A 57,552-nucleotide genomic window follows, 5' to 3' on the forward strand; every position below is an offset into this window, starting at 1 on the left:
CTTCAACCCCACAAGGGTTCGTCTGAAACTAACTAAAGACTTCAAACTCTACCTCTACCTCCGAGCTTCAACCCCACAAGGGTTCGTCTGAAACTTCGTCACGTATGCTCCGGCGATGCTGGCCAGACTCAGCTTCAACCCCACAAGGGTTCGTCTGAAACCGTTACAGTCGTTGTGCAAAAGTTGTGTGGGCTGTGCTTCAACCCCACAAGGGTTCGTCTGAAACCCATCAGCAGAGTCGGAGACGGTGAATACCGGTTGCTTCAACCCCACAAGGGTTCGTCTGAAACCGTTCGGCCACCGATCTTGGTGCGCGTCGTCACGTGCGCTTCAACCCCACAAGGGTTCGTCTGAAACGAACTCCTACGGAATCCCAACCCTGACGACAACTGGCTTCAACCCCACAAGGGTTCGTCTGAAACCGGCCACCGATCTTGGTGCGCGCCGCCACGTGCGCTTCAACCCCACAAGGGTTCGTCTGAAACCCGCGAGACGGTCGGCGACGGGTGGGCCGAAGGCAAGCTTCAACCCCACAAGGGTTCGTCTGAAACTCGGACATGAACGACTTCGGCGAGGACCTCGCGGCTGCTTCAACCCCACAAGGGTTCGTCTGAAACCCAGTTGGCGCGCTGTTGAACTCATCGTATATAACGCTTCAACCCCACAAGGGTTCGTCTGAAACTCGGGGGCATCATATCTCCATGGTATCTGGGTAGAGCTTCAACCCCACAAGGGTTCGTCTGAAACTTCGTAGTGTGCTGGCTCATCGCACCCAATAGCGTTGCTTCAACCCCACAAGGGTTCGTCTGAAACAGGGTGTCACCCACTGGGACGAGTTCGAACCGGCGCTTCAACCCCACAAGGGTTCGTCTGAAACCTCGGCGGCGTCAATGATGTCCCGCGTGGCTTGCTCGCTTCAACCCCACAAGGGTTCGTCTGAAACGAACGACAAACATGGCATTGACTGTCGTCCGTCTGGCTTCAACCCCACAAGGGTTCGTCTGAAACCATGCCCAATATACGGGCTATAGACGTACTAACAGCGGATCACAGTAAAGCCCTTCCGTCGACCATCAATAGTGCGTGTTCCCCAGGGGGGTCGACGGAAACCGACTATAGAAACCGCTGATCCTCGGTTGGGTCTTCGCCATAGACTGTCCGATTGAGTAGCGTATCAGAAGACAGCTCATAGATGATTGTTGATTCACCGGGTTTCAGCAAATCATCTATTTCGTTTTTGAGCTTGGACAAGTCTCCCTCGGAAATCTCGCCTTCGAGAACAGAATTCTGGACGTGAGTTAGATATCGGCGGCCGATTTTGAGAGCTTTCTGTGTTCGGTCTGCCTCCAAATCATATACCATTACCACGTACATGTCACCACCACCGTTGGAATGGTTTGTACTCTTCTCCCGTGAGCAAGTGCTTTTTCAGCTTGTATGCCTCAAGCCGCATCAGATACTGGTAGCTCACCTTACGGCTGAGCGTCGGATGTTCGACAGTCCGCTCAAGCGTCTCTTCGAATGCCTTTGTGTACGTTTTTCGGCCAGATTCATTCAATAGGCATGATCCGAGTTCCGTCTCGAAATCGGTATCTGAAATCTGGTTTCGGTTCACTAGCCGAAACAGGACACGGTCGGCAAGGACCGGTTTGAACAGGTCGGCGAGGTCGAGAGACAGCGAGTAGCGTCGCTCGCCTGGCTCGTGCAAGTAGCTGACCGTCGGATCGAGTGCAGTAGCACGGATCGCCGAGACGCAGTTCGCATAGACCAGCGAATTACCGAACGAAATGAGGCTGTTAATCTCGTTGGGTGGTGGGTTGTACTCACGCCGAGCCAACTGGAACTCGCTCGGGAGAATCTCGTTAAAGCTCCGGTAGTACGCCTTTCTTGCGGTGGCTTCGGTTCCGAGTAACTCATCGACTGGCAGTTCCTCATCAACGCGTGCGGCCGCAGCTTCCAGATCCTCGATTACGTCGTCGAGATTGTGATCACGGCCGTTGTAGTAGACCACGTTCGTCCGCATATTATGGATGCTGCCCCGTACAATTGCCGCGGCGAGTTGCCGTCTGTGCTGGCTGTCCTCGTAGGCGCGAACTTGGTTGACGACAGTCTTCCCGGAGGTTTGACCACGTTTCGGCATTACCGAACCCGCGTAGTAATCTTCCCAGCCGAAGACGTGGAGTGCGACCGTACGGTCGTTGAGGAACGACATCAGCCGCGTGTTGAAATCGATCTGACCATGCAAAAAGAACGCCTCAGCGTTCTCAATTGGGATGTATTGCTTTTCCCCACCGTCGTCGGGGACGAGTCTGAGCGTGTCGTCGCTACGTTCGAGTCGGCCGTCCGAAAAGACGTGGTAGTTCCGATCCATTGTTAACACCAACAGAAGTCGTGGTATGCACAGGAGTCACAGAACGGTTTCTCCTCTGCCGCCGGCGGCGAGGACTGCCTGACGATCTCGTGGATGCCGCGAATCGCGGTTTCGACCTTATCCGTTCGCTCCGCTGTGAGTTCGACCGGCTCCCGCTTTCGCTCTCGTGGGTGAGCCAAGACGCCGTCCTTCTGGATATCGGCAACGCGGTCGAGATACCAGAGGTAGTACGACAGCTGCATTTCTGCGGGCTCCGTGAGCGTTGAGGAAGGTTTAACCTCGACGACGCGGCCGTCGTCAAGTAAATCGAGTGAGATCATGCCGAGATGGAGGTTCTCGCGTTTTTCACTGTAGGCCGTTTCATCGACACGGGTACCACGGACCACGGTGGCGTTCTCGCGGTCAATTTCGAGATTCCGGCTTTCGAACCAGAGTTCCCGCTTGCAGACGTAGTAGTACTGTATCATCACGCCAGTCACGCGGAAGGGATCGTCGACCGGCTCGCCACGAGCTGTGGCGAGGAGGCGGTCGACTGGGTCAGTGGCGGTCATAAGATCCGCCTCTCAGCAGTGCTGTCTGGAATGACGAAACCTGTATTCTGATCGAAATACTCACCCAATCCGTGTTTGCGGACATCAAGCCATCGTACGTCCGTATCGGAGTGAACCCTGTTTAGCTGACTCAGCTTTTCTTTTTTATCTGACTCGCCGTAGTAAACCGGAATCGACACCCGCGCTTCTTTGAGTCCATCCATCAACCGATGGACGCGGTCGAACTCGTACTGGCTCCATGCTTCGCGCACCTGCTCTACCCGCTCCCGTTCGGCTTCAGTTCGACAGATAATGATGTCCACTGCGTTACGCTGATCAATCAGTGATAGCTCTCCGAGTTTGTCTCCGCGTACGTCATCGACATACCCAGCGTACTCCTGTTTGCCGACGTTCTTGTCTGTATGTAGTGTTTTGTAGTATTCCGTGACTGCTGTACGGGCCACAGAGGTCTCCGACAACAGCGTATCTTCCTCACGCACAGCATCAAGTGTTTCGGCTGCGACAGGGAGGAGTGTTGCTCCCTGATTGTAGACTGCCTCTGCGGGTGTTTTTTGCTGTTCATCCGGTACATCAAGCCACCAGACGACTACGCGTCCCTGTTCTCGTTCGAACGACCGATTACAGCGACCGGCTGCCTGAACGATACTATCGATTGGAGCCAGATCACGGTAGACACGGTCGAAGCTGATATCGACGCCGGCTTCGATAAGCTGTGTAGAAATCGTTATCAGACTATGTCCGTCGTCGGTGAGTCGTTTTGCGGTTTCGATCAGCTTGAGACGATCTACAGGGCGGAGTCGTGTCGACAGGTGGAGTATCGACCGGTCGCTTCGCCCTTCGATGCGGCTCGCAAGCGTCTTCGGATTGATGTCGGCTGTCGTTTTGACTGTGCTGAGTTCGTCAGCATAGATGTCTCCCACACTGAGAAGCGAGTCCCCGTTATCGATGAGTTCGTCAAAGAGGGCTCGCGCACTATCGATTGTGTTACAGACTGCAAGCGTTGATTCGCCGGAATCGACTGTAGTCAGCAGTTCAGGACCCGCATCAGCGTATGATTTCGGGACCTCTTGCGTCTCGATATACCGCTCGGTCGATGCATCGAGTTCGTACTTGACTCGCTCGGTTGCGCTAAAATATACATCAGGATCGTCAACCAATTCAGTCACATCACCTCCTCGTTCGGTTGCTTCATTGAACAGTTGTGGCTGGGTTGCGGTCATAGCGATAACCGTTGCGCCGTACTGTTCGGTCAGTATTGCAACGAGTCGGGGGACGAGTTTCCACCAGTCGAGCGGCAAGCTCTGTGGTTCATCGAGGATGACGACGCTATCTCGGAGCGCGGGAATCTTTATCGACTGCTTGTTGGCTGGCCCAGCAAGACTCTCGAACAACTGCACGAACGTCGTGACTGTGAGTCCAGCCCGCCAGCTTTCGGCGAGCATCCCGGCGACATCGTCGTTCATATCTGCATCGTCAGCGTCCACGTCGTCTTCGTCGACGATCGTGGTTTCAGACAGGTGGTGGTGGGCAGTAAGTAATCGTCCGAGTGTGTCGGTCCCGTAGATGTCTTTAATTTCATCGACGACCTGATCGATGATACTGGTAAATGGGAGTGCGTAGACGACACGTTCGCTGCCGAGTTCGTCACGAACCGTCTGTGCGGCCGACATCCCGGAGAGCGTCTTTCCCATTCCGGTTGGCAGGGTAAGTGTCGCTACGCCCCCGCCAGCTTCGGCAAATTGTTTCGCGTTCTCTACGACAGCTGACCGTGCGCGTGAACGATAATGGTTGAGTCGTTCCGTTCGAGAACCGTCCGGGTTAGCAGGCGAGGACGCTTCGAGTTCCGCCACGTATTCGTCTAATACTTGGAGCGACGGCTGCTTTGCCTCGTAGGTCGAATCTGAGTCGGTCTCCTCACTACGACTTGCTGCACTAGTCTTGTCTGCAAGCACAAGCGACCCCCATATTTCGAGGGATAGGCCGTAACAAGACTCCGACAGGGACTCACGACTGATCGTCGTACCACTCTCCGTGGCGACAGCAGCGGCGATCTCACCAAGCAGCTCTTTGTACGAATGGCGAAATCCGTCCCACGACCCATCGCTATCAGTGGCATCATCGAAAATATCGGCCGCCAGCTCCGGAACGTGTTCTTCGATATCGTTGAGCTGCATAGCGATTGCTGCCTGTAGCTGTTCATTGTTGGTCTCTGCCCCTCCCGTTGAGTTCTCTGAGGTGTAGGCTCGCTTGTAGATGTACTGAGTCACATCTGGGAGTTGCCCGTGATGCTTGGCGACCGCAACGAAGCCAGCCAGACAGGTCTCAGTTTCAAATCCCTGTGCATCGAGGGCATAGTATGCGGCGAACGACCCGATTGGGGCATGGTATCGGCACGGCTTGTGTTCGGGTTCGGTGCCATGTCGAAGGTACTTCTGAAAGAAGGTCGTCGCTTTCCCGAAGTCATGAACGTAGGCGAGCGTCTCAACGACCTGCTGTAGCGACTCTCCATCAGGTGTTGTCGCTTCACCGGGAACGATTTCGCTGGCCCGTCGAGCAACATCATCCAGATGATCCCGAAGATTGACTCCTTCATAGCCGTCTTCGGGTGGGTGAGAGTACACAGCCATCAGACGAACACCACAGTACGACCGTCGACACTGGCTGCTGTTGTGTCTCGCACCTCAAGCGAGTCAGCGTCAGGATTGTAGGCGTAGTTCGTGAACCCAGTTGTCGTCCGACCACCGGCATCGGACTCCATGAAGGCGGGTGACTCCTCGATTTGACAGCGTGTCCCTGCATCCAGAACGACATCATCAACGGCATTCGGGACAGCTGAATCAACTTCCACAGTATCGGTTTGCGGTGCGTTTGCAACATCAAATTCGCCGTGATACTTGATGTCAGCGAGATGCTCCGAAAGACCGAGACTCGGTACGTAGTGTGATTCACCTGCGGCGAGTGTCTCGCGCAGTTCGGTATACCATTGCTCGTCAGCAAGTGCGACATCGATTCGATAGCCGGGATCAACCAGTACCTCGTAGTTATGTTGCTGTCGGAGCGTCGTCGGGTCTGGTAGCTTGACGCTTATTTTCCCACGGCCGTTGAGCGACTGCAAGTTCCCAGCAGCGGTCGATAGCGTGTTCATCGGCATATTGACGGTCCTGATCTCCCGAACGGGTTCGATGGCGACTGCCGAACTATCGGGTGCGAACAGGTCGTAGTAGCCATCTCGTTCGATCCCAAGAACGGCTGCAAGAAGCCCAGCAACGGTAGTGCGAGGAATAATTCGATAGGTTTGCTTGACGATATTGCCCTCGATCCGCCGGAAGTGACCCCACGGGCCACGAATGGTGAACGAGAGACAACGGTCAGGCTGGCCACCGTTTCCGTCAGCTGTCCAATCGTCAAGCGATTGTTGTGACATCGTTACGCCGTGTCGTCGTTCGGGAGTGTCGCGGTTTGTTCGTCGTAGACATCGATTTCCTCTACGGCATCCGCTCCGACTGCATCTTTGAGGGCGTCGTGGAGTACCGCTGGTCCGCCGAGTTCGCCATCGTAGGAGATCTGGAGCACGTCGCTGGCGACAACTCGAACGCGTTCGATTCGGTCACTCGCTCCATCGAGTCGGTCTACGAGCCCTGTCACGTCAAGCGTAAGGTCACGAACCGTCCGAAGTTCCTCGTCGGGTTTCGAATGCTCGTCGTCGAGTTCGAGATCGCGGTCGAGGCCGCCAAGGTGGAAACTCTCGTCGGCGTACTCAACGCGGCAGTAGAGCCGCGGTTCTTGACCGACTTTGCTCCGGCTGATAGTCTGGTTTTTAATCGCACGCCAACAGAGGGTGTCGAGCCGTTCGACATCCGCCGCGGTGAGATTTGTATCGGCAGCACCGTGCTCGTCGACGAGCCCGTGGAACCGGATCAGTCCGTATTGGATCCGATGGTCGTCGAGATCAAACCCACCCTGTTGTTTGTTTTCCTGTGTAGCGATCACGCTCGTTAGGCTATCGTATTCCTCGTTTTCGTTGACCGCGTGCATCGATTTACCGGGCGAGAACTGAACGGGGCCAGTGAAATGATCCGGCAGATGCTTGGCGTAAACTTCGTCGGTATCCACGGACATCGTTGCGCCAAAGTACCGTACATCGACGCTTTCGTTCAGGAACTCGCCGAAAATATAGTCGCGGAATTCTTCGACTTCCTCGTCGTCATCGAGGTCGTAGTCGTCAGGCTCGACAGCCTTGAGTCGATCTTCGAGTAGTTTACCGCGCGTGTACTGATCCCCGTCTTCCTGCACGTTTCGGATGTAGACGCCGTGCCCGTCGTCATCGAGCTGGTCGCGGAGATATCGCTTCAGTCGAACGTCGGTGACGATTGCCTGCTGGGTCTGTGGATCGATTCGTGGCCGATTGGCACCGGACAGCGGATTGCCGTTCGGGTTTGCATCGACGGCATCGTACAGGAAGACGATTTCTGAGCGGTTCGTCACGGGGTCAGCTGTATCGGACATGTTAGTGTTCCTCCTGGGAAGTTGAGTCGCCGGCATCGGTTTCGTCTCGGTTCCACGGATGGTCGTTCATCCCGTACGTCACGCCGAGGGCGTAGTAGAAGCGGAGATCGTCGGTTTCGATCTCCCACTCTTCCGGATCGGGATTGAGGATCGTATCACGAAGCCGGTCGACTATGTGATCAGCCTTCGTTCCAGGGTAGTTCCCCTGCTGTTTCTTCTCCTGACGCGTGTAGGTCAGCGTCTTAGCGACGGTTTCCTGTGTGACCTTCTTGATCCGTGAGCGGGTGATCGACTTGACCGGGTACTGATCGACAAGCGTTGTCGACCGATCCTCGCTGTACTCCTGATAGCTACCGATGTCGCCGACGAGCGCGCCAAGCAGGAACGCCCCACGGCGTTGACTCGTTACGGAGTCCGGATCGTCGTCGTGGCTGGGTGACAGTGCAGGTGTTTCGTTGATGAACGATTCGAGCTTCGGTGCGGCGGGATGGCCCCCGTCCGCGATTGTGATCTCGTCTAGTGATGGCATGCTTTTCGTGTCATAGCTTGGTTGCTGTGTAATCTGGTCTTTTTGAGGGTCGGTCGTCTGCAGTAGCCTGAGGTCCTCATCCGCAAGCACGCAGAGTTGAGCGAACTGACTGGCAACGAGGAACGAGGGGAACCCTTCGTGCTCGCTATCATCGGTCTGATCGTCAATAATCCGGGTCACGTACTCTTCGAGTAACACATCGACGGCTATCGCTTCGCCACTCAGCACGCTGATGAGAGCTTCGATTCGCGGGTCGTCAGCATCAGCGTCGTCATCATCGCGTTCGGCGAAAGTCTGTCTGAAATACCAGCCAGTCGAGACCGCGTGCAACTGCTCGTCGTTTGTTTCGAGCAGCCCCCAATTCTGGTTAGTTGGAAGTGGTGCTGTCCAATCGTCGTAGTGGTCTCTATTGAACGCCGAGACGGTTTGGACGAACTCGTTGTGTGTGATTGCAAGTTGCTTCGGAAAGTGGAGCCGGCCGTTCAGCGTCTCGCCGAATACATCGTATCGAGACATCTGATGCGGCATCACAGCCGAGACATAGAATCGGAAATCCTGCTCTTCGATGGTCTTTCGACGTTCCTCATCATACGCGTTTTCGATTGGTGTCGTCTCTTCGTCGTCGACAGTCCGATAGAGTAATTCGTATAATCGATGCACCTTCTCAGGAGCCAATCGACCGAATACGTATGGCAGGTAATATACCTTCGCGCCAAACGTTCGATAGGTACAGGCCTCGACGAAGGTGTCGGCGTTCATTACCGTGATCGCGGCATCCTCGGAAATTGGATGTGACCGCCACGCTTCTTCAATATCGAGTCCAGGGAACTTCTCAAGCTGCTTGCCGAGAAAGTAATTCTGCGGGTCTTCTGATGTACCGACGGTTCGAGCTGGCGAGCCTGTGACGAGGTCGGTCGCGTTTCCGGACGAGTCATCTGCCTTGTTTTTGGTAACGAGTTTCGAGAGTTTCCGCTGCCGCATGGCCTCACGGAACACGTCTATGTCACCAGGCCACTGGTATTCCCCGTCAGGCTCAGTCTTCACCTGCACTGTCAGCAGCGCAGTTGTCGACTCGCCGCCCAATTTTCGCGTGAGCGTTTCTGCAATTGTTTCCAAGGCGGTCTCGTTTTCACTGAGTTCGGCAAGTCGTTCGATGATCCAGCCGTCAGGATGTTCGTCAGCTGCTTCAGTGACCACCTCGTCAGTGGCCCACTTTGTCAGCCGTTCTTTCGCATAGCGAGCTAGCTTTTCTGGACCGCTGTTCCGCCCGGCTTGATGCGTCACGCTGTGATCGATTCCGCGAGCGGCCGGATACTTACAGTGGCCGACCTGCTGGATCAGATCGTCAGTGTACCTCGTCACCTGTACCGGGCCAAGATCGTCGTCAGCTAGCCGTGGCGCATCACCGGATACATCGATTCGGACAACAATCAGGCTGTCATCGGTATCGACGAGATCTCCAGCGGCGTCAGGGGTAAGATACGGGGCGTACTCACCGCCACCCGTCGTGGCGAGTGTGTAGAGTTTCCCATACAGGTATTGGAGATCACGGAGAGATCCGATTGGCGAATCCGGAAGCTCAGATTCCAGTACATCGGCCGAATACTCCTCTTGGAACGCTTCAGGTGAAAGCATCGCTACTCTCCAATTCGCTCTCACCCGGTCGGGTTTTGTCAGTGATATTCACGAACCCGAGGCCCAACGAGTTCCGTTCGCCGAGCCCACAATCTAACGCGAGGTTGAGATGCCGTCGATGGTGGTCGTCCCGAACAGTATACTCGAACTTCCACTTGCTCAGGACGTAAGTCATCTCTTGTCCCTCGGTGACGGTCACCGGAACTGCGAACGTCTTGATCAGTTCGTAGCCGTCGAACAGGTCACCGTCGATATCGCTCGGCCCGGGCAGGTGGTCGTGGGCAAAACGGTCGTGTTTCTGATCGAGGTTGTCCTCTAACTGCTTCCGAAGGGGTTCCATCGAATGCTCTGGCCGCCAGAAGACGGCGGTGTCACCGCCGGGATGGTCGATACCGTATTCCTCGCATCGCCACGGTGGAATCCGAACTAGGAGTCCGGTCCCGGTTTCGATCGTCCCGCGTGTACCAGGTTCGCCGACATCAGGGGCGAGAGACGTGACATCGTTGACGTGAAACGGCATTTCGCCGATATTCAACTCTGGGTTCTCTAGCAAGTCAGCAGCGACCTGTGCCAGTAGCTCTTCTTCCGGCGAGGCGACTAACAGCTTCCGATCATCACCTGCATCCATATCATGGGGAGGAAATGGGTTGGAGTAAGCGAACCCCGGTGGTTCGCCGTCGTCGTGGCGTTGGTCGTACTTGGTATCCTCAAGCCCGTCCCAGAGCCGGCCACGGAGTTTGTGGTGATAATCATTCTGATAAGCTGCATCCGTGCGTGCCGACAAATGAGCCATCACACGCACTTGGGTGACTCACCTCTACCAATCATACAATCTATTGCATTTATCGACAGATTAAAAAATGTAGGTGGTAATTAAAATCGAAATTACAGTACTGAATTTATCAATCTTTGTCTACTAGTCGTGATTATCGCGCAAGTTGAAAAGAAGAGCAGCGATGAATCACCGGACCTCGCTTGATTTCACGGTTTCAGCGAATGCTTGATGTTATAAACGACGCACATCAAGACGAGTTCACGAAGCTCACCGTATCCAAGTTCGCGCGCGCACGGTGCTGCCGAGCGTACGCTTGGTCGTTGAAAAACGGCTCATGCATCGCTTGTTGACAGTATCGACCACACATGGTGTGTAACCTCTGATTGTGGTTACCAGTCATCTATTGTCCTTCTGAACGCTATTTGTTACACTGATAATTCCCCTAAAAAACTCGGTAGACGTATCAATTGAACGGAAGAGACAAGATTATCTGATGTACAGTTGACGGGACTATATGAGCAAACGGAACCTCATCGAGGAAATAGAGGCACGAATAGAATACATTCCTAAGCGTAAGATAATTCTTGGATTAATACTCCTAATACCACCAATTAGTATACTTGGGATGGGACTTTTCACCTACGAATTATATCAGGCAGGAAAGAAACTACAAGAAGAGGAAACTGGAACTCCATCGGTAGCAGAATCCGACTTTGATACTGATGGATAGTTTTGCTCTGTTGAATAGCGCTGGTTGGCTATCCCAGTTGAATCTGAGTCTGCTCGTGAGTGGGTGAGCCGCGTAATCTCAGAACTGAAGACGCTCAACCCTCGCTTAGGGGGCGCTATTCAACAGAGCAGAGTGATTCTATTCAGTAACCTCTGCCGAGAGTCAGTCGGCGTTTGAGGAACTCCAACCAGCACCGAGACCGTCGCTAAATACCTGCTTGGTCTCTGCGGTTCGGTCGGAATCCGAAGGTCGCGTGGGTCGTCCTCGATGGCCTGCATCAGCTCATCAGTGGTCAGTTGCTTCCCCTCGCTCAGGTCCCCGTCTGTCGCCTCGGGCCGGAGGATGTTCGCCACTGTTCAGTTGTTGAAGAGATAGCCGCGAAGCTGACGTAGAACGTCCACATCTCCGATTTGGGCGACTCCGGTTTAGCCAAGAAATCATGCTTGATCTTCCGAGTATGTCCCACTCTCATCAACAAGTGTTGGTTAGTGAGTCCCCACTCCGGAAGTCCAAGGGGAGGTTACGTACCAGTCGCTCGTCAGCTATGAATACACACTCGCCCCGTCGTGGGACCTGCCTCTAACAGGCCTCGGCGCGGGGTCGCGGTCAGTCAGCGGATGGAATTAGAAACCACCGCAACCCATGCAAAGTACGCACGCAACTCAGCAAAAAAGTAGAGGTATCGCTGTCTCGCTCAGGCCGTTGCCACGACGTGCTGATGGTCGGCTTGGGCGGGCGTCGGCTGGAGTGTCAGCCCGGCCAGCGCCAGCTCCCGAAGGACTTCAGGGGGAACGCCTTCGGTGTCTCGAAGCACGGCGTCGAGCGTCCACGCGTCGTGTTCCGAGCGCACGGGTGGCGTTGTCTCGACCAGCACAGTCGGAACGGCCTCCCGGAGCGCACGGGCAGCACGCTTCACGCGCTGGCGGTTCTCGACTGTACAGCGAACGGTCTTGCTCATGCGTCCAGCCCCCGAACCAGATCGTCGACGAGCAAGCCGCCGACGCGCGGGCCGACGGACCAGCCGCGCTCGTCTTTCGTGTACTCGCACCACTGTGTGAGTGTTTCAAACGGCGTCTCGGCGAGTGCGACTTTCTCGGCGTCGTCGTCGGTCGCAACGACGGCCACGGCGAACTCATAGCTGTCCCAGTAGTGGACTGCGCCTCCGCCGTCGACGCCCAAGAACAGCGGACGGCCCTGGGTGAGCAGTTCGTGAGCAGGACGGTCAGTACAAAGCGGATATTTATTAGCGCTGTTACGACGAAAACCGAGTGTCAAGAAGATATTTATTCTGTGGACCACCCACCGCTATTATGACTTCTAGAAGTGGATCTTGGTTCCACGGCTACGTATCATGGTATCTTCGAGGTGTTATTTGGTTCGTACAAACTGCCGTCGTGGGGGCGGTTTTGCTAGTCATTCTCGGTACGGAAGGATTACTCGGAACAGTTGGGACTGTTTTGGCTGGACTTCTCACCGCACTCCTCCTTTTCAGACAGGTAGATCTGCACATTCAACAGGAGATGAAAAACTGAGCTTACCGACACCGCGGTCCATATGTCTGTGTGCTGAGCGTTAATCTCAGTAAGTTGAAACCCACTCCTATCTAGCAAACGCACTGACCGTGCTTGAAGCGGGTATTCCCGTTACTGAACTGTCGACACAAGCCCAGAGTGGCGGCGACCTTTCTGGAACGACTCGACCCAGGCGAGGCACAGGCCGTAGCCGTTGCAGAGACCGTCGATGGGACCGTCATCACTGACGACGGCGATGCTCGCACAACCGCGACCCAACGAGACATCAGGTTACCCGGATCGATCGGCCTCCTCGTCCGTTTTGTCGAGAGCACTCTGATTTCTGCGGCGAGTGCAGATACGCATCTCAAACGCTAGATCGATGAAGCTGGGTTCCACTCGCCAGCCCGCGAGTTTGAGTTCCGGACTGAGACGTTTTCGTTCCAGTCAACCCAGAACGACGACGCCAGCCAATAGTCTAATCCGCTGTGGACTGGTGTTGCTGGACACGCTCAGCAACGGCAGACTGGAACGCGGATAGCGAGGCGACAAACTCGCCATCCACGAACAGATCCACATATGCCTCGCGGGCCACATTGGCGACGAGCCGGTCACGTATTGTGTCGACAGTCACCGAGTGTCCATCTGCCTGCAGCTCAGCAACCGTCTGCTCGATTCGCTTGTCAGTCGCATACTCCGCTGCTAAATCCACCGCTGCCTGTGGTTCGGGAGCAGTCACTGTGTTTTGTTCTCGACACCATTCGGCGGCACGCCCACCGGATTTGTCTCGGATCAGCACACCAGCGGCGTGCCCCTCTCGCCACTCTGACTCAGGGAATCCAACTTGGTCTTCATACCGAGCGAAATCAGCGTGTACAGCGGCCAGCTCCTTTTCAATGGCTGGTAGCGTCGGCAACCCCAACTGCTTGAATACGCCAGCCGCCGCATCCGGCGGGAGAAACTGGTCCTTACGATCGGACCAGATGTCGACGCCGACGAACGCCGGGACTGTGTGCCAGTCGTACTCGACCCCCTTATTTCGGGTGGCAATCCCGCAAAACGTCACATCACTTGGGTCGTCCGTCGACGCTGCAAGTGCGTCACGGTCCAGTCGCTCGTTGATTAGTTCGGCTGCCAGACGGAACTGCGGTGGGACAGTGGCGGGTGTGTCGAAAGATTGCTGGGCTGTAGCGAACGTGACCAGCCCCGACGCCGTCACTTGAAACCGGAACTTCCCACCGGTGGGGAGTTCTTGCACCCAGACGTGTCCAGAGAACTCAACCTCGTCAAGTGCGGGCGTCTCGGGACACTGCTTCACGTTGCAACCCACACAGGCTACGATAGTAAAGGAGGTGGGCTACTCCGATGCAATTGGACGCCCTGCGGTTCTCCGCGTCCAGTAGTGGTCTCCTATAGGACTGTCCGTGAGGTCGGCCAGAGGGCAGTACTGCTCAACTCTGGAATTACACCAGTGAGCGGTTCTCTCCGCTCGCAACTGTCTCATCAAGACGCACGTAGCGATACATGTTGAGTGAGTTGTCGAGGCTCGCCTCGATAACCTGCCTCTGACTGTCGGCTAACTCCGCAATTGGAACGAGGGTCAGTGGATGCTGTGTCAGGAAGTATCCGCTCGCCATGCCATCGAGCGTGACCCTCAATACTGACCCCGATTCCTGTATCGTGGATTCGAACACTGAGCGAGCAGCCTGATATCGAAGCCTATGCAATCGGCAATCAGACCTAATGCTGGGATGTGCAACGCTCAAACGTACTTTTGAGCGTTCGTTGTTGTTTAATACTTCCTGCTCATGATTAGCTACGAGCCATGAATCTGCTTCAAGGACTCTATCCCTATGTCTTAGCTGCGATGAACCTGGGTATCGGCTGGCTGTCCGTTGCAATCCTTGAGTTTCAGTTCGGTGTTCTCTTCGTTGGGATCGGCGTGCTCGTCTTCGGCGCCGTTGTCGGGCGAACGGTGGAGCGATTCGCGTGCCGGCCATCACTCCGTCGACTGGTTTCTGCCTGTCCCAAGTTCTGGGCGTAGCACCCGCCAGAGGATACATGGACGGAGGAGACTGGTGGCCGGGCGCTCCAGCCAAAGACCCGCAGAAACGCCTCAGTCAACTCCCCGTTGTCGTGAGACCTGCTGACGAGCCGGTCCGCATACCTATTGAGCAGGTCGGTCCCGAGCGGTGGCTAACCAACACAGTAGCGCGAATATCACCGACTGTTGGTTAGCTGTGCACAAAACCGGACCAGTTCCTGAAGAGTGGCTGTGGGTGTCTCCCGGCAATCGGCTGGCTATTAAAGGAGATGCTGTATAGACTCACTGTCCCGGGCCAACTCCGACTGCTCTGGCGAGGCGTCTGTATCGCGCTCGGAGAACGACTCAGGTGAGACAGCCTGTTGCATTGCCTTGAGCTTCGACCGAAGTTGGCCGTTCGCCGAACGCACCAGCTCATCATCTGGCCAGGAATGCACTTCGAGCCCGTCGAAGCGCGTCGCAACTTGCTGAACCGTGTTCAACTGTTCGAGGGCGTATTCGACCCAGTACTGGTGGCTGTCCTGCATCTGCTGCAGTTCGTCGACAACGTCGTCGTAGCCGGCTTCCTTGGCTGCAGTGAGACACTGCTGGAAGTTCGCGCCGCGGGGATTGATTGGCTCGTGGAAGACAACAACCTCACCGAGCGCTCTGAAGTAGCTGAGTAGCTCGTGAAAGTCGTCTTCGTCCATCGTCGGGTATGTGGGCGACATCGAGACGAACACCGACACACCGGCCTGCTGGAGCGTATCCAGCGCCTGCCAGCGAGTCATCGGTGGTGGGGCATTCGGTTCCATCGCTCTCACCAGCGTGGCGTCGAAGGATGGAATCGACGAGCCGACGGTAATCCTGTCGCCGGCAGCCTGGAAAAGATCGAGATCCCGGGTCACAGCGAGGCTGCGTGTGAGGATACCGCTGTCGAGGGCTGGAGAATAATGATTTGCAAGCCGGACGCATCGGCGCTAATCGACAGCAGGAGCGTCATCATGCCCGCGAGAGCAACGATGCCACCAATCCGCAGTATGTTCCCTGAAATTGCTCGTCCTTCTTCACACACGCGAGCCAGCCAGTAGAAGGACAACTGCAAGAAGGATGATCAGTAGACCGCGCGACTTGGACATGATGTGGCTTCGTATGCGGTCGGGTGTAATAGACTCCCCGGCCAAGGGTACCAGCTGACCAGTCAGCTATATCTCAGTTACAACGTTCCAACCGACTACGCAACAGAGCGTGTAGATCCGTCTTTCGCTAATCCGAGAGCCACCAGACAGCAGCGACAGTGGGTCCGAGGAGACAGGCAAGCAAATTCTGCGCCGGTGAGGTAGGGGCCAGTGAACTCAGCTTGGAGAAAGAACTCGACTGGAGGGGACGTATACGACCCCGAAGCGGACGCAGGACAGAGCGATAGTAGGGAAGCCTGACGTCTGGCAGTGGGTGCAAGTCTAGAAGTGGAACAGTATCAGTGGGGAACAGATGCATAAATATCAAATATATTTTTATTCTCGATGAACCATCAGCCACCCGGCCTGAGCAGCGTGCAACAAACTAGCCCGGAATCAGGTGCTACTGCTAATCCAGCTGTTTGACGGGGTACTTCGCTAATCCAAGGCTGTGCATGGGATTACACATAAGAATGAACGAACTTGCAGATGTGACAAGGAGATACTTGCATATGGTCATTTTTACAGCGGTAAAACCGTGAAACAGCTGTTTGGCAAGACTGTGAAGCGGTTGATTGCTGAATGTAGTTTAGTGAGAAGTTTGATAGCATTATCACATTGAACTAAGTGTGATGAGTTTCCCTCCGCGGCTGCGTACCGCCCTCCAGGCCATGGGTATCGGGTTATTCATAATCGGAATCGCGATAACTGGATCTGCTGCATACAGTGAGACACAGTCCACATCATATCTAGTTCAGGTTGATAAGACTGTCTCTGGTACGGATGAGTCAGTAGTATCATACTCGGGGCTCACTGACACAGAAAAGGAAGTATTTGATAGAATAAAAAATGGTGGAGCAGCCCCAGCCAAAGATTTCACGTTGACTACGTTCGCGAATAACGCCGTCCAATATCAAGGCGAAGTGTATACGTTTCGGGTCACGTATGATCCTGTTACGTTAACCATACCCCTATTTGTTCTTGGAGTCGTCGTGTCTGTAAGTGGTGGTGTTCTGTTTTTCTTGATATCATTCATCACCGAGTGGGACCCGAGAAGAGATATACTTCCGAGCTGAGAGCGGAGACACACTGCCTGTCTCTCAATAAGATGTCAGCGAGTGCAGCGGGTTACTCGGAAAGGTCGGCATAGAGCCGAGTCAATCCACACTCCAGGCAAAGAAACGTATGGACTGATGTTTGCTGGCCGACACCGAGACGGTCAAGTATCTCGCCGTCTCTCTCGGTTTCAACATAGAGGTCGCCCACCCCTTCTGCGGTTATGTTTGTCTGCTCCATCTGTACGTCACAGTCTGGACACTGGCGGTCGCTCATTGGACTCATGTCTATGTTACTGCTACCGCAGAAAAAGCCAAGTCACTGTTTCAAGCTTCTTCAACCTGAGGGTACTCTCAAACTGAATGTCGGTGAGTGGATTCCGTTGAGAGGTACAATAGTGAAGAGCTTCGCCACGCTATTCGTGGAGTTGAGCCGGAGGAAGTACCCGACCGGGAGAGGTATGCGGCCCGGAAAAGAGCGCAGGGTGGAGCAATGGTCGAGGGGCCTGGCCCCCGCTTTCATCCCGCCCTCTTACCCCCTTCACGCCATCGGCTGCCCGTTGTGATCGGCGTGCAACGAACACCTCAAGGTCTGGAACAACTGCTAATGACCGGAAGGTGTTGCATACACGCTCAACTCTTGGCAACGGTTGCTTAGATTATCAAGACTGGTAACATGTACCAAACTTACATGTACCATACTCTCAAATTCTCTTTTGTCGGCTTAGACCGACTCTCCTGACACTAGGGCACTCACCCCCACCCCCACTCCTTCTGTCACCAGAACACCAGGTGAGAGAGCCGTTAAATAAGGACATACCAGAGTGGCAACTGTGACTGAGACCTAATTTAGGGATCAGCAATGCGAGCCTCAGTAGGAGACAGTAGTTGTGAGTACAGCAATATTCTGTCATTGGTCTCGGTGCCAGCCGTGTTCGATAATCAAGTCACGGGCGTTGACTCAGTGCCAGATGCGGCAATCAAAAGTTCGACCTCGCTCTGGTTCGAGACGAAAACGAGCCGGGACGCTGTGGATAAAGAGCAACTTGAGAACCATCTTCATGCACTTAACGAGGAGAAGGCGGAATTACAGCGTCTCATCGTCCTGACGCCTGATGCTCGACTCCCTGAAGAGGTGGTGGAACTAGGAGACGAGCGTATCGTATGGGCCAACTTCGACTCGCTCATCGATACCATAGAGTCGGTTGTTGAACGAGACATGGGGAATGCCGAAGCGAGTATGTCTGTCCCCACGGAACGTGAAGCGTTCCTTCTGCGTGAACTCAGTCGCTTCTTCTATGATGAAGACCTCGTGAGCGGTAAGGAAGACCGTGTGCTGGTCGTCGCAGCACGCAGGGCATGGCCCGAGTATCAGGAACACGGTCTGTACTTTTGTCAAGCGAATCGGTCATTCAAACCCGTCGACCATCTCGCGTTCTACACCGATGGCGAAATCAAAACAGCAGTCCCGTCAGTAACGGATGCTATCGAAAGCATAGAACTCACCGAGGAAGCGGTTCGAGATCAGCCAGACCTCTCACAGACGCAGCGTGGACAACTGCTTGACGCAGTGACGCAGTTCCGCAAGAAGGGTGCTGAACGCTACGGGGAGACAGAGAAAGTCATTTTCCTACAAGATGGTATAGAACTCGACCACCCGGTGACAAACGACAAGACGGCAAGCGACTCTGACCGAACAGTTGCCTTCGTTCAAGGGCACCGCTACGTCTCGTTCTCAAAGCTTCGAGAGAGCCCTGAGTATACAACTGAATTAGAGGAGTCAGACTGACGGCGCGCGGTTTGATTTTCTGAAGGGCTCAGTAGTGAAGTCGACCCAGAGAAAATGCCCGACTGGGGAGACGTATATGATCCCGACGAGGGCCTGGAGCAGCATCAAGGGGACTGACCCCCGACTCTCACGCAGCTATCGTATTTTCATCACGCCACCGGCTGGCCACTAAATGAGATGCTGTATGGAATCACTGTCCCGGGCTAACTCCGATTGCTCAGGCAAGGCGTCTGTATCATGCTCGGAGAACGACTCTGGTGACACGGCCTGTTGCATCGCCTTGAGCTTCGACTGAAGTTGGCCGCTCGTCGAACGCACCAGCTCATCGTCTGGCCAGGAATGCACGTTGAGCCGACCGCCGATAGCTCATCTAGTGGCGGGATGCTACCTACTCCATTCGATGAAAAAGTCGACCAGATTCATGGGGACAACCTTGGATGCAATAATATAGATACTGAGACGCTACGCGCCCGGGTGGTCGCAGATATCATTACGAGTATGACTGAACAACAAATGATGGAGTTGTATGACCGAGTCACGGGCCACTTACCGGGGGAGTGACCGACCGAATCATCTGATAGCACAAGATTACTGCCCACACTCTGAGGCACTCTTTCGCTGTCGCCGCGTCAAGAGGAGGCATGAAAGTCAGAACTTACTACAGCTGTGCTGACAAAGGCAGCTCTGTTATAACCCTGAATTCTGCGACAGCCATCTGCAGGAAGAATTAATTAGATTAGAGCGCTGTAAATAGAGCAAATGGCTCAGATTGTTTTCATTCCTGAAAATATCCCTATATCTAACGACCGACAACAGGAGCTGTATGAGGGATGGTCCGACCTTGCAACTGACTATCCGTGGACAGACTCAGAACAGGAAACAGTAAGAGATAGGTGTAGAGAAGCCCTTTCAGAATTACCCGAATCAGCCAAGAAACAACTGCAAATAGCCACGCTATATCTAGTTTTTGGGGATAGAGAGAGTACGATTTCTCATAATGCAATCGCAGATGTTGTGGGCTGCTCGAAAAGCTACATCAGACAATTTGATTATGTGTATGAAGAGCAGAAAGTCTTGCACAGGCAGGGTATCAATAGTGACCTGCGCGACGAAATTCTCGGAAGAAACGATAAGACATGCGTAAAATGTGGCTCTGGATGCGATATCGAGGTCCATCATATCATACCGCGTTCACAGGGCGGGCAAAATGAAATTGAAAACCTCACGTCTCTATGTCATAGCTGTCATTGGGCAGCCCACGGAGAGACTTGGGATAAAGTAAACTACGAATCTACTGAAGAATTTTGGAACTGGGTCAAATCTTGACTATGGTCGATTTAATTGAGAGGGTTAATTAATTGAATAGTACAGGGGTTGGCCATTCGTATTTAGTTAATACTCAGAGTAATACTGAATGACCGTGCTGTGAAGACGACTTGTGTCGCAAAACGCTCGCTACGACACGAAAACGCGGTTTCCAAACACCGCGAACTGTCTCTTCTCAGCAGTAAGAACGCCTCAGTTGCTAGTTTCGCCTCTCTAATACTACAGAGAACAATATTCTCGCAGAATATCACCTCCAGTTTTAGCCAAAAATGAATGACCCAGTGTGTATCATGAACACATTAGATGAGATGCTCAAGAGAGCTGGTCTCGTTGGCTAACTTTGATTGCTCGGCTGACGCACCGATCCGCCTCCCAGAAAACGACTCCGGCGACACAGCCTGTTGCATCGCGTTGAGCTTCGACCGGAGTTGGCCGCTCGTCGAGCGCGCCAGCTCATCATCTGGCCAAGAGTGGACTTCAAGCCCGTCGAAGCGTGTCGCAACCTGCTGAACCATATTTAGTTGCGCAAGCGCATATTCAACCCAGTACTGGTGGCTGTCCTGCATCTGCTGCAGTTCGTCGACAACGTCATCGTAGCCGGCTTCTTTGGCGGCGGTGAGACACTGCTGGGAGTTCGCGCCACGGGGATTGATTGGCTCATGGAAGACTACGACCTCTCCGAGTGCTCTGAAGTAGCTGAGTAGTTCGTGAAAGTCGTCTTCGTCCGTCGTCGGGTATGTGGGTGACATCGAGACGAACACCGACACACCGGCCTGCTGGAGCGTATCCAGCGCCTGCCAGCGAGTCATCGGTGGTGGGGCGTTCGGTTCCATCGCTCTCACGAGCGTGGCGTCAAAAGAGGTCCTCTTTGTAGATCGATAAGAGATGGTTTTTTGTTCCTGTGCTAACAATTGACATCTCATACCACAATGGTAGATTTAGAGTACGAAGTCGACATCCCCAGATCAGCAGGTGACCCAGTTCATACAGAGGCTGAGTGGCGGGCAGGTGATACTGCCATTCACGCAAAGAGTATTGATGATCACTACGAGTGCTTCTGGTATACGGACGCTGAGGCCCATAAGTTTGTGACTACACTCGAGGAGCGAGCCTCAGAACACCCCGATGATATAACCAATTTGTTACAATTCACCCGTTCGGTAAATAAAGGTGAAGAAGTCATCCCTGAAGACCAAGCTTCTGCTGAACTCCTTGCTAATTCTAGTGGGACCACATATATTGAATGCGAGCTTGGTCCCATGACTGCCTATTGGAGGGTGGAGTCACCGATACGTAATGACCTGCCGGACTTCCCTCACTTAGTTCATGTCTCTGGCCCATATACGTCGCTTGAGTCACTCAGAGTGATATATCACGCACTCGCTCCTGATGGCTTGACTGCCGATCATCGAGATGAACTGATTGAGGAAGCAATCAATTTCATCCAACAATAACATAACAATGGCCACGACACAACAACACGACTGCCGGACAACTGACCACGCTATTCATTTCGATGCAGAAACCGAAGGCAATTGCAATACTCATTGCGAGCTGAAGAATTCGCCGCAGAACGGAACGCGCCTCAAAATAACACTCGACAACCAGTTACCGCAGACGAACGTATTTGCACGAGTTGAACTCAGCAGCTCAACCGGTGATACGGAGTACCGGCCGCCAAACGAGGTTTGCCGTCCGATTTACAGCGGCCCAAATACCACTACCATTGAGTTCCTCCTTTGGCACTCTTCAAATCAAGTTGGAATAAAAGACACTTTAGATATCAACATCTACTACAGTCGGACATGGCCGGTCTGTAACGGGGCCAAGCAGAACCCTTCGAAGTCGCTACACCAACTGAGCGTCACGTTGAATCCCGAATTTGAGTACGTGTAAGCTGCTTCTGGAGCCGTGTCCGAACATGTTCTCAACTTGTTGCAAACGTCATTTAAAATCCTACCTTTCGTAGTGATCATCATATTCGAACTGAGTCCGATATCGTTCCGCGGAACATTTGAATCAGTATTCAGAGATTCTTTCGAAAGTACGCGATATCGGCTAATTGATGACTCAGGACTCGAGATCCTCAAGGAGGAGTTCGAAGGAGAAGGAAATATCACGCAGAGCGATGTTCAAATGGCATTCGGACGGTTGCAGACACAGGCTGGAGTTGATGAGGAAACTACCCGGGGAGTGGTAGCGGATTTTGCTACTTTCTCTAACGACCGGCTGAGTACCCGACTCAGCCTATCTGTAACAGGGGTATCTATTCTGGGAATTATTTTAGCTGAGGTTGCAACAATGGTCTCCACCTTGTGTCGGTTCATCCAATCCGCAGTGATTCTTATTGTGTTCGCTGGCTTCGTAATAGTCATCACTAACTTGTGGATTAGCCAGCGCTTCGAGGCTACCAGCGCCCACGGCTACTCACGGAATATCGAGTACGGCCGTCCGCTTCTCCCGAAGCAGCGTATTTTATTCAATCTATTAGTGATCTTCGCAATTCTGCTGTTTGAGGTTATTTTCTGAGGTTGTTTGCCCGGTCTGGACCCCAAGCGGTGAATTCACTGCCTGCCAGAGCGAGTTCATCAGAAAGACACATACGGCGGCCCAGTGCCAGATTGGGGCATGCATGAGGATGTTGCCGACGCGACCGCCCTGGCGGTAAACCGCGTCCTCGATGAGTTCCTCGCCACGCTGGCTGAGGATGTCTCGAAACGTGCATTCAAACGACTACTATTCGGGAAACAGACGCTTGGGGACGTTGACCTCGACTACAAGCCTGAGACATACACTCGGTTCAACCTCGTTGAGCCGCTGCTGACAGCCATTGATTTACAGTACCAACTTGAACCGCGGAGTACCGACATTAACCGAAATCGGTGGCCGGATATCAAGCTCACGAGCTCGGCGATTCCCTACATTGGTGAGGTGAAAGCGCTGAACGATATCGATAGTGGGCGCGAAGAAATCAAGGAATATCTGGGGATTGATGGGTTCATCGGACCCTACGGCATACTAACCGACGGTGCCGAGTGGCTCGTCTTCGGTCCACCGGACGATGGCGGCCGAACTTCGAACCCAGTCGTCCGCAAGCGTTGTTCGCTGTCTGACGCGCTCAAGACTGTTGCACTGGTTGAGGGACATTGGGACGAAGATCTACTTTCGTCGGAGATTCAGGCCACCGGTATCGACCAGATTGAGGCCTTTCCGCGGATGTTCCATGCTGACGAACTGGATACGTGGGCGCTGGAAAAGATGCCACCGACGTACCGAGCAGAGTTCTTGAGTGAACACGAATCGCTGCAGGCGTCACTGGACGGCGTGTGGGAATAGGACACCACCTGATCGTTCTAACGAATCAAAACACCCACTTATTGACTGCACTAGCTTGTTAGCCCCAGAATGTGCCTGCAGTCTATCGAAGGACGAAGTACACGTACTTGGCGTGTAGATGTTCCACATCGATGAAGATGCACCCGCCGGAATATCTTTCAGACGCTGACGTTACCCGCCGTTAGCGATGTCTGCGGTGGGTGACGAGTTACGTGGAATCAGCCAAGCGAGCCACTGAATTCAGTAGCCTCCTAATCGTAAAAAGTTAATTACTATAGTCGATGTGAATAAACGATGAATGATCTAAAGAATCTCAAGAATCATCTGCAAAAGAAACAGGACTTCTTGTTCGGCGAAACCCCTTCAATAAATTCACCTGAGGATACTACCTTGCTTCCCGAGGATAAGTCATATGCTCAGCGGATAACGGATGCGGTCCCAACCCACGATATCGTAATCCTTGTCGGAGCACAAGGAACCGGGAAAACAACTGCTGCATATCAGGCACTCTCTACACTTTCTGAACAGGAATATACAGTATCAATTCCTGCACTGGGCAATATTAGTGCTGCCGGGGAAAATGAAATCACGTACTTAAGCTATCTCACCGGGGAAGGCGAAGGAGCCGCGAAGGACATCGTACTCAGAGGGGTACGGTCCAGCCTTAACAACCAAAACAAAACTCTGGTACTTGAATACCGAGCAGAACTCGCTAAAGGGCTTATTCCAGATATCCGGAAAGAATGGCCGTCGCTCCTTGACTCTGAGCGTGTTTGTATGATCGACTTCCAAGCGGCCTCTAGGCAAAGTGTTGCAGAGCAGTTGGCTAAACGTACCCTCTCAGTCCCAGAGCAAGAGGCTGGTTCGGATCTTGTTTCTACGATTGTTGAACGTGGTGGCCAGTTGCCAGTGCTAACACTCGCTGCAGCGCGGTTATCGTTTGATACTGACTGGTCTACGGACAGTGTTGACGTTACCAAGACAATCGATGAGAATCTGATTGAAACGCACATTCAGCGTGATGATGGAACGGGAGACTTTCTTGGCCCGCTGGAGGTGCTAGCTATCACTGGCAACATCAACTTCGAAACCTATGCAGACATCGCCGATTTGCCGCGAAACAATATACGCGTGCTTTCTGAGGTTGAAGAGCTTGTTATACGAGACGAACACGAAGGCGAAGTTGCACTTCGGTCATCACTCCTTTCACGCGTATTGATCCGACGTGTGCTTGCCGACGACCAGCGCCGGACAGAACTCAGTTCACTTCCAGAGGAACACAGCGAGCTTCGCCACAGTGTTGAGCAGGTGGTACGGGAGTTTGTCATGGTCGCCACTGCTGCTCGCGAGCGTGGGGCCGAAGAAGACATCACGGAGCCTGCAGTTGAGTTCATCAGTCAGTGGATTCAAGCGGCCAAGCGGTCGGCAGCCACCAAGCAGGAATGGGGCGCTATTGCAGGTGCAATCGATATCTGTGCACGGCATCGGCTACCGGTTTCGCCAGCAGTATTCACAGACCAGGTTCCTGAACTGATGGAGGGCTACGAACGGTACGCTACGGAAGGCAATTTCAACCCACAGTTCGCCCCCACTGGAAGTAAGGTCGCTGCCAACAATCTCGGGCAGTTGTTCCTGTCGTGGTATCGTAATCCATCTGCGGTGGGTGATACTGATCAGGATGACATCACCGATGCAACGATGGGACTGATCGAGATTGGAAAACAGGAGGGAACTGGTCCGTCTCCGATCGAATTCTGGAAAAATGTCTTCGGGCAAGCGGTACGCTCTGCGACATATGGCGACCCGAACAATGATACAGACGAGATTGACGGATTAGAACAAGTGCTACTCGGAGAAGTGACTGACTCGTCTACCGGACAGGCAAAATATGGTATTCTCTCTGAAGTAGACGCAGATTCCCAAGAACAGCAGCGCGACGAAATTGTGTTCAAATTCTGGGCAGCAGCGACAGCGAAGATATTTCACGCACATCAGCACGAAACAGATCTGCTTGAGCGTTGGATGGCGTTCTCTACCGATCGAGCAGTTGCAATTGCTGAAAGCGAACTGGAGTACTATGAGCCACAGAGCTTTCTAGTGGACTACTATGTCCGAGTAGCTGTTGAACTCGAACAAATGGCTCCAGATGATGGGCAGTTTCCGTCTGAAGCGCAGATATTCAAGAAAGCGCTCTCGTCCAGCATTGGGACAGGTTCAATCGAGATGACCATTGACGAGTTCACAGAGAAAGCGGACTATCATCTCGAAGAAAATATCGGAACCAGATTGTAATCAAGCTGGTCACTGTTTTAAACTGGTCTGGACTACTTCGGAGACGGCTCTGGGTTGCTTCCTAAAAAGGGCTTGAATGAAACAACCTATTGCATCGCCTTGAGCTTCGACCTAAGTTGGCCGCTTGCCGAATGCACCAGTTCGTCGTTATGCTAGGAATGCACTTCGAACTCGTCGAAGCGCGTCACAACTTGCTGAACCTTATTCAATTGCTCAAGCGCATACCCAACCAAGTGCTGGTGGTTGTCTTGCATCTGCTGGAGTTCGTCGACAACATCATGGTAGCCGTCTTGCTGAGCGGCCTTAAGACACTACCGGAAGTTCCCATCAGGCGGGTTGATCGGTTCGTGGAAGACGACAACTTCACTGAGTGCTCTGAGGTAGCTGAGTAGCTCCTAAGAGTCGTCTTTTTCCAACGTTGGGTATGTGTGTGACATCGAGAGGAACTATTCGAAAAACAAAGGCTTGTCGACGTTGACCTCGTCTACAAGATTGAGACATACACTCGGCTCGATATGTGATTTCCTAGACCTGTTGCTTCGAAACTTATTTCTGGTTTAGTTAACTATAGCAAACATGGAAAATAGAGGAACGGACATAGTAGAGCGAATTGCTGCTGATTTTACAGAAGGCAATGGCCCCTGTATGTCTTGTCCAAAGAGGGACGATGACTGCTACGCTCTACCGTTCTATGGCTATGGGAAGTCTGATGCAGAGGTGGTCATAGTTGCAGAATCACCCGGAGGTACAGAGACTGTCGATAAGACAGATGAGCATCTCCACAAAGATCGGAAACGACGGTGGAAGAATTACCGGGAAACAGGAGTAGAACATGAGAGAGACGTCTATGAAAGCCAGATACAATCAATCGGAAATTTGCCAATCGATGCTGGAGGACTACCTGAACGGTTGGCTGAAGATTTTAGTGTGTATTTTACTAATTCTGTGAAGTGCAGTGATATTCATCATTCACAGACTATCTCAGATGAACATCGTAGGTTATTAAACGAATATGGGAAGCGTAGATGTCTGAGTCACCTAGACAAGGAGCTGAAATTTATTGAACCAGATGCTGTGGTAGTCTTGGGCAACAGCAAATCAAAAGATAATTTGAATCACTTAGAGACCATGTTTGATTTCTTTGAACTATCCAGCGAAGGGCCGAGTGGCGGTACAATCAAAGACTACGTTCATAATTCTGAATACCAATCCGGTCAGAGCCCGTTCTCAATTTATTTCTCTGACAATTATGACTGTCATGTTATCCCCTCATACCACTTCACTCGGGGCTACAATACGTACTCGGAGTACACGTACGGTGAGTCAAATGAAGATAGCAGTTCTAATGAAAAATACTGCGACGAGATGGCAAATGTGCTAAGTGTTGCCATAGACAGTTGATTCTTGAATTTACCAATCGCTCTTGTGGCGTAGATTGTTGGTGAGTTAGAGCGCAGTTTCCAGGATTGTTTTGAGCGCTTCTTTTCCGGGTTTTCGATAGACATGCCGACGAAGTTGGAAGGCACTGAGATACGGTGTCAGTTTGTCCTTGGAGTTTACAGTCTCACACCGATGGCGTTCGGTTGAATCGGTCAAAATATACGACATTGGCATAGGGGGAGATCGGCTCATAACCAATGGAAAATGCAGGAGATTGATTAGCGGCTCTATTGCTCACCTGCTGCCTCTGCCTCCGTCCTCGTGGCTACTCTGAAAATCTTACCAGGCAACGATTACCTCGGAGCCCTTTGCAATTGGTGCAAGTACATCAACCGACTCAGTCGGAACCTCCTTACGAATCGCCCGAACAGCATGCTGCACTCGCTTCCGTTCTTTGACAGTGCAGCTCACGCCTCAACATCTCGCACGAAACCACAAGTCAATGAGGCACTGACTTATTCACTACCGCCGGAATAAACCAAATCAGTTCAGGTATTCAGAATTTTGAGCCCTTGTACCAGAGCAAGGCCCCCACAGCCCCGCCAACTACTGGATACAATATAAGCGACGAGACAACAGAGTCCGGTGTGGGGACATAAATTGCTATTAGCCCTTGAATAAGTCCTGCAAGCGTTTCGCTCGATAACGCTGTTAGTAGAGCCCGGAAGTGAGACACGGTATTCCAGATTCCGTTACCGAAAATATACAACGCTACAAATCCCTGTGCGCTCAGTAACATGCCTGCCATCCACTTCACGGCCCCTGTTTCGTAGCTCATCAGTGCTGCCTCCCGGAATCTTGGTTGTTCCCTGAGGGCATTTCTGAGTGAGTCTGGTCGTACTTGCCACCTTCCGAGCTGATGACCGCACGAGCCGATTCGCTGAACCGGTACTGATACCCACTTTTGCGGAGCAGGATCTTCCCATACGTATCGCGTTTTACGATATCCATATGGTCATCAATCGCATCAACAGCGGTGTTCAGTGGCTCCCGCTGGTCTGTAGCGTCACCAGCACGTAGCCGGGCTTCAACCCCTTCTGGCACGACCTCAAGCGCCTCAGCTACGACTTGTCTGACAGTGACCCCGCCGTCAGCGACGGCCACGTTTTCGGGTTCCTCTGGTGGGTCATCGTCTTTGATGTGCTCGATAAGCGCTTCGCGGTCAGTCCGGAGCGTCTCCTCGAACTCCCCATTGACGATGTCATCAAGTCGCTCGCTGATGACGTACGTCCGGTCGCCACCGGGGTTTGAGCGCTGCAGGATGCCGATATCGACGAGATTATCAAGTGCTGGACGGGCATCGGCGCAATCGAATTCGACATCATCGTCTTCTGCATGCGCCTCAATATCGGCCTGGGAGAGTGACTGGGACTCCGCAAAGCCGTTGTCAGCTACAATTGCGATAGCCCTGACTTGATCTTCGACGCTTGGTTGATGATCGTGTTCTGTTCGGACTGTCTCGATGAGTTCGCTGTAGTCCATTTACTCTGGTTTGAAGACTGCGGCTAACTCACCCGACAGGCCAATCTTTAACTAGATACGACAATGAGAAGCAATTGCAACTATTGTCGAATCGTTGGCTCGGATTGCCGGGGTGACCCGGCACCCGCTGCCACGGGTTCTGGGTCATCGGTTCACCTGCGGTCAATGTTCAATAGCTTTGCTTGTCTCCCTGCCACAACGCTAGCCATGCCCATTAAAAAGCGTTTCGGGCACTGTCTGAATTCAGTCATAATCAGATTATCTCTTCCACTAGCGGAACTAATTGGCTATAGAGGCCCCAAAACGCCTAGGATAGTTGCTTCGAGGAAAGCAAAATATTTATATATTGCATATTATATGGTGCAAACATATAGGGAAACTTAGTATGGAATTATAAATCTATCGTGACCGGGGTGAAAGTGGAAACGCAGTACGTCGGCGTTTTATAATATAACTGATTGTATTGGGTTAACACATCGGTGGAGTAGGACTATTCTTTTGAGGAGGAAGAGAAACCTAGTTTGCTCTGCTGAATAGTGGTGCTGATTGAGGTAGCTGGCATTTAAGCCGGCTTGGTAGGGGCTGATGCCAGTGGCCTCAAATGGGGGGTTGTCTCAGTGTGACTCAGAGGCCACTGTTCAACAGAGCAGTTCAGGTAGTATACTTTCACACCGGTGGTCTGACACTTATCACAGTCGGTAAAGTACTATTAATTGGAGTATAGAAAGCGCCATGCCCTGGATTGCAATCGATAACGGCCAGAAAGTCGCCCCCCGACAAGTACCGAAAAAGAAGGATGTGAAATGCCCTGAATGCGGCGGAAGAATGCGGGTCTGGAGCAAGTCTAGTGATGGACGTGCTCGGCATTTCAAACATACTGAGGGAATGGGCCACGGAGATGGAGGTGGAACCTCTGCTTGTGACTCCGTCGCCGAATCAGATAAGCACCTGAAATGGAAATCTCTAGCTGCCGACCGACTGGAGAGTGTTTTTGAGAGCAATATCGAAAACTGCCAGATGGAGAAGGAACTCAGTGCTCCCTATTCAAATAAAAATCGACGATTTGGAGATGCTGTCGTTACATTCGAAGAGCGAGATCCACAGTTAGGTCGTGGCGTTGTTGTCGAAGTGCAACATAAGAATGAATCAAAAGATATCGACGCTACGACGGCAGACTTCATCAAGCAAGGCTATGCTGTTGTTTGGACAGGTGAAGCCGATTTCGGGAGATATCGATGGAGAATGGCAGAGATAGACATTCGTTCTCGTGCCAAGGAAGCGGCGTGGCCTGGATGGGTTCCGGCACAGACTGAGTGGTGGCACCCTTCGTATAGTCACAGCGCTCACCAGCAGGAGTGGCACACTGCGTGGCAAGAGCTACCTTCAGGAGAGATACCAGCCACACTCCCACCAGATTGGTACGACCAGACGGCACGAGATCTTTGGAAGCAGCAATCATGGGATACCCTGTTCCCGACGTGGGTTGAACAAGGCAAAGAGGAGTATCCTGCAACAGAGTACCGGGCTGAAGTACGCGAGGAGGTCGGTGGTGAATTAGACTTGATCGTTAGCTTTCCGCCGAACGTGATTGAGCCAAAGGTATTTCGTACGGTTTCCTGGGAACGATTGTTTACACGAGGAACAGAACCCCCCTACTCCGAGCGTTCGGATGTGTCCTTAGAGATTGATATCGCTCCACTCATCGACCAGACCGTCTGGAAGGAATGGTATCGAAAGGGCGTTCGCGACCGACAATCTAAGCGGGATGGCATTGATCCCCCTCCAACGGCGTTCGACGATGTTCAGTGCCACGAATGTGGGAATTATTTCTTCTGGAAGAACGGGTATTCGGAGTGTCAAAACTGTAGTACTGAGATTGACTGGCAGTGGAACATAGCAACTGGGCGTATCTCGAAGGGTTCAGTTCCTGAAGAATTCAATTAATGATATATGCTACTAGTCTGAAATTCGCACATGGTATTTCCAGGTTTTGAGATCTCTGATAATATTGTGGGTAAGTCAGTCGATTTTGATACAATTCGATTGGGAACCATTGTACGACAGGCTCTAACAGCCTCAAATAAATCAGGAGCATCTGTGTGATATCCCGAAACAATATACTTTAGCCACGATCCAGAATATGTGTGATCGAGAATACATCGTCGGTTGGGGGCCTCCTTACCGGTGCTCAGATATTATTATCGCTGGCAAGCCTGATATTGCTCATCTTCACCTCAGTTTTAAGCTACATATCCTATACAGCGCAAGCAAGAACTGGTATCAGAGAGTCGCTTGAGCAGCTAGATGACGTTGAAATTAACAATTCGAACAAAATAAAGCCGATATTGCACGAATTCGATTTTGGTGTGTGTAACCCCACGACGTCTATTCTTCTCAAAATCTACAAAACACAGTATAACGAGGCTGCAGCAAGTATCCCTGAATCCGCAACGGAACAAATTGACAATGAGATGTTTGAGAAGATCGTTACCGCATTGGAAGGAGAGGAGCAATTTGAGGAACTACTGAAAGAGTCTAGTGTTGACGACGATGGTGTTCATTTTGAACTCGCTACACGAAACGCAGTCACTGCGCGCCGATTTGCAAATCGTGCAATGACAGAACTACGCGAAAAGTGGCTGAAGGACAGATAGCGCACAGCGATTAAGTGTCAAGTTTGAGTATAGTCAACTATGTCAGAGTATCTGGAGCCAATCGTCGAGAATTTTGATCCGATGGATTACATGATGCCCGATGAAGAGGAGTTTGACGAAATGCTTCCGGAGGATGCAGATGCTGAGGACGTTCTTGAAGCGCGTCAATCATATAAATCACAAAAAGAAAGAGGCGGAGCTATTTTAACAGATAAGATTCTCGCTGAGCTTCTCTATCTCTCAAACAATGCCCGTGAACCAATTGATAAGATCAAAAATTCACCAGTGAACAAATGGCACGGCGAACAGAAAGATGACATCCATCTTTTCTTCGCTTTCATAGGCCAAGCGCAAGAGCATCTCCTCCGCGACGCATTTGTTACGCATGTTATCAGCGAGGATGCTACCACTGAAGCGATGAAACAGAAAATAATGAGCGATGATCACGGGCGGGCTATGTCCGCTTGGGAGTGTTTAGATTACCTTCACAAAGCCGGATTCATTGATGATGGACTCAAGGGTGAAATCGGACAGACACGTGGAGAGCGTAACGAAGCTGTCCATGATATCACGCGATGGCTGTTTGCGCAATTTGATCCACATCAAATAGAGTCAGAGATTTCCCGTGGCGAACGAACTGTTGTGAGACTTCTTGAGCTCGTGTATGATTTCGATTTAGAGTAGCGAACGTACCTATCTCTAGATTATCACAAAATGCGTTTCACACACTCTACGCAGTTATTTTGAGGACTCCATTTCACGCCGAAATCAGAGAAACACCGGATTTCAGATTCTATTCAGAGGAGAATAAAAAAAGTATCCCGGTTGAGAACTATTATATGACACGCTCTAACCAACGCTAAGTCACTATCGACACCGGCTGTTGGTTAGCATATGTTTCCCCCGGAAGCTTAAACTGACTTTACATATGGGTCGCTCGTCAGCTACGAATACATACTCACGCCATCGTGGGGCCTGCCACTAACAGGCCCGGCGTGGGGTCGCGGTCAGTCAGCGGTTCAGGAACCACCGCAACACATGCAAAGTACGCACGCAACTCAGCAAAAAAGTAGCAGTATCGCCGTCTCGCTCAGGCCGTCGCCACAACGTGCTGGTGACCAGACTGCGAGGGTGTCGGCTGCAGAGTCAGGTCCGCAAGCGCCAGCTCCCGCAACACTTCCGGCGGAACACCCTCGGTGTCTTGAAGCACGACGTCGAGCGTCCACGCGTCGTGTTCCGAGCGCACCGGCGGCGTCGTGTCGACCAGCACGGCCGGCACCGTTTCCCGGAGTGCACGGGCAGCGCGCCGGACACGCTGGCGGTTCTCGATCGTACAGCGCACGGTCTTGCTCATTCGTGCAGCCCCCGCACGAGATCCTCGACGAGCGACCCGCCGACGTGCGGGCCGACCGACCAGCTGCGTTCGTCTTGCGTGTACTCACACCACTGTGCGAGTGTTTCAAACGGCGTCTCGGCGAGTGCGACTTTCTCGGCGTCGCCGTCGATTGCAACGACAGCCACGGCGAACTCGTAGCTGTCCCAGTAGTGGGCCGTGCCTTCACCGTCGACGCCCAAGAAGAGCGGGCGGCCCTGAGTGAGCAGTTCGCGGGCGGTACGTTCCTGTGGATATGCGTCAGTCGTGCCGACAGATTTACTAGTCGGCGAAGCAGACTTACTCATGGTTTTCGACGGAACCGACGCGCCTGCCCTGTCTCTAGCAGGGTGGGCAACTCGTGTTCTCGAAGGCACGAAATCGCCCAGCGGCGCGTCTGTTCCTACTCAATAGTCACGGTTTCCGGACACTTAGTGATTTCGTCTATAAGTGAGAAAAGTATGTCGCTAGCTGTCGTTGACTTCTCTACGGCCGTCCATCGTAATCATGTAATAAGCCCTCCTACCGGCCTCATCTTTGGGGATTGGTTCTATATCTCCATCATCGAGCGCGGCCTTATTGACGCGCGCGACCAAGCCCTTCTCTTCGAGTTCAGAGAGAATCGTCTGCACAGTTCGATAACTGAAGTGAATCCCCATCTCAGTCTTCATACCACGGAAGATAGCCTTCGGTGGCAGCGCTATTCCGTGATCTGCCATAAATTCAAGAACAGCCTCACGGCGCTCTTCCGGTGGCATACATCCACTGTCGGCCGACATTCTCTTATTTACGCCGATAGGGACTTCTTTTCCCTCAGTAGTGTTCTTGAGCATTTGTTGGTGCTTATTCGCACTAATAGACGCAAAGCGCTAAGTGTTTCTGGTGATACATCACTGGATATGCACGACTTACCGGGGAGTGATAGATTCCTAAAGTCGAGCCACCGGGGTTAGGGCCCCGCTGACCCGGTGTCGTGTAGAACGACAATGAATACGAACAGACCCAGTGCACAAAACGATACCGCACAGGACGGCCACGAGCGTCGCCTCCAAACTGCGAAACGCCTGCTGACCAACGCCGACATTGACGCTGCCGTCATCGAGTACTGCCAGACCGTCCTCGACCCACCGGGCTACGAGCGCAGCCAGACCCAAGCACGTCTCGACGCCTGCGCAGCGCGACTTGCACTGGCCCAGACCGGACACTCCACTAGACGGACACGCGAAGCCAGACAGATACTACTCGCCGTCAACGGAGGCCCACAATGAGTACGCATCGCTCGGGCCACCCGACCTACCTCCATGAACATCCGCATCTGGTCGCCCAGCCACTCGAAGCCCCCACAGTGTCGCCCACGACTGTGCCCCTGCCACCAGCGGAGCGCAACCGGTGAACCCAGTGCCACGCTGGTCCGGGCGACGACAGCACATACAGACTGCTAGTTGTCGGCGCGGTGCCACGACGCAAATCTACTAGACGGAGCGGGGTTGCCACGAGCCAACCGCCGCGTCTAGAGAGCGCCAGCTACGTCACCGATAGCCTGTGCTGTGGTCAGCACCGCTCGGTTCGATTCCGAGCACGGGTCCTGTGGTCACAATGCCACGACAAACAAACCCCAACGACGACGACACAGACCAAGCCCTCGCCGACCACCTCGACATGGATATCGAACAGGCTGAGACGGACACCGACGAACTCCAGTCGCTCATCAGTGACCTCGACGACGAAGTGCCACCCCCGGTTTCGAGTGTTCTTGAGCTACTGGTCGGGACTATCGATGACCTCCAAGAGCGTGTTACCGAACTAGAGGACGAAGTTGAACGGACCCATGACGTTGCCACAACGGCGGTCGGCGACGCCGCCACGAACGAACAGCGTCTCGAAGACCTCGAAGCACAACAGGAGGCCACCCACGACGTAGCCAAGAGTGCCATCGCCAAAGCCCAGCAACTCGACGCCGAGACCGACCACCAGGAAGACGCCGAGCAACTACCCGAAGGGATCGAACCTAGTAGTTCGCCGCTGGATTTCTTCGCGAACTGCCGGCAATCAAAGGTCAAGACCATGTTCCTCGAACGTGCGAACCGCCAGAACACCTACCGCGCCATCACCGTTGCCAAGCGCTGGCCGGAATTTGCCACGAAGCGAACCGACGGCAGCGGCGTGTTCATGACCAAAGCCGACCTGCAAACAGCCCTGACCGCCGAACTCGGGAAAGAGCCACATCGCCAGACAATCAAGCGCGTTTGGGAGAAACTGGTCGAGATCGGCGGCGACGATATCGTCGAGAAGACCCGACAGGTCGGTCGGAACCAGACCAAAACCGAACTCCTCGCGATGGATATGGAGACCGCCGAAGGCTTGCTTGAGAAACGCTATATCGGCCTCGATCTCTTGGAGCACAGCGACCACAAAGCCACGACGGGTGGCGTCACACCCGTTGTGGTGGAGTCTTCACCATAGCCCTGTGACACACACCGACTACGACGTGAATCGGCGCTGAACCGACGCTGTTGGACGCGGTGGCACGTGCCCTGCCGCTGCCGACGCCGCTGTCTGCTAGCTGCAGGAACCGGGAGCAACCCCATTGTTTCAGGAGTGTAGTGAGTGGTCGTAACACGAACGGAACGACCACAGCGATTCCAGCCCTCACAACGGGTGTGACGGCAAAAGTCCAGCAAGCTCTGGCAATTGCTTCATTAGAATGGATTGTTCGGCGTCTCTAGCCGCGTTATATCAGTGACCGCGTCAAAGTCATCATCGAACGAATACAGATATTCAATCCCTTCTCGCTGCATGTACGCGACAATAGTTGCGTCACCGAGGGAGAGTCGATCGTACGTTTCAAACAGACCGAGGGCGTTGGTAAAATCCTTCTGTGCTGCGTGGAGGATCTCAAACCCCGCAGACCGATTGAGCCGCTCGTACGTCTCGACAGCCGTCTGCTGGTGCTTTCGATTGTGTATCCAATTGAGCGTTTCAAGGGCGACGTAGTTTGTTACATGTCCTGTCGGTAGTTCACCGTGATCCATCCCACGAACGATCTCCATGGCGGTACCGTGGTGCTGATCATCGGCATCTGCCATCCCTATGAGGACACCTGTATCCACAGCTGCAACTGCCATCAGTTATCTCCCGTAAAGCCAGACTTGTCCTCATGACCAGCGATGTCATGCGTTTCTTTGCCGTCGCCACCCATCGAGACGGGCTCAAAATCATCGAAGGCACCGTAGTGTTGCTTGACAACCTCGACGACGAGCGTCCCATCATCGTCAGTTTCCCAGCGGAGCTTATCACCCGGCTCTATATCGAGCCGACGGCGTAGCGATGCCGGAATGGTAACCATTCCTCGGTCACTAACTTTGGTCTCTTCGGGAGCGTCGTCTGTTGCCATACTCAATTATACCGCCGCGTAGGCCATACATGTTGCGCCACATGTGCCTCTGAATGAGTCACGAAAACTAGCCAATCAGTCACGCCAGAAAATGCTCATCACCTGCAGTGGCGGTAGAAAAAGTGTGCCGGTGACATTGCTTGCCGATTGCCGCCGTATTATCTGTTCGTCGACGGACTGCTGTTCGGTCCTCATGATCGGTAAGCCTCTCACCCAGTGGGGGTCACAAAATTGGCAGTGCGAGTGCGCGACCGACAGGACTCAGGCCTCAGCGACGTCCCAGACAGAGAGATGCCCGCTGGAACAGACGCCGGCGTGACGCCCGACAGCCATGCATGGCCTGTATTCTCCGTCGACACATGCGATGCGCTCGGCGCTGAAGATCAGGGCGTCGCACCCACCGGTTCTGCAGGTCATGCGTCCCTGAGACGAGTCACTGACGGCCACGCTTCACCCCTCCATCGCTTGCTGGCGGATTTCGCTTTCGCTGGGCAGGTCCCAGCCGTGGTACTCGCGAGCGACGTGGCGGGCTCGCCTGACGTTGACCACGACGCCAGCTGCTGGAGACTGGTATTGCTCGATATACTATTTTAAGAACTCAGGAAGGTTGCGTGTGTACGTGCCAAAGTCGGGCTTATCTGGTCTACTCTGTCTCATGACGACGAACTCCTCAACCTTGGTCTGGATTGTGTGTGTGTGTGTGTAGCTGACATAGGTGGTGGCCAAGATCCCTCTCTGGAGCGCCTTGCACCTGATGTGGCTCACAAAATGGGAGCCGATCCCCCCTTACCGCCAGACTAGGATTGCTCTATTACCTCAACTCAGGTACTCGCGCCGTCGTTGCACCCATCAACAATTGGGTCAACTGCTGTTAAATCGCTGTCTGAGCTCTAGGAGGTTGAGCATGAGAAATTTACACCCAACTGAGACTCTGGGATAGAGTCCCCCATTCCGCACTATGCTACTGATATGTTAGTCAACACGACGCCACACGGCTTCTTCGGCGTACTTTGGCACCTCGAACTCGATAGTGGCCGGTTGTGACATTCGAAAGTGATCGAATTCTCTGCCTTTGGAGGTTCGTTGGTCGGCCCACTCGATTAAACGAATGTCGTCAAGCTCAGACGTTCGTCTTCCAAGCGAACCTGGTTCAAGTGCGAACAATACGTTGGCGTGTGTTGCATCGTCTGGCAGTGAGAAGTCTTGGCTGAACCGCTGCCAGTCTCCATCAGTCGGTCGGAGGTCCCAGACTTGTCGGTCGATTGCAGGTCCGCTTGTACCCTCGAACCATGTTAATTCGCCAGTCAACCCCTCATTATCGGTACGGTAGCCCGATGTCACAGTTACTGGCCCCTCTACAGGAATTCGTCTAGAATTCGAAAGAACTGCGCGCGAGCGGTTACCATCGACGCGGCGCAGTTCGACACCGCCAGACCCACTGAGGCCATATCCTACGCTGACGGTCGGGTATGTCCGACCGTAGCGCCATAGTGTCCCGTCGTAACCCTGAGAATCAACGTTGATGCTCTCGAATTCACCGGTTGGCAGCAGGTCCCGTCCTAAACGAACCGACCCTGCAAGAACGTCACTAACCCACCCAACTTCGCGTCCATACATCGTGTTCTGTTCAGTGAACTGTTTGGTCTCGGTCCGCGTTGATTCCGTCCCAGCCCCGAGGGCGAGTCCAGATCGCGTGACCGTCGTCATTTCTGATGATGCACCTAATGTCTGCCAAGTGATTTTCCGGTTCGGCTTGCCAATGACACCCTTCGGCACGAACCCGTCAAGCAATATGGGGTCAATATTCGCGCGGGTCACGCCGTCAGCTGTGAGCGTTACTGTTAACATATATGACGGAAATGTCGACCAGATCTTCTGATCGAAAATAAAGTTGCCAAGCGACCATGCGACAAGCGCCCCTTCGATTCGCTCAATCCCCCCGACGACGTGGGGATGGTGATTGACAATAAGATCGGCCCCGGCTACTGCTGCGGTTTCAGTGAGACGGCGGGTTTCCTCCGTTGGTGAGGGCTGGTACGGTTCACCCCCGTGAATCTGAACAACGACCACATCAGCGGCCGCTTTACCGCGCTGGATGGCATCTCGAAGGCGTTCAGCCGTAGCTCTGGCAACACCGGATCTGGCCGCTATGGTTCGCTGTTGCCCATCGATAGTGACAGTTGTTGGTCGCTCTGTCGGGCCGTTCGCCGCCCAGTCTATCTCGTATTGGCGTCCATCAATTGTCGTGCACGACACGAACGCCACATCAAGGTCACCGGCCTGCTGAATGTGTGGTTCCCAAGCCGCTTCAGGTGAGGAACCCGCACCGGAATGACCGATACCTGCGGTCTCAAGCGCATCAATCGTGTCCTCAAGTCCCGGGCCCAGCGCGTCGAAGGCGTGGTTGTTACCAAGCGCCGCGTAATCAACACCGGCGGCTGAGAGTGCTTTGGCAGCAACTGGGTGTGAGGCGAATGCGAAGCGTTTTGTCGGATGGCGGAGCGACCGAGTGGTTAGTGGTGTTTCTAGGTTTACTGACGTGAGATCTGCGGCAGCGAGTGCTGGCTTCACCGGTGCCAAAATATCGTCGTGGTCTGCACGCCGATTCGTCGGGTCTATCCGTACTCTGGGATTTAGCGGGTCTGTCGACTGAGTATAAAATCGCCGTGCAAACATCGTGTCCCCGCCGAAAGCGAGGGCTGCTGATCCTGCAGCTTTCGATACGACGATTCGATTCGACGGACCTGGCGCACAGGCTCTGACGCGTGGACGGTACCCAGATGCATTAACTCGGATCCAGACAGGCCGACGCAGCGCGAGCGAGAATTGGCCGTCGCCGTCGGTTCGGGTGGCGCCGAGTGCCGAGCCGGTAGCTCCGAGCGCGGTCACCCGTGCGTCAACAACCGGTGCGCTGTCAGTGTCAACAACACGCCCAGTTACAGCAGTGGCTGTGGACTGCGGGCCGTCGTCTTCTGGATTCGACGCTGGAAAAAGATCAGCGACTGAACTGCAACCGGATAGCCCGAGGGTCCCGACGATGCTTGAGGATTTAAGTAAGTCTCGTCGGGAAAAGCTGTGCTCGGTCACCGTTGAAGCACCTCTTTGTCTCGCTGTGTGAGTGCTGCAGGTATTCGCCCAGTCGTTTGGCTCTTGATTTCCCTCTGCAGTGCTCGCATGGTATCCGTGACAGTGTTACCCATGAGAAAAACGGGGTTCCCGGTAGAGAACAACTCCTCCAGCAGCGTCGAAGGCGGCGTAGTATCGTCGTGCTTCTGGACCCGAAAGTCAGCCGTGTTTGCGAAGACATGCTGGTCGTCGCCGAGTGTGTGCACCCGCTCGGCATGGCCATCAGCTACCAATGAGGAAAGGTATCGGCGGAATGAGGCGGTTCGACCGCGACGATCTGAGCGAAGGTTAACAAGCGGTTCAATAACCGTGTCAGAGTTTCCAATGAGCGCGCGGCGGACGATTTCGGTGCTTTGGACATCGTTGACAGCTGCGGCGTCATAGATCCGGCCGCTGGGCAGAACTCGCCACTCAGGCATCATCATAGAGAGCTTCTGGTCTACTTGGGCGGTAGGAAGCGGAGGTTCGTCTACCGCCTTGAGCACCTCATTTATTCCAAAGACCACTTCTGATCCAGGATACTCAACCGCCCATTCTGGTGGCTCGACATATTTGACTGTCGCGTTTCGTCGTTTGAGCTCTGCGGTCAGATATGACCGGAGCGTTGGGTTCGACTCACCAACAACCACTGTTGTATTCGCCGGGACCGCTCGCGATAATGACCGTGCTATTGCTGTTCTGTTTCCTCCCATCGTGTCCATATGGTCTTCCCTGACATTAATGAGAAATATCACGTCTGGACTGATGAATGATTCATTAACAAGGCGTGTTGTGTATTGGCGAATTCCTTGGTTCTCAATAATAGCAACATCCGCACCAGAGGCCCGCCGAAGTTCCCGCTCATTCTCGTATAGACGCACCTGCTCGCTTCGCGTTATTTTTCGCTTCTTCCCATTGTGTAGAGTGAAAGGCTCGTCTCCGGTGATCTTGGCGAACGTGTCGTTGCCCCGGCGGTGGAACACATCGTGGAGCCATTGCGTTGCAGAAGATTTCCCTCTGACACCAGAGACAACAATACGGGAGTCTATTGAGTCCAAACGTCGTCGGTGAGCTGGACCAGCACCGATTGCATTCATGACGCTTATTTTCGTTAACTCAAGAAGCTCTCCTGTGGTATCCACGCCAATGTCTGGCAGCCATTTCTGACTCATAAGTGATCGTCTCCCCTCTCAGCAGTACCTGTTGGAATCGCTGGGATAGTCTCGTTGGGCCGTATCCGCTCGAGATGATATAGCTCATAGAGCGCGATAAGGCAAACAGATGCTCCGACAGCTACGTGGCTGGCTGAGACAGACAGAAGCAATCCAGTCTGTGGCGGTATAACCAGAAATCTGGCGACTATTATGACAAGAACAAGGATACTGCCAGTCACGGACACGGCCGCCCGTCTCTCTGCCGGCGGAACAACGTGTAAATTATATCCTGTAACACCACCCAAAATCCCTGTAAAAAATGGCAGTAGTCCAGTCCGTGCAGGAACCACTGTCGTAGCCGAAATGCTCACTAACAATCCGACAATGACACCAAGTCCCAGTAATACCCTGCCGTACAGCAAAGTCCACCAATGGACAAACATTACAGCAAAGTAGGCAAGAACAACTGTCCCAACCCATAGAGAAAGCATCCACTCGTTTCGGAACGAAATAATAACTATAAGTGGGACCACAATGACGCCTCCGACACGGAGTCCGTATCGCGACCGAACTCCCTCCGAAAGGAGCATTCCGAGTGCCAGCAGTCCAACTGCCAGAAAATCAGACATTACAATTGGAACCGTATCAGTGTCGACAACCAGTCCGAACGCATTAGCGATATCCGAGGTTGGACTGAGTAATACTGGAGGCAGTGCTCCTGCAAGCGGCGACAATCCAACGAAAATGACCAGTCCAATTCCGACAACACTCAAAAACAACACGATAGCCAGACTCCAGACCATGTCTAAGACCCGCTTGTCAGCGTCTATACGGTGGTAGTTGTACGCCGCAATGCCTGGGAGTACGCTCCCGATGAATCCGATTTGTGAGAGGCCGACACCGATCCCAGCAGCATCTGACAGGATTTTGAACACTAGAACCGGAACAATGGCTCCAATTATCACACTAAGGACGAATAACGGGCGTCCGTAAACAAGCAGTCTGTTTTTGATAATACGGACCGAAAAATATGCGGCAGCAACACTGGCGATAAACACCGGAAGCGTTGCAAAACTCTGGAGAAAGTACACCGAAACCAGCGGCACAACGATGACACCACCCAGACGAAGGCCAGCAAGCTGTGCCGCAGCGATACCAAGTACTAAGCCGAGCAACATCACTGCAGTAGCTATCAACATACTAGTTATTTTTCCGCACTACATTCAGCGGGGATTCACTACAGTCTATACAGTAATTTTGTCTTTACAAATAAACAGATTTCGGATGGGCATCCCCGCGACTGAAATGGATTTGCATAGAATAAGGATTAGTTACCACCGGCCCTTCGCTCGTGACCTGACAGACCGTTCGATAGGAAGTCTCAATATGTGTCTATATTTATCAATATAAAACAACCACTTGACCACTTTCATTGGAACGCCTCTCAACATCCAGAAGCTCACAAGGTGGGGTCTCCTTATCGTCAGACTAGGATTGCTCTAGCAGCTCGACCCATTCGGGAGCGGCGTCGTGGGTGCCACCGTAGATCGAGTTCTCAGGATACTGGTCGTCGTCAACCTCGACAGCAACGATCACGTTGCCGCCGGAGCGCGAGATACCAGATACGGTTCCAATGACCTCATCGAGTGGGCTGTTGCCGTCTGTCCAGTCAACTCGGACGCGGTCACCGCGGCCGAACCCATACTCCTCGAAGGAAGGTGCTGTAGTACTCATGATCTCCTCCAGCCACAAGGAGACACAAAATCGCCCGTATGCCGGCCAGAGCGCTGATGTCTTTCGCTGAGATAAGAAGAGCTAATGACTGAGCTTCGGGTCCGGAAACCCGATGGCCGGACAACCGTCTCCTTTCCCAACACAGTCGAGTCAATCCCGGCTGCTAGTGGGAAAGCCGATGGCCAGCTGTGTCTAACTCTTAGCAAGGACTCACTGTTATTCAAATAATTCTGTGCCCACCGATAGATCGGCTGTCCAAGCCAGGACCATTGTTCGGCGCCCTGTCAAGCTTCTCCAAAGCGTTTGTCTATCGTAGCAGCCGCGACATCCGCCTCCCCACGAGTTCATCAGGCAATCGAAAGTTGATCTGGGTCGCCACTTATGTAGTTATAACAATAATTTCATAAATATCCGGGAGCGCCGCTCAGGCTGGAGCGGTTGTTCTGGGTTTATTTTTGAGGCACCACTGAGAACGTATCTTTGACTAGTCCCGTGAGCTCTGCTACGCCTGTGACAGTGGATTAGTGTGGCCGTGCCACTCAAAGTGTCAGCGGGTATGTTCAGGAACCACCGCAACCCATGTGAAAATGCTTTCAGTAGCCTATGTATTCGATTTGATTCGCTCGAACAATGTTTCCACTTGATCGACAAACCATTGTGCACTGCGGTTACGCGGACGAGATTCAGCCACTGAAACCGTCGCTTGAACGCATCCTGGCGTGCCAGACATAACGACAATCCTGTCCGAGAGCGCAACGGCTTCCTCAATATCATGGGTTACGAACAACACGGTCTTATCCGTGTCACGCCAAATATGGATAAGTTCATGTTGCAGTTGTCGGCGAGTCTGCATATCTACGCTCCCAAACGGCTCGTCCATCAAGAGGATATCTGGGTCCACAGCCAGTGCACGCGCAAGACCGACTCGCTGTTTCATACCACCTGAGAGTTCTTTCGGGTAGGCGTCAGCAAAATTAGACAATCCAATAACCTCGAGCATCTCTTGGACTCGGTCCTGCCGCTCAGCATCCGGGACTCCCTGCTCTACCAATCCGAAAGCGACGTTTTCCCGGACTGTCAGCCACGGAAACAGGTGGTACGCCTGAAACACCGTCCCTCGATTCGGGTCAGGGCCTTGAACTAGCTTCCCCGCGACTGTGATGTCACCGTCTGTTGGTGATTCCAGCCCACTCACAAGTCTGAGGAGCGTTGTCTTCCCACAACCTGACGGGCCAAGCACGGTGACGAACTCACCAGATGAGACACTCAGTGATATCTCACGGAGTGCTGTAGTGGTCCCACCCTCACCCTCGTACTGTTTGGAGACCCCATCGATGGTGATTGCCGCATCATTATGGTCTCTCATTGTTGCCAGTCGAGGAGGTAGGAACGAACTCGGCGCACGGCCCAATCGCTGAGTAGGAATACCACGCTAATCACCAACATGTACGCGATGCTGCGCGCCATCGCGAGGTTGTTCGCACTCGTGATGATCTCGTACCCGACACCGGGTGCACCGAACAATTCGGCTGCAATCACCATCATCCAGCACTGTCCGACGCTCGTACGGACTCCAGTCAGAATCCCCGGTAATGCATCTGGGATGACAACCCGCCACAGCAGCCGGCGATTACTATCAACACCCAGCGTCGTAGCGACCTCTATCAGGTCACGTGAGGTACTCTCTACCCCCTCGTACGCATTATAGAACGTAATCCAAAATGCACCGATGAACACAATAAATGCCGCACCGGTGTGACCGAGCCCAAGCCAAATGATGGCGAACACGATCCACGCCAGTGGTGGAATCGGCCTAAGCACCCGCACGACGGGTGTAAGGGCGGCATCAATGACCAGACTCCAGCCCATCCCGATGCCAAGCAGACCGCCAGCCACAATCCCAACAGCGACACCGGGAATATAGTGGAGGAGACTCTCACCGAGATGAACAAGCAATTCACCGCTAACCAGCTCCGCCCACAGTGCACCTGCCACCTCGCCGGGTGTCGGCAACAGGTACGATGGAACTTCACGACCCCCCGCCCACCAGACTGCCAGAAACCCAGCAGTTCCCACAAATCCATACCACAGCCGTGTCAGATTCCATTCTCGGCCGAACGCAGTCGTGGTTGTCGGCTGAGAGCGGATACCGGACGAGTCCGCTACTGGATCAAATTCAGTGGCCATCCTATTCGGCGATGTTGTCGTAGAGTGACTGCTCAAAGATTGCGTCGTTAGACACTCCACTATCGATCTGGCCGAGGCTCTCCATCTGCGCAACGAAAAGCTGCGTACTCTCTGTAATCTGTGCCGGGTCGCTGATGTAGTTCGAGGCCTTCGACGTGAGGGCTTTCTGAGCAATCTTCGTCGGAAGTTTGTCTCCTTTGGCCTTGCTCACGGCCTCTGCAGCGACAGTCGGTTGTTTTTGAATGGTTTCAGTGGCACGTGAGTGTTGGGCTACAACAGACTTCGCGATGTCCGGATGATCGTTCCAGAGGCGGTCATGCATGAACATGACGCCGCCCGGCTGACCAGACATGAATGAGCCTGCCCACGTGATGCGCTCATAGGGTGCGTCTCTCTGTTCAAGCGCAGTTGGGATGGGTTCCATGATGACAGTGCCATCAACATTCCCAGAGAGTAACGAGCGTTTGACGGGGCTACCACCAGCCATTGGCTCAATGTCGACAAGGTCTGGGGAGATTCCGAGTTCCTCGCGGAGCCAATATTGGAGGAGGATAAACGCGACACTGCCCTTTGGGAAGGTGCTGAATTTGAATTTCCGCCCTTTCTCCTCGCGGAACATCTGGAAAGCGTCGGCACCGTGTTCATCCCAGAGAGCAGCGAAGTCTTCGTGAGCGAACACAACAAACCCGTTCTTATGATTGGCTGCCGTGACTTTTCCCGGGACATCCTTACTTTTCATCTTGATCACAGGAGTGATGCCCATGAATGCAAGGTCAATGTCACCGTCGGAATACGCTGAAACGATGGTGAGGCCCTTGTTAGCGAAGTTTGTAGACTCGATGTCGGGGTCTAGCTCCTCAAAGTATCCTTCTTGATTCATCACGTGGTACTGGAGGAACGGGAACGGCGGCTTGAATGCAATGCTGAGGGTATCCATCGAGTTCCCACCGAGCACAGACGTACACCCAGAGAGAGCGGTAAGTGTACTTGCACCGACTGCTGCGCCGGTTTTCCCGAGGAACTGGCGTCGGCTCCCGGTAGGTGTTTCCTCGGACCGATCCGAATTGTTAGGCTTGCCTAAATTAGTCATACCTAAAAAGAGTGGACAGTAGTTAAAATAATCTTTCCTTTCAACCGAGGATAATATATGAAGGCACCGCACGGTCAGATGCATTATGAGCGGGCTGTCCCGGGATCAGATCAGCTCTGAGTCCGGGCCGCCAGCACAGCAAGTCCCACTCCAACCACGGCTCCCATTATCCCAAATCCGGGCCCACTTCCGTCTGTTGATTCAGGTCCACTACTACGGCGGTCAGTCGATGCCGTAGCCGCATCTTGGGTTGTACTGTCAGTCGTGAAGGTCGAGACAGCCGTTTCAGTAGTCACATTCTGGTTTTCGGCCTCATCATCGGCATTACTGCTTCCACTGCTGTCGTCATTCTCGTCAGTATCGTCGCTACTGCCGTCGTCAGTGGGTGGAAGTCCACCGCCACCGGTGTCGTTATTCCCGCCAGTATCGTCGCTCTCACCGTCGTCAGCGGGAGGACTGCCACCGCCGCCGCTGTCGTCATTCCCGCCGAGATCGCCGCTACCGCCGTCGTCAGCGGGAGGGCTGCCACCGCCATCGCTGTCGTCCGCCCCATCGGTTTCTTCATCCGGGGGAGCAGGGTCAGTCGTTCCATCATCGGCGCCGGCGCTCGCCGGCGCTTTGAGGTCGAGGTTCATTATGCTTCCACTCGACCATTCTGCAGTCTGGTTTACTTTCACATCGTTTACGTAGAATATGACAGTCGCACCGGCATCGCTGCGAGTGCCATTGACTGCAAGTTTTTCGGCAACAACGCTACTGCCGCCGAACGCCCCCGTATATTCTGTAACGAGGGTCCCCCGACGTTCGCCATCAATCTTGGCTGTAATTTCCGTGCCTGCCGGGGCGGGCTCGCCGTCAATCGTCACGTTTCCATAGTAGGCGGCTGGCGTTGGCGGCGGGTCTGCACCCGCGGCTGGCGTCGCAAAGACAGCACCACCGCTGCATACGACTAAGCCTACCATCATCAGGGCTGCAACGAACCGAATGTGTCGTGTCATCGTTGTAGATTAGGTATAATTGCGTTAGGATGCTGGCACAGTTGCTGCCGAGCGTGAGTTCGAAACCTGACCGGTTTCGTTGCCGTCAGCAGTGTGAGTCTTAATACTACCCCTGCGTATACGCTGAACCGCAGTGTCAGCTGCACTCGCAGTCAGATTTCGGTAAGGTGGCGCTGCGTCAGCAACAATATCAGCTGCCGCCGCTTCAATGTCTGCCATGGATCTATTGCTGTCTTCGGCTGCCACCGCTGTCGTCAAGTTGCGGTAGATGACCTGCGAGAGTGTTGTCTGTAGCGTCGCATTGTCTACAGAGCCAGTACTTGCTAATACGGTCGAGACTGATACAGAGCCGTTTATTACCGGCCCTTCTTCACCTGTGCCGTTAGACGCGGTACTGTTTAGTTGATACAGCCTAATACCCTTGTAAAGCTCTGTTTTCGACGGATTTGGACCAACATACGAGGGGAGCGTGCTCTTATTCTCCACAAACACGAAGTAGCCCTGATACGGACTTGCATCGGGCGCAGTTCCGCTTGAAGCGCTTTGGAACCGGTACGTACCCTCAAAGCTGGTAGCTTGCCCCGGCTGACTGCTTGGAGCCGTCATCGGTGCAGTTGCCAGAGTCGGTTTAACCGTACCGGCGTCAAAGGCTAAATCAATCCGATTGTACGTTGGTGCACCGACAAAGTTCCAGCCCTCAACAAGGGCTGTCTGGGCTGGTGCATTTGGTGAGTCCGTCCCAACATGGTGGGTGATGGTCATCCGACCATCGCTCTCTGCAACTACTGCTATACCCTGCAGCGGAGCGACCCGGTCATCTCCGGACAACATTTTCCAAGTTTGTGTATTCGCGTCGAACCCGTAGACTGCACCCTCAAAGCCGCCACTAAATAGATCAGCGACGGTCTGGTCAGTCGGCCCCGGCACACTCACACTGTAGACCTCGTCTGCTGCCAGCGTGAGGTCAATGCCAAAGCGACTCGGGTCTGTCGTGTTAACGGCTTCCGGCGGAGCTGTAAGGAATGGTTCATAGACCACGTCACCGCTAACGAAGGAACGGTTGCCCGCTCGCTCCCCGTGATAGTTCATTGTTGCTCGGAGTGTCGTGTCAAGTCCGCTTCCGAGCGAAGTGTTGGATTCCGAAAGATCGTTGTGATGGATTTCGACTGCTGGTACATCCGCACGGTCGACCCAGACACCGTACTCTGCATCGATGTCATTCCAGGCAATCTCACCACCAGTGTTAGTCCCTTCAACATAGACTCCTTCGGAGAGGTTCCAGATGTCGTTGTCTACTACCGTTGCGTTTGTCACGAACGCCTCTAACTGGATACCAACAGTGTTTGATGCCGATTCATCCATATCGTGAATCTCATTCTCGCGGAACTGGATATTGTCCGTCTCGAAGGTCGTGAGGCCAGCCCCGCTGTCGGTGATTTCGTTGCGCTCGACGACCGTATCGGAGGACGTGTACACATCCACGCCAGAGTCTTGCCCCGAAATAGTCGCGTTAGACACGTGTGCGCTGTCGGCTTCACCAACAGTGACGCCAATGGCCAGCAGACTTGCTCCGTTTGTGATATTCACGTCACGGACGACCGCGTTGTGCGCGGTTGATCCAGCGCCACCGATAAGGACACCATGTGCGGCGCCACTAACCGAAACATCCTGAATCGTCGCATTCATTCGTTCCACAGCGATGCCGTCAGGGGCGGCTCCCTTGGCAGTGACATCAAGTTGCTCAACAGTCACATTTGGCGCGTCCACATGAACAACGGGGTCGTAGAACCCAGGTATGTTCGCCTCAATAGTCGGTCGCGCCGCCGCATCATGGGCGGTTAGTGTCATGCCAGGTGTCGTGACTTCAATGGGCTTCGTATACGTTCCTGGTGCGACTTCGACAGTCGTCCCAGGTGGGGCCAAGTCGATTGCTCCTTGGATCGTGTCCACGTCTTCAGGGACAACGAGTGGTTTTTCGTAGGCCGCAGTCTGTCCGCTGAGCAGTTCGACAGTCTCGTTATCGCCGTCAGCAGTAACGGAAAGACCAACACTACCAACGATATCTCTAGACGTGTTTATTCTGATAGTTACGGCATCAGTGTCGTCTGAGACACTGTGCCATTCCCCAAACTCTCGTTCAGTCCCATTTACGGATAATGAGATATCCGATTTTGTGAGCGTCGTCGACTCCGTTAGCGTGACGTTTAGACGGTCAAGGTCATCGGCGGCGACCTCAACGCTGAACGAGTCCCCTGGCGAGACGTGTGCTGGCTGTGTGGAAGCAAACCAGGCCGGTGGCTTGCTGTTGACGTACATAACAGCGTTGCCCAGTATTGCGTTCGCATCATGGGACATGTGTGAGCTTCGAACTGTAGATGTGCGGCCAAGCGATGAGAGCAATACGGACTGTGTCGACTCATCAATGGCAATACCAGTGCCAGACGTATCGCTACCATCACCTACTGTTGCGAGTGTTGTCCCCTGATATCGGTCGAACCACGCGATATCACCTCGGGACTGGTTGTGAATCTGTACGCGCTCTCCAGCGCTAGCTACCCCGTCAAACAGTGGGTGGCCCGTCACTACTTCAAACGCTGGCCGGTCGTTCTGTGTCGATTGCCCAGTGACGACCGGATTCTGTGTTGCGCTTGAGAGTGCTGTGATTCCATTGCTTGCCGCACCCCACTGGTCAAGATAGACAACGCCAGTGTCAGGATGATCGGTTGCTGCTACGAACGCTTCAACATCGACACCCGAGCTAACTTGATTGACGACGAGAACATCATAATTGTCGGTTTCTGCCATCGCCTCCTCAGGTGTAATGACAGACACGAAGTACTCGTCGGGGACATTTGTGTCAACTGCAGTCTGAACTTGGTTAGCGTACTCCGAACCAGTGCTGTCCACAACACCAACGTATACCGGATCGGGCACAACATTCGTCGGACCGGTCGTTAACGTCACTGTGTCTCCAAGGCCGGACAGTGTGTGAGAGAGTACAAGACGTCCGTCTGCGTTTGTTGTTGTTTCAACCCGGACTTGAACGGTCGTGTCATCGGAGTTGTTCAGTGCGATCTCCTCACCAAACGCGTACTGCTGGCCGTTAACGTATAATGTCGCGTTCTCGGTCGTGGTTCCAGTCCGTGTGATAGAAAGTGTCTCTGCGTGAGCCGTCTGATAGGTGACTGTCGCAGCATTACCGGATTTAATTTCACTGGTCTGGTTAGTCGTAACGCGACCGTCCAGTGACGCCGATAGATCAATACTGTGGGTAGCCATCGTCCCGCTGTCAACAGTGACCTGGCTCGTCTCCGGTTCATAGCCAAACTCAGAGGCGGTGACGTTGAATCTACCCGGGAGGGTCCGGACAAGGTAATCCCCAGCGGGGTTTGTCGTTGTTTCGGCACCGCTATCCAAGGTGACTGTAGCGTCAGCAATCGGAGCACCGCTTGTATTAGTGACAGTGCCAGTGATGCCTTGCTCGGCGGCGACAGCGGTTGTCGCATCCAAGGCGTCAACAATACCGTGACCATAGCGAATATCCTTATTATTGGGCGCATCCGCTGGTTTTGTTGCGGATTTGCGTAGGGCTGTATTGATTTCGTCCGGTGAGAGATCACCCCCAGAGGCAGACACCATCAGCGCGACGACACCGGAAATGTGTGGCGTTGCCATTGAGGTTCCAGATTTTTCTCCGTACTCTCCACCAGGAAGCGTGCTATAGGTTTCAACGCCTGGTGCCGCAATGTCTGGTGTGACAAAGCTTGCAGGCCAGTCACCGGGAGCAGCGTCACCCCAATCGCGCTGGGTCCGAACGACGTCACCTCCGGAGAACGGTGCGATGTCTCGGTCTGGACCTGAGGCTCCAACAGTAGTTGCATCGTAAATGTTTCCAGGAGACGGTGCTGTCTCAGGGCCATGGTTGCCGGCCGCTACGACGACAGTGGTGCCAGCATCCTCGGCGTTTCGAATTGGCGGAATGAGTGTGCTGTAAAAGCCGTCAGCTCCGAGACTCATGCTGATAACATCGGCATCCTCCTCAACGGCCCACTGCATTCCAGCAATAATTTGTGCGAACGACCCTGTGCCATCAGGGAGAACGAGCCCGTGCATCATGTCCGCATCGGGCGCGACACCAACGGCGGTGCCACTTGTGTCACCACCACCCACCGTACCAGTAACGTGGGTGCCGTGGTCGCTGGTCGCATGCGGGGTTGAGTTCATTACGCGATCACCGTTTGTATCGAACTCGGCCCACCCACCAGGGTACGTGGCATCGTTCTGGTTCTCAGTACGAAGGCTCAGGTCAGGATGATCGATGTCAGCGCCGGTATCGAGTACAGCGACCTTCGCTCCAGCACCTCTCGTTCCGTGTTCGGCCCAGACCTCGGGGACATTGAGTTGGTCCAGCCCATATGTCACGTCACCCGACGGTGAGTCCGCAGCAGTTGGTTGTTTCGCAGTACCACTTGGCTGTGTGTTAGTTGCGGAGAGTGCACGAACCTCATAATTCCTGTGGACGTCAGTGACGCCAGGTTGCTTGACAAGCGCGCTAGCGTTAGCTTTCGAGGTGTTGACCCGCATGAGGACCGCATTAGTGATCCAGAATCTATTGAGGACCGTGACCCCATCCGTCGACGCAGCGTAATCAAGAACGGGCTGCTGGGTCTCGTTAGCGTGGGTACGAAGTTCATCGACAGCTGCCTCTTTTGAGAGCGTGCCAGCTTCGGGTATTTCGAACTCCTCAACCCGGACAATTACCTCAGCAGTCGATGAATTGGTGCTAGAGTTGCGTGATCTGTTACGCGTGGTAACCGTACTGATTGCTGTCTCGTTTTCAGGTGCTTCGGTGGTATTGTTCGAGGGAGGCGCTGTCTTGTTTTCAGGTACTTCTGTGGTATTGTTCGAGGGAGGCGTTGTCTCGTTCTCGGGTACTTCTGTGGTATTGTCCGAGGGCGGCGTTGTCTCGTTTTCAGGTGCTTCTGTGGTATTGTCCGAGGGCGGCGTTGTCTCGTTTTCAGGTGCTTCTGTGGTATTGTCCGAGGGCGTCGTCTCGTTCTCGGGTACTTCTGTGGTATTGTCCGAGGGCGGCGTTGTCTCGTTTTCAGGTGCTTCTGTAGTATTGTCTGAGGGCGTCGTCGTCTCGTTTTCAGGTTCTGTAGTGTTGTCCGAGGGCGGTGTTTGCTCATTACCAGATGAGTTGTTGGTCCTGTCTGGCGTCTGCTCAGAGGTATTGTCAGACTGCTCTGTTTCTGAGGAGTTACTACCTATAGAAAGATTCTGTACAGTGGAAGTGTCATGGCCCGGTCCGCCAGGTTCGGGGGCCGCCAGTGCTGCTGCCCCAGGTGCTGCAGCACTGCTGACAAGGAGAATCGTAAAGACAACAGCGATAATTTGACTGTAAGCACTCTCTCCCATCATGTGTTGGTTCGAGTGTAATTAGCGGCGAGCGGTCGTACACAGACATCAGAGCATTGTAGATCTGTCTGGTTCGAGTTCTTGAGTTCTGGCCCAACACTCAGCGGGGTGATTGTGGGATCTTGGTATAGCTTCCGTTGATACGGGTGTTTTTTCGATTTCGATTCAATAATGTGAATATTGTTCCTCTTGTACACATTTTTAGGCCAGCCTTAACATACAAAAGTGTGGCGGATTTTAGACCGGCCTAAAACTGAGGTAGTACACAACTTTCAGACAGGATATTGACAGCGACGGGAGCAGCATAGTAGCCATTGAAAATCAACGCACACCTGATCGCACGATAGCAGTCCAATCGGTGTGTAAATCGTTTCGATTGTTACTGTAGTGAGAATGACTGGCTAAATTGCGAGCTCACAAGCCTGACAGCTGGACGATAGCCTCGTTTCTCGAAGATAGCAAGGTGATTTCCATCACCGGTAGGAAGTTCGACGGTCAGCTGTGCCTGAACCTCACCGGCGAGCGGGAGGACAGCCCCCGCATCGTCGAAACAGGAATCCTCGATGTCAACGAAAGTGGTGAGCATCTACTGGAGAATACAGTGCCCCGGACAGAGGACGGGACGAGTGTTGTTCTAGACCGACTACTTCCGGAGTAAAAGTGCGTAATACGGTTTCTTTATGAATCAAAGGGTGCGAAATGTCTACTCAATAAGACTGCAAATGTATCGAAGATATATTGTTCACTGGAATTACCATTCTATACAACGGGTATGCAACGCCTCTATATCTATAACGCCGCACTCGTGATAGTCGGAGCCTCACTGGGAGGCCCAGCAGTGCGCTCAATTATTGCTGGAGAGTGGAGTATCTCAATATTGCTTATGACTATTGGTGGGTGCGGACTGGTTCTTGGTGCTGTATCTCAGTCGCTTCGAACCGACCCTGATGATTTTACTGTTTCTACTAGTATGCTGGTTCTAAATATCGGTGCTGCCTGTCTGGCTCTTTTCGGGACGCTTCTCTCTGCAGCCTCCGGTTGGTAACCTCACTGTACTGACCACTGGTCGTCGTACTTGCCAGCAGTCCGTGGTGTTGTTAGCACTCAGTCGCGTGCGTTCAGAAAGAGTAGTATCGTCCCTAAATTGCACTCTCAGCTGACAATACAGAGTTCGTGGATCGCACAGACGGAACTACACTTCTTCCTATTCAGATAGAGCGGCCAAACACTCAATAATCGGGTTATCCAACAGACGAGTATGGCTACTATCGAAATTGACGAGGAGGTGTATGAGGCACTCCAAATTCCTGAAGGCGAACGGTCGCAGGCAATGAAAAAAGAGTTGGCTGTCTCGCTGTACGCACGTGATGTCCTTTCGTTCGGGAAAGCGCGTGCATTGGCAGAGCTATCCCACCGAGAGTTCCAAGCATTACTCGGAGACCGCGAAATCCCACGTCATTACACCGACACTGAACTTGCCGAAGATCTTGATTATGCCGAATAACAAGCTTGTAGTCTCGGACACATCACCACTGCTGAATCTTGCACTTATCGATCAACTCACGCTCCTCAAATCGCAGTTTTCGAGCATCACTATCCCACGTCAGGTTTGGGAGGAACTCACTGACGGAGAGGCAGGTGTCGACGCGCTCCGCTCGTTGCATGACGATGCGTTCCTGACGATCACCGAGGTCGAACAGTCACACCTCTTCACTGAAATCTTCCACGAGCTGGATCTTGGCGAAACAGCCGCTATTTGTCATGCCATTGAGCAGGATGCCGATCTCATCCTCTTGGATGAAAAGGACGGCCGACAGGTGGCTCGAAGACACGACCTGACGGTGACAGGAGTCATCGGGATATTGCTCCGCGGAGCCAACGCTGGAAATATTGAATTAAAGCACGAACTCGACGCTCTTCGTGACGCCGGATTCTGGATTTCTGATGACCTCTACTCCAAAGTCCTATCTGAAGCAACAGAATAGCTACCGTTCCCACGGGAAGATACCATGACGCTCGCGATAGGCTTCGATCTGGTCCTGAAACTCCTGCTCCTGGAAGTCTGGCTTGTCGCCGTGGATGTCTTCGGGAGAGACACCGTCGGGGAGGTGCTCATAGTCCGTAGCCTCCTCCGTGTCGTCCTCCCGCTCGGGCTCGTGGCGGTGCTGTCCACACTCCCTGCAGGTCCAGATCATACGGTCAAGGTGTGAGTGACACTCGAACCCGTCGAGCCCGTGTGACTCGTGTCCCGTTATGGCGCCACACTGTCGACAGTGGAACTCAACGCCGAGTGTCCCCAGCTCGGATCTCGCCTGATGACGCTGCACGATGCCGGGAACAAGCCAGTACGTGCTGTCGTCTTGCTGGAACTCGTCTTTGAGGCGCTGGAACTCCGAGCGGTCGGTGACCGGCGACCCGTCCTCAAGATAGATTCGTGGCTGGACGTCGTCCCCGTCCCAATCGGTCTGCTCGTCGGCTGTCTCCAAGAGCGCCCCTCCGCGGTCCTCGTCGATCGTGGTTTCGGTCGGAAGCTCGGGCCACCCTTTGGTGAGATTGGTGGCTGGCTCACTCCCGAACGCTGCACGGCACTTCACCGTCCCATGAGAGGTGTCCTCGCCGCTCGCGATGCTATCAGACAGGGAGAAGGCCGCAGCGCCGAGGGCTCGTGCGTGGAAGGTAGTGTTCGCCTCGACGAGCGCGAGCACGACTCGGCCGAATGTCCACTCGCCGAATGGGCCGTCACTGTCGTCGTTGGTAGGCGTCTCTGAAACACTGGTGTGAGCACAGAACGGACACTGGCGCTCATCCCGGGGGATATCTTTCCCACAGGTCGCACAGGTTCGAGAGGCATCTTCTGGCTCGCTTGGATAGCCACGGGATTCGAGGATGCGTTCCCGTCCGTTCCCCTTCGATTCAGGATCAGAACTTGCTGAACCACGGATATCCTCGGGGTCGTATTCAGGATTCCGGTCAGTCACACGGATGGTTGCGTTCGTCATCGTATTTAAACCCTCAGCCAGAGGGGAGCACAAAAGCAATAGAGACCAACACAGGGAGAGGGCCTGCTAGTCGTCGTTCGTGCTTTCGGCTACTTCCGATACAAACGAGTCTGTCGGCTCGTCGATGTCGTACTGATTGACCAGTTCCAGCCCAGCCAATGCTGCATTTGTGCCTGCAAGGTCCGCGTTGACCAACTGTCGGAGACGAATCACAGTTTTGCCGGCACGGTCGTAGCCTTCACCACGGAGCTGGTAAAACTCCATGAAGAGGCGTCTCCAGGCGACTGACGAACCAGTCACTGTGAGGTCCCAGTCGGCTTCAACCTTTGACGACGACTGCCGGCGGTAGTGTCCCTCAACTCTGTCGAGTAAGCCGTCAATGATCGCGCCCTTGTTACCCGTTCGTCTGTTTTTGCGAAAGGTTGGGTCGATGAGGTCTTTCCACTCGTCAAGGGAGTCGATCTCGTGCTCGATAACTAGTTCGACTTCGACTGTTTCGAGACAATCGGTTTGCGAACTTTCGTCGACGCGCCGAAGTCGGTTTGCAGTCCCTTCGGCTTGGACTGTGAGTTCTGGAAACTGCGCTTCGGTGGATTCGGTTTCTGGGTGCTGTTCTCCGTTCTGACCGCTTTTGCTGGTCTTTGATGCCATAGTATGGTCGAGAGCGCTCTCACTGGAACGCCCCTCACCTGACTGGGGGCGAAAAAATGGGTCCCATGCCTGTGATACCAATCGTTGAATATAGTTTCTTCACCTGTGAAAGCGAGTGAACCAACTGCAGGGTAGACCTGCGGACTAGTCAGTATGACAAGTAGGGTTGTCGATCGGACAGTCAGCGCTATGCACATAAAATGACGTTGTCTGGTCCTGGACTCCAGCTATGACACTTACACAGCCGTCTCGATCTTCTGTATTNGGACAGTCAGCGCTATGCACATAAAATGACGTTGTCTGGTCCTGGACTCCAGCTATGACACTTACACAGCCGTCTCGATCTTCTGTATTGAAGCTATTCCACTCCCCAGCTTCATGGCGAGTCATTATTTTTAACGGTGCATCTGGCCAGACACAATCGATGATAATCCAATCAGGGTCTACTGTGAGTTCACGAGTCTCCGTATGAACTACTTCATCAGTATCAGTGCGTTCTATCCGTAATNCACAATCGATGATAATCCAATCAGGGTCTACTGTGAGTTCACGAGTCTCCGTATGAACTACTTCATCAGTATCAGTGCGTTCTATCCGTAATCCCACTGGGACTGTAGTAGATTCTGTGTTTACGAAACTGAGTTTCTGCATCGTCGCATACCCCTTACTACCAGTAGAGGAACAGCCCGCTAGTAGACCGATTCCCCCACCCGCAGTAACATGAAGGAGCTCCCGTCGCTTCACGACTAACCTCTCCGGTAACTCCGGTAAGTGCTTTCCCTGTACTGACCGCTGGAGCAACCTACACTTCGAGTCGTTCCATCGGCTCGACCTCGAAAGTCAGCAGATGGGATCGAAGACGGGCATAGGTCCCGTCGCCGTCAGTCGTGACACAGTGCCGATTTGGCCTTGCCTCGCGCGGATTGCCGTCGTTCTCCTTCCACTCCTCTAGGGTAAACTCAAGCGCCTCCAACTCGCTGTCAGCGCCCTCAAAGACGGCTGCGACCGACGGGGTCCCGTGGTTGTCAGCGACGTATGCGACCTCAACAGCGTCGTGGTTGGCGTCAAATTTCCTCCAGCCATCGAGTTTGTCTGGCGGATCCTCGGCGAACTGGTCAATCTCGCGCTGAGTCAGTTCGGCTTCTGCGGCGTCGCGCCACGCTTGTTTGATATCCTCGGCTTGAGACTGCTCGATCTCCTGAAGGACGTCGGTGTCAATACAGTCCTCAGCCCAGGCAAGCACTGTCTTGGCTTTCTTGTGCTTTTCTTCTGGCTCGCCGTTTAGCTGCCCGAAGTTCATCTCTTGGGGAGACATCAAGAGAACTGACGACCGCCAGTAGCCGGGGTCAGAATCGTATTCCTCGTCAGCATCGGGAGCCCACGACTCCATCGAGGTCCGGACTTCTTCATGGTGTCCGAAGCCGGTTCGGACGCCGCCGGCGCGTAGGATTCGCTCTGCAAGGTCGATGGTTCGCTCGCGCTCGTCAGCGGGCACTTTATCGGGACGGTCAACATCAGCATAGAATGGCAAGCCGACTTTGCTGATGATCGTCTGTTTGTAGTTTGGGATAAGTAACGGTTCCTCGACGAAAATCGGGTCGAACGGTGGTTCGGCTGTTGGCAACATACTGGAAAGCCTCCAGCCAGTGAGGCCGCACAAAAAATCGCTCTGAGGCGGCGTTAGGTCGAGAGGTACTAGTCGGCAGTGTCGCCGTGCTTCGCTTCTAGAGCGTCCCAGTCAGCCATTGAGTCGTACTCTGGTCTGACCTCTCCGTCCGAGAGCATATCATCAACGAAGGCTTGGACTTGTTCGTCAGCGGGCGCGGCCTGCAGGTCATACTCCCGGGCGATGAACCGGATGCCACAGAACGTACGTCCGTCTGCTGCAAGCTGCCAGAGCAAGAGCTTTCGGTTCTGGTAGGTTGCGAGTTCGGTCAGCAATTCCTCGTCTGTTGGATTGGACATCGTTTGGAGCCTCCACTTGACAGGGTGTGCATAAAACGAACCTTGCGAATAAGGTGAAATGGCAATACAGTGCTTGAAACGGTCATTGAGTCGAGCTCTAGTAAGTACGAACAGATAAGATTATGACTCCCGAGAGTGGTACTTGGCTTGACAGGATGTATGACGTGAATAGCTTCAAACGCGATATGATGGTCGTTCTTGCGGGCATGGATAGTCCGATGGGGACAGAACTGACCGCGGAGCTGCAGGAATACTACTCTGAGGAGATTACGGTAGGACGTGTCTATCCGCAATTGGATGAT

57 protein-coding genes, 3 pseudogenes and 1 CRISPR repeat array (1 of these 61 only partly in view) are annotated in these 57,552 nt (G+C 53.5%); of the genes and pseudogenes, 22 read left to right on the top strand and 38 right to left on the bottom strand.

Going from position 1 to position 57,552, the window contains the following annotated elements:
- The first annotated feature begins 64 nt into the window (after positions 1-64).
- Positions 65-1,008: direct repeats of the CRISPR family, unit length 30 nt; unit sequence GCTTCAACCCCACAAGGGTTCGTCTGAAAC.
- A 105-nt stretch (positions 1,009-1,113) separates the two neighbouring features.
- The 9 genes and pseudogenes from cas2 to C443_RS21110 form a co-directional block, all read right to left on the bottom strand.
- Positions 1,114-1,374 carry a CRISPR-associated endonuclease Cas2 gene (gene cas2, locus C443_RS02990; RefSeq protein WP_005533718.1) on the bottom strand — a complete coding sequence of 87 codons (261 nt, stop codon included), beginning with the start codon at positions 1,372-1,374 and terminating at the stop codon, positions 1,114-1,116.
- Position 1,375: 1 nt separating this feature from the next.
- The gene (gene cas1b, locus C443_RS02995) at positions 1,376-2,371 is read right to left on the bottom strand and encodes a type I-B CRISPR-associated endonuclease Cas1b (protein ID WP_005533721.1); all 996 of its coding nucleotides are present in this window, start codon (positions 2,369-2,371) and stop codon (positions 1,376-1,378) included.
- A 2-nt stretch (positions 2,372-2,373) separates the two neighbouring features.
- Complete coding sequence (cas4, locus tag C443_RS03000; RefSeq protein ID WP_005533722.1) at positions 2,374-2,922, bottom strand: CRISPR-associated protein Cas4; 549 nt, start codon at positions 2,920-2,922, stop codon at positions 2,374-2,376.
- The gene (locus C443_RS03005) at positions 2,919-5,549 is read right to left on the bottom strand and encodes a CRISPR-associated endonuclease Cas3'' (RefSeq protein ID WP_005533723.1); all 2,631 of its coding nucleotides are present in this window, start codon (positions 5,547-5,549) and stop codon (positions 2,919-2,921) included. Before C443_RS03005 ends, cas4 begins: the two co-directional genes overlap by 4 nt.
- Entirely contained in the window at positions 5,549-6,346 is a 798-nt protein-coding gene (cas5b, locus tag C443_RS03010) for a type I-B CRISPR-associated protein Cas5b (RefSeq protein ID WP_005533724.1), read from the bottom strand. The genes C443_RS03005 and cas5b overlap by 1 nt, the downstream gene beginning before the upstream one ends.
- Positions 6,347-6,348: 2 nt before the next feature.
- Entirely contained in the window at positions 6,349-7,428 is a 1,080-nt protein-coding gene (gene cas7b, locus C443_RS03015; protein WP_005533725.1) for a type I-B CRISPR-associated protein Cas7/Csh2, read from the bottom strand.
- 1 nt (position 7,429) lies between these two features.
- Entirely contained in the window at positions 7,430-9,592 is a 2,163-nt protein-coding gene (cas8b, locus tag C443_RS03020) for a type I-B CRISPR-associated protein Cas8b/Csh1 (protein WP_005533726.1), read from the bottom strand.
- Positions 9,579-10,385 carry a CRISPR-associated endoribonuclease Cas6 gene (gene cas6, locus C443_RS03025; protein WP_080505439.1) on the bottom strand — a complete coding sequence of 269 codons (807 nt, stop codon included), beginning with the start codon at positions 10,383-10,385 and terminating at the stop codon, positions 9,579-9,581. Before cas6 ends, cas8b begins: the two co-directional genes overlap by 14 nt.
- 188 nt (positions 10,386-10,573) lie before the next feature.
- Positions 10,574-10,706: pseudogene (locus C443_RS21110) on the bottom strand (IS5/IS1182 family transposase); the annotation flags it as partial.
- A 175-nt stretch (positions 10,707-10,881) separates the two neighbouring features.
- Here C443_RS21110 and C443_RS21115 point away from each other — a divergent pair.
- Positions 10,882-11,097 carry a hypothetical protein gene (locus tag C443_RS21115; protein ID WP_152423010.1) on the top strand — a complete coding sequence of 72 codons (216 nt, stop codon included), beginning with the start codon at positions 10,882-10,884 and terminating at the stop codon, positions 11,095-11,097.
- A gap of 694 nt (positions 11,098-11,791) precedes the next feature.
- On the opposite strand, the gene C443_RS03035 is transcribed toward C443_RS21115, so the two are convergent.
- Both C443_RS03035 and C443_RS03040 read right to left on the bottom strand, forming a co-directional pair.
- The gene (locus C443_RS03035) at positions 11,792-12,055 is read right to left on the bottom strand and encodes a hypothetical protein (RefSeq protein ID WP_005533731.1); all 264 of its coding nucleotides are present in this window, start codon (positions 12,053-12,055) and stop codon (positions 11,792-11,794) included.
- Positions 12,052-12,372, bottom strand: a complete 321-nt coding sequence (locus C443_RS03040; RefSeq protein WP_049943881.1) for a hypothetical protein — start codon at positions 12,370-12,372, stop codon at positions 12,052-12,054. Before C443_RS03040 ends, C443_RS03035 begins: the two co-directional genes overlap by 4 nt.
- Positions 12,373-12,407: 35 nt before the next feature.
- On the opposite strand from C443_RS03040, the gene C443_RS21405 reads away from it, so the two are divergent.
- A complete protein-coding gene (locus tag C443_RS21405; RefSeq protein ID WP_154020990.1) occupies positions 12,408-12,629 on the top strand; it encodes a hypothetical protein in 222 nt (73 codons plus the stop codon).
- Between the two features lie 138 nt (positions 12,630-12,767).
- Positions 12,768-12,986 carry a hypothetical protein gene (locus C443_RS20935; RefSeq protein WP_005533735.1) on the top strand — a complete coding sequence of 73 codons (219 nt, stop codon included), beginning with the start codon at positions 12,768-12,770 and terminating at the stop codon, positions 12,984-12,986.
- Positions 12,987-13,086: 100 nt separating this feature from the next.
- On the opposite strand, the gene C443_RS03050 is transcribed toward C443_RS20935, so the two are convergent.
- The 3 genes from C443_RS03050 to C443_RS03055 all read right to left on the bottom strand — a co-directional run bounded on the left by C443_RS03050 (position 13,087) and on the right by C443_RS03055 (position 15,422).
- Positions 13,087-13,926, bottom strand: coding sequence for a hypothetical protein (locus C443_RS03050; protein ID WP_005533736.1), 840 nt, complete (start codon positions 13,924-13,926; stop codon positions 13,087-13,089).
- A 145-nt stretch (positions 13,927-14,071) separates the two neighbouring features.
- Entirely contained in the window at positions 14,072-14,266 is a 195-nt protein-coding gene (locus C443_RS21120) for a hypothetical protein (protein WP_152423011.1), read from the bottom strand.
- Between the two features lie 646 nt (positions 14,267-14,912).
- Positions 14,913-15,422 (bottom strand): radical SAM domain-containing protein, encoded by a 510-nt coding sequence (locus C443_RS03055; protein ID WP_049943882.1) that lies wholly within the window; start codon positions 15,420-15,422, stop codon positions 14,913-14,915.
- Between the two features lie 1,019 nt (positions 15,423-16,441).
- Between C443_RS03055 and C443_RS03060 the strand changes: the two genes are divergently transcribed.
- Positions 16,442-16,885: a hypothetical protein gene (locus C443_RS03060; protein WP_049943865.1), complete on the top strand. Its 444-nt coding sequence runs from the start codon at positions 16,442-16,444 to the stop codon at positions 16,883-16,885.
- Between the two features lie 52 nt (positions 16,886-16,937).
- Here C443_RS03060 and C443_RS03065 read toward each other — a convergent pair whose 3' ends face one another.
- On the bottom strand, positions 16,938-17,141 hold the full coding sequence (locus C443_RS03065) for a hypothetical protein (RefSeq protein ID WP_049943883.1): 204 nt from the start codon (positions 17,139-17,141) through the stop codon (positions 16,938-16,940).
- 654 nt (positions 17,142-17,795) lie between these two features.
- Between C443_RS03065 and C443_RS03075 the strand changes: the two genes are divergently transcribed.
- The gene (locus C443_RS03075; RefSeq protein ID WP_204366042.1) at positions 17,796-18,653 is read left to right on the top strand and encodes a hypothetical protein; all 858 of its coding nucleotides are present in this window, start codon (positions 17,796-17,798) and stop codon (positions 18,651-18,653) included.
- A 168-nt stretch (positions 18,654-18,821) separates the two neighbouring features.
- Here C443_RS03075 and C443_RS22060 read toward each other — a convergent pair.
- Positions 18,822-19,004 (bottom strand): annotated as a pseudogene (locus C443_RS22060) (radical SAM domain-containing protein); the annotation flags it as partial.
- Between the two features lie 408 nt (positions 19,005-19,412).
- Here C443_RS22060 and C443_RS20685 point away from each other — a divergent pair.
- Positions 19,413-19,979 (top strand): HNH endonuclease, encoded by a 567-nt coding sequence (locus C443_RS20685; protein WP_080505442.1) that lies wholly within the window; start codon positions 19,413-19,415, stop codon positions 19,977-19,979.
- 299 nt (positions 19,980-20,278) lie between these two features.
- Here the strand turns inward: C443_RS20685 and C443_RS03090 are convergent, their stop codons facing one another.
- Positions 20,279-20,788, bottom strand: a complete 510-nt coding sequence (locus tag C443_RS03090) for a hypothetical protein (RefSeq protein WP_049943884.1) — start codon at positions 20,786-20,788, stop codon at positions 20,279-20,281.
- Between the two features lie 120 nt (positions 20,789-20,908).
- Here C443_RS03090 and C443_RS03095 point away from each other — a divergent pair, with 120 nt between their 5' ends.
- The 6 genes from C443_RS03095 (at position 20,909) to C443_RS20695 (ending at position 27,008) form a co-directional block, all read left to right on the top strand.
- Positions 20,909-21,433, top strand: coding sequence for a hypothetical protein (locus C443_RS03095; protein WP_005533747.1), 525 nt, complete (start codon positions 20,909-20,911; stop codon positions 21,431-21,433).
- A 514-nt stretch (positions 21,434-21,947) separates the two neighbouring features.
- Positions 21,948-22,508 carry a hypothetical protein gene (locus C443_RS21125; protein ID WP_318249589.1) on the top strand — a complete coding sequence of 187 codons (561 nt, stop codon included), beginning with the start codon at positions 21,948-21,950 and terminating at the stop codon, positions 22,506-22,508.
- Positions 22,509-22,607: 99 nt separating this feature from the next.
- A complete protein-coding gene (locus C443_RS03105; RefSeq protein WP_005533751.1) occupies positions 22,608-23,315 on the top strand; it encodes a hypothetical protein in 708 nt (235 codons plus the stop codon).
- Between the two features lie 294 nt (positions 23,316-23,609).
- A complete protein-coding gene (locus tag C443_RS03110; RefSeq protein ID WP_005533754.1) occupies positions 23,610-25,607 on the top strand; it encodes a hypothetical protein in 1,998 nt (665 codons plus the stop codon).
- A gap of 131 nt (positions 25,608-25,738) precedes the next feature.
- Positions 25,739-25,999, top strand: coding sequence for a hypothetical protein (locus C443_RS21410; RefSeq protein ID WP_005533757.1), 261 nt, complete (start codon positions 25,739-25,741; stop codon positions 25,997-25,999).
- Between the two features lie 184 nt (positions 26,000-26,183).
- Entirely contained in the window at positions 26,184-27,008 is an 825-nt protein-coding gene (locus C443_RS20695; RefSeq protein WP_080505443.1) for a uracil-DNA glycosylase family protein, read from the top strand.
- Between the two features lie 45 nt (positions 27,009-27,053).
- Here C443_RS20695 and C443_RS21130 read toward each other — a convergent pair.
- The 3 genes and pseudogenes from C443_RS21130 to C443_RS03120 form a co-directional block, all read right to left on the bottom strand.
- Positions 27,054-27,161, bottom strand: a pseudogene (locus tag C443_RS21130) (IS1595 family transposase); the annotation flags it as partial.
- 382 nt (positions 27,162-27,543) lie between these two features.
- Complete coding sequence (locus C443_RS21135) at positions 27,544-27,825, bottom strand: hypothetical protein (RefSeq protein ID WP_152423012.1); 282 nt, start codon at positions 27,823-27,825, stop codon at positions 27,544-27,546.
- A complete protein-coding gene (locus tag C443_RS03120) occupies positions 27,825-28,529 on the bottom strand; it encodes a hypothetical protein (RefSeq protein WP_005533758.1) in 705 nt (234 codons plus the stop codon). Before C443_RS03120 ends, C443_RS21135 begins: the two co-directional genes overlap by 1 nt.
- Before the next feature lie 732 nt (positions 28,530-29,261).
- Between C443_RS03120 and C443_RS03125 the strand changes: the two genes are divergently transcribed.
- The 3 genes from C443_RS03125 (at position 29,262) to C443_RS03135 (ending at position 31,867) form a co-directional block, all read left to right on the top strand.
- Positions 29,262-30,473 carry a hypothetical protein gene (locus C443_RS03125; RefSeq protein ID WP_152423013.1) on the top strand — a complete coding sequence of 404 codons (1,212 nt, stop codon included), beginning with the start codon at positions 29,262-29,264 and terminating at the stop codon, positions 30,471-30,473.
- Between the two features lie 200 nt (positions 30,474-30,673).
- Positions 30,674-31,183: a hypothetical protein gene (locus C443_RS03130; RefSeq protein WP_005533766.1), complete on the top strand. Its 510-nt coding sequence runs from the start codon at positions 30,674-30,676 to the stop codon at positions 31,181-31,183.
- Positions 31,184-31,222: 39 nt separating this feature from the next.
- Positions 31,223-31,867 (top strand): hypothetical protein, encoded by a 645-nt coding sequence (locus C443_RS03135; RefSeq protein ID WP_005533768.1) that lies wholly within the window; start codon positions 31,223-31,225, stop codon positions 31,865-31,867.
- A gap of 406 nt (positions 31,868-32,273) precedes the next feature.
- Here the strand turns inward: C443_RS03135 and C443_RS03140 are convergent, their stop codons facing one another.
- The 3 genes from C443_RS03140 to C443_RS03150 form a co-directional block, all read right to left on the bottom strand.
- A complete protein-coding gene (locus C443_RS03140) occupies positions 32,274-32,537 on the bottom strand; it encodes a hypothetical protein (protein ID WP_005533769.1) in 264 nt (87 codons plus the stop codon).
- The gene (locus C443_RS03145; protein ID WP_005533771.1) at positions 32,534-32,863 is read right to left on the bottom strand and encodes a hypothetical protein; all 330 of its coding nucleotides are present in this window, start codon (positions 32,861-32,863) and stop codon (positions 32,534-32,536) included. Before C443_RS03145 ends, C443_RS03140 begins: the two co-directional genes overlap by 4 nt.
- A gap of 159 nt (positions 32,864-33,022) precedes the next feature.
- Positions 33,023-33,388: a hypothetical protein gene (locus tag C443_RS03150; protein ID WP_005533772.1), complete on the bottom strand. Its 366-nt coding sequence runs from the start codon at positions 33,386-33,388 to the stop codon at positions 33,023-33,025.
- Positions 33,389-33,541: 153 nt separating this feature from the next.
- On the opposite strand from C443_RS03150, the gene C443_RS03155 reads away from it, so the two are divergent.
- From C443_RS03155 to C443_RS03160, 3 genes are all read left to right on the top strand, one after another.
- Entirely contained in the window at positions 33,542-33,823 is a 282-nt protein-coding gene (locus tag C443_RS03155; protein ID WP_005533774.1) for a hypothetical protein, read from the top strand.
- Positions 33,820-33,948, top strand: a complete 129-nt coding sequence (locus C443_RS22065; RefSeq protein ID WP_311241365.1) for a hypothetical protein — start codon at positions 33,820-33,822, stop codon at positions 33,946-33,948. The genes C443_RS03155 and C443_RS22065 overlap by 4 nt, the downstream gene beginning before the upstream one ends.
- Before the next feature lie 203 nt (positions 33,949-34,151).
- Positions 34,152-35,018, top strand: coding sequence for a hypothetical protein (locus C443_RS03160; RefSeq protein ID WP_005533775.1), 867 nt, complete (start codon positions 34,152-34,154; stop codon positions 35,016-35,018).
- Positions 35,019-35,254: 236 nt separating this feature from the next.
- Here C443_RS03160 and C443_RS03165 read toward each other — a convergent pair whose 3' ends face one another.
- The 11 genes from C443_RS03165 to C443_RS03215 all read right to left on the bottom strand — a co-directional run bounded on the left by C443_RS03165 (position 35,255) and on the right by C443_RS03215 (position 51,638).
- A complete protein-coding gene (locus tag C443_RS03165) occupies positions 35,255-35,680 on the bottom strand; it encodes a type II toxin-antitoxin system VapC family toxin (protein WP_049943868.1) in 426 nt (141 codons plus the stop codon).
- Positions 35,680-35,949 carry an AbrB/MazE/SpoVT family DNA-binding domain-containing protein gene (locus C443_RS20700; protein WP_005533787.1) on the bottom strand — a complete coding sequence of 90 codons (270 nt, stop codon included), beginning with the start codon at positions 35,947-35,949 and terminating at the stop codon, positions 35,680-35,682. Before C443_RS20700 ends, C443_RS03165 begins: the two co-directional genes overlap by 1 nt.
- Positions 35,950-36,921: 972 nt before the next feature.
- Positions 36,922-39,036 (bottom strand): CapA family protein, encoded by a 2,115-nt coding sequence (locus tag C443_RS03175; protein WP_080505444.1) that lies wholly within the window; start codon positions 39,034-39,036, stop codon positions 36,922-36,924.
- Positions 39,033-40,226 (bottom strand): Mur ligase family protein, encoded by a 1,194-nt coding sequence (locus C443_RS03180; protein WP_005533795.1) that lies wholly within the window; start codon positions 40,224-40,226, stop codon positions 39,033-39,035. Before C443_RS03180 ends, C443_RS03175 begins: the two co-directional genes overlap by 4 nt.
- Positions 40,223-41,407: a poly-gamma-glutamate biosynthesis protein PgsC/CapC gene (locus C443_RS03185; RefSeq protein ID WP_005533796.1), complete on the bottom strand. Its 1,185-nt coding sequence runs from the start codon at positions 41,405-41,407 to the stop codon at positions 40,223-40,225. The genes C443_RS03180 and C443_RS03185 overlap by 4 nt, the downstream gene beginning before the upstream one ends.
- A gap of 289 nt (positions 41,408-41,696) precedes the next feature.
- Positions 41,697-41,942 (bottom strand): hypothetical protein, encoded by a 246-nt coding sequence (locus C443_RS03190; protein ID WP_005533797.1) that lies wholly within the window; start codon positions 41,940-41,942, stop codon positions 41,697-41,699.
- 601 nt (positions 41,943-42,543) lie between these two features.
- Positions 42,544-43,308 carry an ABC transporter ATP-binding protein gene (locus tag C443_RS03195; RefSeq protein WP_005533798.1) on the bottom strand — a complete coding sequence of 255 codons (765 nt, stop codon included), beginning with the start codon at positions 43,306-43,308 and terminating at the stop codon, positions 42,544-42,546.
- Positions 43,305-44,129: an ABC transporter permease gene (locus tag C443_RS03200; RefSeq protein ID WP_080505445.1), complete on the bottom strand. Its 825-nt coding sequence runs from the start codon at positions 44,127-44,129 to the stop codon at positions 43,305-43,307. Before C443_RS03200 ends, C443_RS03195 begins: the two co-directional genes overlap by 4 nt.
- 1 nt (position 44,130) lies before the next feature.
- On the bottom strand, positions 44,131-45,066 hold the full coding sequence (locus tag C443_RS03205; protein WP_005533800.1) for an ABC transporter substrate-binding protein: 936 nt from the start codon (positions 45,064-45,066) through the stop codon (positions 44,131-44,133).
- Between the two features lie 263 nt (positions 45,067-45,329).
- Positions 45,330-46,217: a hypothetical protein gene (locus tag C443_RS03210; protein ID WP_005533801.1), complete on the bottom strand. Its 888-nt coding sequence runs from the start codon at positions 46,215-46,217 to the stop codon at positions 45,330-45,332.
- Between the two features lie 24 nt (positions 46,218-46,241).
- Complete coding sequence (locus C443_RS03215) at positions 46,242-51,638, bottom strand: S8 family serine peptidase (protein ID WP_049943871.1); 5,397 nt, start codon at positions 51,636-51,638, stop codon at positions 46,242-46,244.
- A 460-nt stretch (positions 51,639-52,098) separates the two neighbouring features.
- Here C443_RS03215 and C443_RS03220 point away from each other — a divergent pair, with 460 nt between their 5' ends.
- From C443_RS03220 to C443_RS03230, 3 genes are all read left to right on the top strand, one after another.
- Positions 52,099-52,293, top strand: a complete 195-nt coding sequence (locus tag C443_RS03220; RefSeq protein WP_005533803.1) for a hypothetical protein — start codon at positions 52,099-52,101, stop codon at positions 52,291-52,293.
- A 600-nt stretch (positions 52,294-52,893) separates the two neighbouring features.
- A complete protein-coding gene (locus C443_RS03225; RefSeq protein ID WP_005533804.1) occupies positions 52,894-53,139 on the top strand; it encodes a UPF0175 family protein in 246 nt (81 codons plus the stop codon).
- Complete coding sequence (locus C443_RS03230) at positions 53,129-53,620, top strand: DUF3368 domain-containing protein (RefSeq protein WP_005533805.1); 492 nt, start codon at positions 53,129-53,131, stop codon at positions 53,618-53,620. The genes C443_RS03225 and C443_RS03230 overlap by 11 nt, the downstream gene beginning before the upstream one ends.
- On the opposite strand, the gene C443_RS03235 is transcribed toward C443_RS03230, so the two are convergent.
- From C443_RS03235 to C443_RS03250, 4 genes are all read right to left on the bottom strand, one after another.
- The gene (locus C443_RS03235; RefSeq protein WP_005533806.1) at positions 53,621-54,634 is read right to left on the bottom strand and encodes a hypothetical protein; all 1,014 of its coding nucleotides are present in this window, start codon (positions 54,632-54,634) and stop codon (positions 53,621-53,623) included.
- 66 nt (positions 54,635-54,700) lie between these two features.
- Positions 54,701-55,285, bottom strand: coding sequence for a hypothetical protein (locus C443_RS03240; RefSeq protein WP_005533807.1), 585 nt, complete (start codon positions 55,283-55,285; stop codon positions 54,701-54,703).
- An 802-nt stretch (positions 55,286-56,087) separates the two neighbouring features.
- A complete protein-coding gene (locus tag C443_RS03245; protein ID WP_005533813.1) occupies positions 56,088-56,912 on the bottom strand; it encodes a hypothetical protein in 825 nt (274 codons plus the stop codon).
- A gap of 68 nt (positions 56,913-56,980) precedes the next feature.
- Positions 56,981-57,250 (bottom strand): hypothetical protein, encoded by a 270-nt coding sequence (locus tag C443_RS03250; protein WP_005533814.1) that lies wholly within the window; start codon positions 57,248-57,250, stop codon positions 56,981-56,983.
- A 122-nt stretch (positions 57,251-57,372) separates the two neighbouring features.
- On the opposite strand from C443_RS03250, the gene C443_RS03255 reads away from it, so the two are divergent.
- On the top strand, positions 57,373-57,552 hold the 5' portion of the coding sequence (locus C443_RS03255; protein WP_005533815.1) for a PadR family transcriptional regulator. Its footprint extends 147 nt past the window's final position; 180 of the gene's 327 nt are visible here — the first part of the coding sequence; the start codon lies at positions 57,373-57,375; the stop codon falls past the right edge of the window.

Source organism: Haloarcula argentinensis DSM 12282 (genome assembly GCA_000336895.1).
GTDB lineage: Archaea > Halobacteriota > Halobacteria > Halobacteriales > Haloarculaceae > Haloarcula > Haloarcula argentinensis.

Bases quoted from the DNA above. Each gene is read 5' to 3' on its own strand.
- C443_RS03200 (WP_080505445.1), bottom strand. From the start codon at position 44,129: ATGGCCACTGAATTTGATCCAGTAGCGGACTCGTCCGGTATCCGCTCT.
- C443_RS03005 (WP_005533723.1), bottom strand. From the start codon at position 5,549: ATGGCTGTGTACTCTCACCCACCCGAAGACGGCTATGAAGGAGTCAAT.
- cas1b (WP_005533721.1), bottom strand. From the start codon at position 2,371: ATGGATCGGAACTACCACGTCTTTTCGGACGGCCGACTCGAACGTAGC.
- C443_RS03055 (WP_049943882.1), bottom strand. From the start codon at position 15,422: ATGACTCGCTGGCAGGCGCTGGATACGCTCCAGCAGGCCGGTGTGTCG.
- C443_RS03145 (WP_005533771.1), bottom strand. From the start codon at position 32,863: ATGAGTAAGTCTGCTTCGCCGACTAGTAAATCTGTCGGCACGACTGAC.
- C443_RS03185 (WP_005533796.1), bottom strand. From the start codon at position 41,407: ATGTTGATAGCTACTGCAGTGATGTTGCTCGGCTTAGTACTTGGTATC.
- cas8b (WP_005533726.1), bottom strand. From the start codon at position 9,592: ATGCTTTCACCTGAAGCGTTCCAAGAGGAGTATTCGGCCGATGTACTG.
- C443_RS03235 (WP_005533806.1), bottom strand. From the start codon at position 54,634: ATGACGAACGCAACCATCCGTGTGACTGACCGGAATCCTGAATACGAC.
- cas7b (WP_005533725.1), bottom strand. From the start codon at position 7,428: ATGTCCGATACAGCTGACCCCGTGACGAACCGCTCAGAAATCGTCTTC.
- C443_RS03195 (WP_005533798.1), bottom strand. From the start codon at position 43,308: ATGAGAGACCATAATGATGCGGCAATCACCATCGATGGGGTCTCCAAA.
- C443_RS20695 (WP_080505443.1), top strand. From the start codon at position 26,184: ATGGAAAATAGAGGAACGGACATAGTAGAGCGAATTGCTGCTGATTTT.
- C443_RS03120 (WP_005533758.1), bottom strand. From the start codon at position 28,529: ATGGACTACAGCGAACTCATCGAGACAGTCCGAACAGAACACGATCAT.
- C443_RS03140 (WP_005533769.1), bottom strand. From the start codon at position 32,537: ATGAGCAAGACCGTGCGCTGTACGATCGAGAACCGCCAGCGTGTCCGG.
- C443_RS03190 (WP_005533797.1), bottom strand. From the start codon at position 41,942: ATGAGTACTACAGCACCTTCCTTCGAGGAGTATGGGTTCGGCCGCGGT.
- C443_RS21405 (WP_154020990.1), top strand. From the start codon at position 12,408: ATGACTTCTAGAAGTGGATCTTGGTTCCACGGCTACGTATCATGGTAT.
- C443_RS20685 (WP_080505442.1), top strand. From the start codon at position 19,413: ATGGCTCAGATTGTTTTCATTCCTGAAAATATCCCTATATCTAACGAC.
- C443_RS20700 (WP_005533787.1), bottom strand. From the start codon at position 35,949: ATGGCAACAGACGACGCTCCCGAAGAGACCAAAGTTAGTGACCGAGGA.
- cas4 (WP_005533722.1), bottom strand. From the start codon at position 2,922: ATGACCGCCACTGACCCAGTCGACCGCCTCCTCGCCACAGCTCGTGGC.
- C443_RS22065 (WP_311241365.1), top strand. From the start codon at position 33,820: ATGAGTACGCATCGCTCGGGCCACCCGACCTACCTCCATGAACATCCG.
- C443_RS03095 (WP_005533747.1), top strand. From the start codon at position 20,909: ATGGTAGATTTAGAGTACGAAGTCGACATCCCCAGATCAGCAGGTGAC.
- C443_RS03160 (WP_005533775.1), top strand. From the start codon at position 34,152: ATGCCACGACAAACAAACCCCAACGACGACGACACAGACCAAGCCCTC.
- C443_RS03110 (WP_005533754.1), top strand. From the start codon at position 23,610: ATGAATGATCTAAAGAATCTCAAGAATCATCTGCAAAAGAAACAGGAC.
- C443_RS03135 (WP_005533768.1), top strand. From the start codon at position 31,223: ATGTCAGAGTATCTGGAGCCAATCGTCGAGAATTTTGATCCGATGGAT.
- C443_RS03250 (WP_005533814.1), bottom strand. From the start codon at position 57,250: ATGTCCAATCCAACAGACGAGGAATTGCTGACCGAACTCGCAACCTAC.
- C443_RS03035 (WP_005533731.1), bottom strand. From the start codon at position 12,055: ATGAGCAAGACCGTTCGCTGTACAGTCGAGAACCGCCAGCGCGTGAAG.
- C443_RS21115 (WP_152423010.1), top strand. From the start codon at position 10,882: ATGAGCAAACGGAACCTCATCGAGGAAATAGAGGCACGAATAGAATAC.
- C443_RS03240 (WP_005533807.1), bottom strand. From the start codon at position 55,285: ATGGCATCAAAGACCAGCAAAAGCGGTCAGAACGGAGAACAGCACCCA.
- C443_RS03230 (WP_005533805.1), top strand. From the start codon at position 53,129: ATGCCGAATAACAAGCTTGTAGTCTCGGACACATCACCACTGCTGAAT.
- C443_RS03205 (WP_005533800.1), bottom strand. From the start codon at position 45,066: ATGGATACCCTCAGCATTGCATTCAAGCCGCCGTTCCCGTTCCTCCAG.
- C443_RS03065 (WP_049943883.1), bottom strand. From the start codon at position 17,141: ATGAGCGACCGCCAGTGTCCAGACTGTGACGTACAGATGGAGCAGACA.
- C443_RS03210 (WP_005533801.1), bottom strand. From the start codon at position 46,217: ATGACACGACACATTCGGTTCGTTGCAGCCCTGATGATGGTAGGCTTA.
- cas5b (WP_005533724.1), bottom strand. From the start codon at position 6,346: ATGTCACAACAATCGCTTGACGATTGGACAGCTGACGGAAACGGTGGC.
- C443_RS21410 (WP_005533757.1), top strand. From the start codon at position 25,739: ATGCACCAGTTCGTCGTTATGCTAGGAATGCACTTCGAACTCGTCGAA.
- C443_RS21135 (WP_152423012.1), bottom strand. From the start codon at position 27,825: ATGAGCTACGAAACAGGGGCCGTGAAGTGGATGGCAGGCATGTTACTG.
- C443_RS03155 (WP_005533774.1), top strand. From the start codon at position 33,542: ATGAATACGAACAGACCCAGTGCACAAAACGATACCGCACAGGACGGC.
- C443_RS03245 (WP_005533813.1), bottom strand. From the start codon at position 56,912: ATGTTGCCAACAGCCGAACCACCGTTCGACCCGATTTTCGTCGAGGAA.
- C443_RS03150 (WP_005533772.1), bottom strand. From the start codon at position 33,388: ATGCTCAAGAACACTACTGAGGGAAAAGAAGTCCCTATCGGCGTAAAT.
- C443_RS03180 (WP_005533795.1), bottom strand. From the start codon at position 40,226: ATGAGTCAGAAATGGCTGCCAGACATTGGCGTGGATACCACAGGAGAG.
- cas2 (WP_005533718.1), bottom strand. From the start codon at position 1,374: ATGTACGTGGTAATGGTATATGATTTGGAGGCAGACCGAACACAGAAA.
- C443_RS03215 (WP_049943871.1), bottom strand. From the start codon at position 51,638: ATGATGGGAGAGAGTGCTTACAGTCAAATTATCGCTGTTGTCTTTACG.
- cas6 (WP_080505439.1), bottom strand. From the start codon at position 10,385: ATGGCTCATTTGTCGGCACGCACGGATGCAGCTTATCAGAATGATTAT.
- C443_RS03165 (WP_049943868.1), bottom strand. From the start codon at position 35,680: ATGGCAGTTGCAGCTGTGGATACAGGTGTCCTCATAGGGATGGCAGAT.
- C443_RS03125 (WP_152423013.1), top strand. From the start codon at position 29,262: ATGCCCTGGATTGCAATCGATAACGGCCAGAAAGTCGCCCCCCGACAA.
- C443_RS03225 (WP_005533804.1), top strand. From the start codon at position 52,894: ATGGCTACTATCGAAATTGACGAGGAGGTGTATGAGGCACTCCAAATT.
- C443_RS03105 (WP_005533751.1), top strand. From the start codon at position 22,608: ATGCATGAGGATGTTGCCGACGCGACCGCCCTGGCGGTAAACCGCGTC.
- C443_RS03060 (WP_049943865.1), top strand. From the start codon at position 16,442: ATGAGTTTCCCTCCGCGGCTGCGTACCGCCCTCCAGGCCATGGGTATC.
- C443_RS03090 (WP_049943884.1), bottom strand. From the start codon at position 20,788: ATGACTCGCTGGCAGGCGCTGGATACGCTCCAGCAGGCCGGTGTGTCG.